Genomic DNA, 53,318 nt, shown 5'->3' on the forward strand with positions numbered 1-53,318 from the left:
TCGCGAAGCGACGCGACGACGAAGGAGGAGCGCCCTTGACGAGCCGTTCCGACACGGAAGGACTATGGGACTGACGGGAAACCCCCCGCGCCCTCCCTGATTCCGCCCAGTGAAGGTCCCGCCAATTGCCGGGTCCCGGTGGTCTGTTCCGTTCCGCCCCGGTGGGGCCCCTTCGGGGCGGACCCGCACTCGGGGGCGGGTGGGCAGACACCGCCCCGCCCCCACCCCCCGAGGGGGGTGAAGTCCCGCACGCGCGTGGACCCGTACCCCTCGCCCCGCCCCCTAGAACACCGACAGCCCCGTCAGTGTCGTGAAGCGGTCCAGGGCTGCCACGCCTGCCACCGAGTTGCCCTGGGGGTCCAGGCCCGGGCTCCAGACCGTCAGGACGCATTGGCCCGGGACGACCGCGATGATGCCGCCGCCTACGCCGCTCTTGCCCGGGAGGCCCACGCGGTAGGCGAATTCACCCGCCGCGTCGTAGGTCCCGCAGGTCAGCATCACCGCGTTGATCTGCTTGGCCTCGCTGCGCGTGAGGAGGCGGGAGCCGTCCGCGCGGAGGCCGTGGCGGGCCAGGAAGAGGCCCGCGCGGGAGAGGTCGGCGCAGCTCATCTCGATCGAGCACTGCCAGAAGTAGTGGTCGAGGAGCGCCGGTACGGGGTTGTCGATGTTGCCGTACGAGGCCATGAAGTGGGCGACGGCCGCGTTGCGGTCGCCGTGTTCGTGCTCGGAGGCCGCCACTTCCGGGTCGAAGGCGAGGGACTCGTTTCCGCTCTCGGCGCGGAGGAAGCCGAGGAGTTCGCTGCTCGCGTCGCCCGTGAGTGTCTGGAGGCGGTCGGTGACCACGAGGGCGCCCGCGTTGATGAACGGGTTGCGCGGGATGCCGTTCTCGTACTCCAGCTGCACCAGCGAGTTGAAGGGGTTGCCGGAGGGCTCCCGGCCGACCCGCTCCCACAGGCTGTCGCCGCCCTCGGCGAGGGCCAGGGCGAGGGCGAAGACCTTGGTGATCGACTGGGCGGAGAAGGGGACCTGCCAGTCCCCCACCCCGTACACGTTGCCGTCGAGGTCGGCGATCGCCATCCCGAAGCTGTTCGGGTCGACCGTTGCCAGGGCCGGGATGTAGGCGGCGGGCGTGCCGCTGCCGACCAGCGGGGCGATGTCGGTCGCGATCCGCTCCAGCAGGGCGTCGTAGTCCATCAGGCCTTGAAACCTCTGTGCAGCGCGACGATGCCGCCGCTCAGGTTGCGCCAGGCGACCTTGGACCAGCCGGCCTTCTGGAGGAGGGAGGCGAGGGCGGGCTGGTCGGGCCACTCGCGGATGGACTCGGCGAGGTACACGTACGCGTCGGGGTTGGAGGACACCGCGCGCGCCACCGGCGGCAGGGCGCGCATCAGGTACTCCGTGTACACCGTGCGGAAGGGCGCCCAGGTGGGCTGCGAGAACTCGCAGATGACGACCTGGCCGCCGGGCTTGGTCACCCGGTACAGCTCGCGCAGCGCGGCGTCGGTGTCCTGGACGTTGCGCAGCCCGAAGGAGATCGTCACGGTGTCGAAGACGTCGTCCTTGAAGGGGAGCTTCGTCGCGTCGCCGGCGGTCAGCGGCAGCCACGGGTGCTTCTTCTTGCCCTCGCTGAGCATGCCGAGGGAGAAGTCGCAGGGGACGACGTACGCGCCGGTCGCGGCGAAGGGCAGCGAGGAGGTCGCGGTGCCGGCGGCCAGGTCGAGGACCTTGTGCCCGGGGCGCGCGGCGACCGCCTTGGCGACCTCCTTGCGCCACAGCCGGGCCTGGCCGAGGGAGAGGACGTCGTTGGTGAGGTCGTAGTTCGCCGCGACGCCGTCGAACATGGAGGCGACTTCGTGCGGCTGCTTGTCCAGGGAAGCGCGGGTCACTGGCGTTGGCCCCTCGGTGTGCGGTACGGATCGGCGGATACGGGGCCCATCCTCTCAGGCCGCACCTCCCCCTGTGGCGGGGGCTCCACGGCACCGCGGCCGTGCACCGGCACAACTGGCCCGGAGGACAGTTGCGCGGGGCGGGCGCGGCCACGTTGACTGGCGGGGTGCGGCCCGGTGAGAGGGTCACCCTCCGGATCAGCACCCGAATCGTGGCCGGTCCGGGCAGGGGCCGCCGCGAACAGAAGGCTTCACGATGCCGGCAGGCCATTCCACCGGTCGCTCCCACCGCAGTACCCGCCGAAAACCGAGCAACCCGGACAACTCGCGCACCCCGCGCGCCAGGCGGCGGGCCGAGCGGCGCAAGCGGCTGCGGCGTACGCTCATCGGCTCGGCGGCGCTCGTCGCGGTCGCGGTCGGGGTGGCCGCGTACACGGGCGGCTCCGGGGACGGGGCCGCGGTCGCCGGCGGCCGGCAGAAGTCGGCCGCCCAGCCCGACCAGCTGGACGGGGAATCCTCCGGCGGCGGGGACCCCGCCGCGCAGGGCGGCCGGCGCTCCCCCTCCCCGGCGCACCACTCCGCCCCGCCCGCGTCGCCTCCCGCGAGCCCGCCCGCGCCGTCGCCGTCCGCCTCCTCCGGGGCGCCCGCCCGGCCGGGGGTCTTCCAGGCCTCCGCCGCCTCCGGCCAGGCCCAGGGCAAGGGGCCCGTACGCCGCTGGCGCGTGGAGGTCGAGGAGGGCAGCGGGGTGGAGCCGGACGCCGCGGCCAAGGCCGTCGAGAGGATCCTCGGGGACCCGCGCGGCTGGACCAGGGACCCTGCGTACGCCTTCCAGCTCGCCGGGCCCGGCCAGCCGGTGGACTTCACCGTGAAGATCGCGACGCCGACGACCACCGACCGGCTGTGCGAGGTGGTCACCCCCGAGCTGATCGGGGAGACGAACTGCCGGGCCGGCCACACCGTCGTGGTCAACCTCAAGCGCTGGCAGGAGGGTTCGCCGCAGTTCAACGGCCCGGTGGAGGAGTACCGGGCGCTGATCGTCAACCACGAGGTGGGGCACGAGATCGGCCGCGAGCACGAGACCTGCCCGGGCCCGGGCAAGCCCGCGCCCGCGATGATGCAGCAGATCAAGGGGCTGCACGGCTGCAAGGCCAACGCCTGGCCGTACGACGCGAGCGGAACTTATCTGTCGGGTCCGCGCGTCCCTTAACCGTGGAAACCTCGCGCGTCGTCAACTTCAGCGTCCCCGGCTGGTTCCCCTGGTACGGCACCCACGTGCCGCAGGGGGCCCAGCTCACCGAGCAGGAATCGGCGGTCTTCGTGTGCCTGGCCACCGGCGCCTCGAACGCGGAGCTCGCCGATGAGCTCCAACTCTCGGTCAGCACGGTGAAGTTCCACGTCGGCAACATACGCGCCAAGCTCGGCGGGATCAGCCGGCTGCAGGCCTGCCTGCTCGCCGCGCTGGCGAGGGAAGGGGCGGGCCGGCCCGTCACCGACGGCGGTGCAGCAGCCGCCCGCTGATGACCGTGGCCACGCACGTGGTCGCGCCCCGCTCCAGCAGCGCGGTCTCGTCCGCCACCGCGAAGACCGCGAAGCGGGCCGGGGCGCCCGGCTCGAGGACCCCGTAGAAGGCCTGCCCGGCCGTCTCCCGCCCGGCGAGGGGGTCCAGGGAGGGCGGAGTGGGCCCTGAGGCGGCCGGCGGCAGGATCGTGAGGCCGGAGCGGACCACCGCCGTGCGCACCGCCGGGACCGTGAAGCGGCCGGTGACCGCCACGACCCCGCGCGCGAGCAGCTTCTGGGTGCCGCGCCGGGCGCTGTTGCCCCAGCGCGCCTCCGTCATCTTCAGCTCTTCCAGCGCCGCCTCCCCGCTGATGGGGTCGGCGCCGAGCTCGGTGACCTCGTACGGGTCGTCCGGGTAGTACGTGCGCTCCAGCAGCTCGTCCGCGCCGCGGACCAGCAGCCCCGGGGTGAGCAGCCCGGGCCAGCGGCGGGCGCGGGCGTGCGGGTGGCTCTCGGCGAGTTCCGTGAAGGGGCCGAGGGCCGCGATCCGGTCGCCTTCGACCAGGACCGCGCCGTCGGGCACGGGCGCGGATCCCGGCCCCGGGAGGAGGAGTTCGGCGGAGTGGAGCGTACGCATCAGTTCGTCGGCGTCCGGCGTCAGTTCGTCGAGATGAGCTTCAGCTCGGGGTGGGCCGTGCCGCCCTCGATGGCGGTGGAGGAGATGTGCGAGACGACGCGGTCGTCGACGGGGTCGTTCGCCGGGTCGTCGTGCACGAGGAGGTGCTCGTACGTCGTCGCGCGCTGCGCCGGGGTGCGGCCCGCCTTGCGGATCAGGTCGATGATCTCCTGGCGGTTGGAGCGGTGCTTGGCGCCGGCCGAGGAGACGACGTTCTCCTCGAGCATGATCGAGCCGAGGTCGTCCGCGCCGTAGTGCAGGGAGAGCTGGCCCGCTTCCTTGCCGACGGTGAGCCAGGAGCCCTGGATGTGCGCGATGTTGTCGAGGAAGAGGCGCGCGATCGCGATCATGCGCAGGTACTCGAAGATCGTCGCCTGGGTGCGGCCCTTGAGGTGGTTGTTCTCGGGCTGGTAGGTGTACGGGATGAAGGCGCGGAAGCCGCCGGTGCGGTCCTGCGTGTCCCGGATCATCGCGATGTGCTCGATGCGCTCGGCGTTGGTCTCGCCGGTGCCCATCAGCATGGTGGAAGTGGACTCCACGCCCAGCTTGTGGGCGATCTCCATGATCTCCAGCCAGCGCTCGCCGGACTCCTTGAGCGGCGCGATCGCCTTGCGCGGCCGCTCCGGCAGCAGCTCGGCGCCGGCGCCCGCGAAGGAGTCGAGGCCGGCGGCGTGGATGCGCTGGATCGCCTCCTCCACCGGCACCTTGGAGATGCGGGCCATGTGCTCGACCTCGGACGCGCCGAGGGAGTGGATGACCAGCTGGGGGTAGGCCTGCTTGATGGCGGAGAAGTGCTGCTCGTAGTACTCGACGCCGTAGTCCGGGTGGTGCCCGCCCTGGAACATGACCTGCGTGCCGCCGAGCTCCACGGTCTCCGCGCAGCGGCGCAGGATGTCGTCGAGGTCGCGCGACCAGCCCTTCTTGGTGTCCTTGGGGGCCGCGTAGAAGGCGCAGAACTTGCACGCCGTGACGCACACGTTGGTGTAGTTGATGTTCCGCTCGATGATGTACGTCGCGATGTGCTCGGTACCGGCGTAGCGGCGGCGGCGCACCGCGTCGGCGGCCTGGCCGAGCGCGTGCAGCGGCGCGTGGCGGTAGAGGTCGAGCGCCTCTTCCTTGGTGATCCGGCCCCCCGCGGCGGCGCGGTCGAGGACAGACTGGAGAACGGCCTGGTCGGTCACCGGTGCGTCACCTTTCGGCGGTGTGTCTGTGTCAAGGTCCGGACCGATCCAGCCTACGCCAGGGGCCGGACCGGATTCGGGCACACCCCCCGAAGGCCGGTCGGCTCACCCGAGCCCGCCGTAGAGCCCGCCGTAGACCACGCCCGCCAGCGCCCCGGCGAGCATGAACGGGCCGAAGGGCATCGCGGTCTTGCGGCCGGCGCGGCGCAGCAGCATCAGGCCGAGGCCGTGGACGGCGCCCGCGAGGAACGCCGCGAAGGTTCCGGCGAACAGCACGGGCCAGCCGTACCAGCCCAGGACCTGGCCGAGGGTGAGCGCCAGCTTGACGTCGCCGAAGCCCATGCCGCCGGGGTTGATGAGGAAGAGCGTGAAATAGCAGGCGCCGAGGGCGAGACCGCCGAGCAGCGCGGTCGGCCACGAGCCGGCCGCTCCGGGGAGCAGGGCGGCCACGCCGAGGCCCACCGCCGTCGCGGCGGCGAGCGGCAGCGTCAGCACGTCGGGCAGCCGGAACACCGCCCGGTCGACGAGGGCGAGCAGTACGCCGAACGGCGCGAGGGCCAGCCACACGAGCAGTTCGGGGCGGACGCCGACGGCCGCGGCGAGGGCCGCGCAAGCCGACGCGGTGAGGAGCACCGGCACCGGGGCGGCCGCGTACGCGCCGGTGTGCGCACCGCACGGCGGGCACACCGCGCGGCCGACCCAGCCCCCGGCCGGGCCCGTCAGCGGATGCCCGGCCGGGCAGGTCGTACGCCACGCGTCGTCGGCGCCGACGGAGAGCCGGTGGGCGGCGCGCGGCACGAGGAGGCCTGCGGCGGCGCCCCACGCGGCGGCAGCGGCCACCACGAGGGCCTCCGTGACGTCCACCGGTCAGCCCGCCGCCGCGTCGTCGTCGCCGCGCCAGGACGGCAGCAGCTCCTGGAGCAGGGCCGCCGTGCGCGGGGGCAGGCCGCGGCCGCCGCCGAGCCGGGCGGCGCGGGTGGCCAGCGACTCGGCGAGCGCCGTCAGCCGGTCCGTGTCCCCGGTGGCGTGGGTGGCCCGCAGCAGCTCGTTCCACAGCCGCTCGTCGCCGGGCGACAGGTTCATGGCGCTGGACAGCGCGGCGATGGCCTGCTCCGGACGGTCCTTGCCGAGCTGGTGCTCGGACAGCGTCAGGGCGATCTCGGTGACGAGCAGCGGCAGCTGCGCGTCGATGATCTCGTGCGAGAGCCAGCCGTACCGGCCCTCGGCACGGTCCGGCAGCAGGCCGCCCCGTACGAGTCCCAGCGCGTCGGTGAGCATCCGTCCGCGGGCGTTCTCGTTGCGGGCGAACCGGCCCTGCGTCGCCTCGTAGTGCAGCGACCGCATCACGTCCAGGTCGGATACGACGGACGGGGCCAGGGTGAGCCGGCCGGCCTCGCCGGAGCGCAGGCGCGGGGTGCCGTCCGGGTCGGTGCCCAGCCATTCCCGCAGCCGCTCGATGAGCGCGTCGCGGACGTCGTCGGTCACACCGCGCGGCCACAGCGCGGCGGCGAGCACCCGCGGGTTGACCCCTTCGCGGTGCAGCAGGCACATGGCCAGTGCCTCGGCCATCAGGGCCGCGCGGTCGGGGTCCGGGGTGTCGAGGCCGATGAGTTCCAGGGGGCCGATGAGCCGGGCGAAGACCGCCGGGGGCTTCTGCTCGGTGACGTCGACGAGGAACGGCGGGGCGCCCGGGTCGGGGTTCGGGTCCTGGCCGGCCTCGCCGTCGGCGTCCCGGAAGAGCTGCACGACGGCTTCGTGCTGGGCACGGGGCAGCGTCTGGGCCTCGAGTTCGAGACCCAGCACGGGGGCGAGGAGCCTGCCGTCGGCGGTGACCTCCAGCTCCCAGACCGCGCCGGGGAGGTTGCTGGTGGCCGTCCCGATGAGGTAGCCGATGCCGAGCCGGGCCGCGTCCGTTCCCAGTGCGGAGAGCTCGGCGGCCTGGGCCTCGGTCGGTTCGGCGGCGAGCAGCACGAGGTGCGGCGCCCACCGGTTGTTCTGCGCGTGGCCGCTGCGGCCGGTGAGGACGGAGTCGTGGCCCGCGGCGCCCAGCGCGCCGGCCCGCTGCCGGGTCTCGGCGTCCATGACGGGCAGCAGGTCCTCGATGCCCGGGAAGTGGCGCAGCCGGGAGGGCGCCAGCGCGGTGAGCTCCTCGCCGAAGCCGACCAGGGTGATCGCCAGGCGGTCCGACCAGCCGTTGGTGGCGAGTTCGGCGGCGATGGAGGACATGACCGCGGCCCGGTTCTCCGGTCCTCCGGTCAGCGCGACCACGCCGGGTACGGATTCCAGGTTCAGCAGCAGCCGGTTGCCGTCGACAGTGCCGAGGCTGACCAGGCCGGGGTACGGGGCCGCCGTCTCGCTGGCCGGGGAGGCTTCGGCGGCGGTCTCGTCCAGGCGCCAGACCGTCTGGTCCTGGCCCTGCTGCCACGGCGCGGGCGGGGCGTCCTCGCCGTCGCCGAGCTGGAGGTGGATCTCGCCGCCGACCAGCCAGGCCGCGTACACGGTCGGCAGCGGGCGGGAGGCGGCGGTGAGCGCCTCGGACAGGCCGCGCAGGGAGCGGTCGAGGCGGCGTACGGCGTCGGGGTCGGCGCCGACGAACAGGGCGTCCTGGACGTTGGCGGCTTCGCCGGTGGGGACGGGCGGCGTGGTGCCGCGGCCGGTGACGGTGCCCATCGCGGACTGCCACAGGGCGGTGCGGCGACGGCGGCCGAGCGCGGCCAGCAGGCCCGCGGCCAGCAGCGGGGACGCGAGGAGGGCCTCGGGGAGGCCGAAGGAGGAGTCGTCGGCGGCCGTCGCCTGGGCCTGGTCGCCGGTTTCGGCGGTGCCGTTCGCCGCACCGGACTTGTCCTGCGTGGCCCAGTCCCGGGGCAGGACGATCTGGGTGGTGTCCTTGTCCACGGACCCCGTGGAGGCGCCCGCGCCCTTCTCGGCGGTGTGGCCCGAGGCCAGCGGGTGGTCGCCGCTCTTGGCGTACTCCTCGATCTGCCCGCGCACCTTCTCGGACACCTGGGGCGCCTCGTCCGGCATCTCCACGAGGTCGCCGCCGTACGCGTCCGCGGGCATCTCCATGATCCAGCCGGGTCGGATCAGGCTGGCCTTGGAGAGCTTCTCGCCGTCCGGCTGGACGCGGTCCTTGTTGAGCTCGTAGATCTCGGAGTAGCGGCGGCCGTCACCCAGGTGGCGCTCGGAGATCTCCCACAGCGAGTCGTGGTGGCGGCCCTGCGGGGGCTGGATCCGGTAGAACTTCGTACCGTCCTCCCTGGCCTGCTCCGCCGCCTGCCGGTCGGCCTCCGCCCGCTCGGCGGCCTGCTGCTCCTGCGCCGCCTGCTGCGCCTGCGGCCCGGGGGTCTGCTGGGCGGACGCCGCGACGCCCGGGCGGTGCTGGTCGTCCAGGGACTGGCCGAGCTGCGAGAGACCGGGGGCGAAGCTCGCCGCGCCCGCGGTCACCAGGAGCAGGGCCGCGACCAGCTGCCGGGCGAGGGCCTGGCTCGCCCCGGCGCCGGGCACGCGCGCCGGCATCCCGAAGCCGGACACGGCGGCCTTGACCTCGACCAGGACGCACGCAGTGAACTGCGCCCAGGCCAGCCACACGACCACGGACAGCACGTAGATGAACGTGTCGACGGTGATCTGCTGCTGGAGCATGTCCAGCGACGGCACCTCGTCGGGGAAGGGCCACCCGATCTGGGACGCGAGCGCCACGGGGACGCCGAGCACCAGGACGGCCAGCGCCAGGAACGCGAGGAACGCCTTGACGAAGTCGCCGAAGGTCCGTCGTGGTCTCGGTGCGGCGTTCGTGCGGGAGGTTCTGCGTGCCATGGCGGCCTTCTGTGTGGAGAGGTGCGGTGGGCGGGACGGGTGGGGCCGGACTCCGGACTTATCCGGTCAGGGACTCGGCGATCGCTCTGCCGCGTACGGTGACCGGTCCGCGGTGGTAGAGGCCGAGTACGGGGCGGTAGGTGAGCTGGATCTCGACCTGGACCTGCTGGGCGTTGGCGGAGATGCAGCCGGACGCGTTCTGGTCGGGGAGCGACATCTCCGCCTTCTCGGTGAACGTGCGCACCCGGGCACCGCAGTTCTGGTACCTGATCGGAGCGCCGCCCGTGCCCGCGTATAGGGCTGCGCGGTCGATGTCCTGCGCCGCGAACCGCGCGGCCTGCTCGGCGATGTCCGCCGCCCGCTCCCGCTGGGCGATGGCCATGCCGCCGTCGACCACGAAGGCGGCCAGCGCCAGGAAGAGGATGCTGAAGATGATCAGGGCGCCGGCGCCGGAGCCCCGGTCGTCCAGGGCCGCCCCGCGCGCCGCGAGGCGGGCCCGCAGCCCGTCCAGGAGGCTTCTCATGCCGCCCTCCGGTAGGGGTCCAGCGGCGAGGTGGCCTTGCCGCTGATCCGGGTCTCGATGTCGAGGCCGAGCATGGCGAGGCCGCGGATCTCGCAGGAGACCTCCACCGTGAAGAACTCGCCGGGTTCGAACCCCGCGCTCTTCTTCTCCACCTCCACCGCGCCCGAGCAGACCTCGTCGAGATCCGCCTGGGCCGCCCTGCGGGCCTCGGCCATCGCGGTGCCCTCGTTCCGCTGGATGGAGCCGGCCCGGGCCGCGTCGCGCGCGGCGCCGTCGACCGCCCCGCGCCCGTTGGCCAGTTGGCCGAAGGCGACGAGGACCAGAATGAAGAGGAAGAAGACCGGGGCGATGATGACCACCTCGATGGTGGAGATCCCCCGGTCACCGGCCACGCGGTCACGTACCCACCGCTCTGTCCGCTTGGTCAACGGACCGTCACCCCCCGTCCTGCACGAAACGCTCGACCGGTCCGCTCGACTCCGCGCGGATGGTCAGGTCGAGCCCGGGCACGATGCTCGGCGCGCGCGCCGTGATCTGGACGCGCACCGTGTTCGGCGCCGGCTGGTCGGTCACCACGTCCGGGCTGAGCACCAGCGACGGCCCGAGCTGCTGGATGTAGCTGTCCACTGTGGCACGCGCCTTGCCCTGCCAGCCGCCCGGGTTGGCGTCCGCCGAGGCCCGCGCATCACGGGCACCCGCCTGGGCCGCAGCCTGCGCCACCTGGTCCGCGAAGGAGTACATCGCGAACTGGACCGCCGCGAAGATCATGAAGAACAGCACCGGCGTGAGGAAGACGAACTCGATCGCGGACATGCCGGAGTCGCCGCGGGCGGAGGCGGCCTCCGTCCTGCGGCGTACGGCGCCGCGCAGCCGGGCTGCGCAGCGGATCACGGCGTCGGTCACGGGAAGGAACTGCTGCTAGCAGGTCTTCGACTGGTTGGCACCCGCGATGCAGTCGCCGACCTTGTCGGCACCCTCGCTGAGCGCGGTGTTGAGGATCGCCGCGACGACTCCGACGATCGCCACGACGACCGCCGAGATGATCACCCACTCGACGGCGGACGCGCCTCGGTCCAGCTCGCCCGAGCGGGCGCGCCGCACCCGGCCCTGCAGGAAGGTCACCAGAAAGTCGACAGCCGGGTGGCTGCTGCGGAACCCGTTCATGGGGGAGTCCTCTCGAAAGATGGGGATACGGAATGGATCGGGAGGGTCAGGCGCCCTGGAACACGCGCATCGCCGCCGGGTAGATCAGGAAGACCAGGAAGCCTGCGCAGAGCAGGAGTTGGGCCACGAGCATCGACTGCGACTTCTCGCCGGCGCTGCCCTCGATCTCGGCCATCTCCCGGTGCCGCATCGTTTCGGCGCGGGAGGCCAGGGAGTCCCGTACCTTCGCACCGTCCTCGGCGACGAGGCCGAGCGCGCTCGCCAGGTCCTTCAGCTCCTCGACGCCCAGCTCCTCGCCGAGCGCGCCGAGTGCCTGCCACTGGCTGATGCCGGTGATCCGGGCGTCCGCCAGGGTGTTGCGGATGCGTCGCAGCGCCCAGCCGTCGCTGACCTCGGCAGCGGCCATGAGCGCCTCGGGCAGGCCGCGGCCGCCCGCGAGGTTCATCGCGACGAGGTCGAGGTAGGCGCCGATGACGCGCCGCAGGTCACGGCGCCTCTCCGCCGCGTCCCGCCGTACCTCCAGGTCGGGGAGGAAGAAGAAGACCAGTCCGAAGGCGAGCGCCATCCAGACGGGGACGACCGGTCCGCTGCCGAGGCCGAGCGTCCAGACGATCGCGAAGAGGAACGGGCCGAAGAACAGGCCCGCCGCACCCAGCAGGATCTTCGTCGCCAGGAAGTTCTCCCAGCTGCGCTCCAGGACGTTCAGGTCGGCCCGCAGGGACCGCTGTTCCCAGCCCTGCTGCCGGTAGAAGTCGGCGATCCGGACGCCGACACCGGCCCGGAACGTGCCGAACCGCCCGGAGTCCTCGTCCTGCTGGGCCGCGCGCGAGGGCGACTCGTACAGTGCGCCGCGCGCTCGCATCGCGTCGATCTGCGCCACGGTCGCCACGGCGCCGCGCTTCGAGGGCACCAGGGCGCGGACGAGCGCGTAGATGCCGAGACCGAGGACCGCCCCGATCACGACGGGAAGGGTGAGGTTCACCGCGAACCGACCTCCTCACGTTCGGACGTGGGCTGTACGAAGCGGACCGGCTGCGCGTCGCGGACCAGGAAGCGCTCGGGCGTCTCGATGGTGGACAGCTTGCGCAGCCACCAGAAGCCCAGGGCGAAGAGGCCGCACACGCACGCCAGGACCAGCTGGCCCACCGGGGAGTCGTACGGGGACACGAACTCGGGGTTGAAGATCGAGAGCCCGAGCACGAAGGACACGCTGACGCCGACGACGATCTGCACGCTGCGCCGGGTGCTGGAGCGCTGCGCCATCACGCGCTGGCGCATGTCCACCTCCTCGCGGGCGGACTTGGCCAGCGCGCCCAGCACCTGCCGCAGACCCGGCCCGCGCAGGCGGGCGTTGAGGATCAGCGCGGCGACGATGATGTCGGCGGAGGCGTCGTCGATCTCGTCGGCGAGGTGCTGGAGCGCGTCCGGCAGCGGCATACGGGCCCGCAGCCGGTCGACCAGCGTCTCCAGGTGCGGGCGCAGGGCGGGGGCCGCGGCGCGGGCGGACGCGGGGATGGCCTGCTCGAGGCCGACCGCGCCGGCGATGGTGTCGCGCAGCGACTCCGTCCAGGCCGCCAGGGCCTCGACGCGGCGCATCGCGCCCCGCTCCTCGGCGGCGCCGCCGAAGAGGCGGTTCCAGAAGAAGACGAGGACGCCGGTGGCGATGCCCGCCACCGCCCAGCGGGTCAGCAGCAGGATGACCAGGCCGGCGCCGATCGCGAGGGAGCCCCGCTGGCCGGCGAACCGGGCCATCTCGGCGAGGCGCTCGCGCGAACTGGCCTTCTCGTGCTCGGCCTTGACCGGGAGGCCGCGGATCGCGGCGATGAGCAGGGCGAGCCCGCCGCCGACCACCAGGCCGCACACGAGCGTGTACAGGACGGGCAGCGAGAAGAGACCGCCCATGGAGGTGATGCCGTTCATGTCCGCCTCACCCCCAGGATCCGCTGGGGCGGTAGCCGAAGGGAATGAGCTCCTCGATGCAGGAGATCGGGGCGTGCGGGACGATCCGGCCGTCCGGGGTCTCCGCGAAGACCTCGCTGGACAGCACCCGGCCGTCGACGCCGTTCACCTCGCGTACGGAGGTGACGACGCGGCGGAGCCTGCCGCCGCTCGTGAATGCGTTGCGGCGCTGGACGAAGACCACGAAGTTGATGGCTCCGGCCACCAGCATCTGGCTGGCCTCGATGGGCAGCCGTTCGGCTGCCTGTAGCGCGTAGGTGGAGATGCGGCTGAAGACCTCGCTGGAGCTGTTCGCGTGGATCGTGGAGAGCGAGCCGTCGTTGCCCTGCGACATCGCGTTGAGCATGGTGACGATCTCGTCGCCGAGCACCTCGCCGACGATGACCCGGGACGGGTTCATACGCAGCGAGCGGCGCACCAGCTCGGACATCATGATGGCGCCCTGGCCCTCGGAGTTGGGCAGCCGCTCCTCGAACGCCACCACGTTGGGGTGCAGTTCGCTGAACGTGTCGAGGCCCAGCTCCAGGGCGCGTTCCACCGTGATCAGGCGTTCGGTCGGCGGGATCTCGTTGGCGAGCGCGCGCAGCAGCGTGGTCTTTCCGGCGTTGGTCGCACCCGCGATCATGATGTTCTTGCGGGCGCGGACCGCGCAGGACAGGAAGTGGCCCAGCTCGGGCGTGAGGGTGCCGTTGCCGACCAGGTCCGACATGAAGACCTTGCCCATGCGGGACCGTCGGATGGACAGCGAAGGCCGCCGGGTCACGTCCATGACGGCCGACAGGCGGGAGCCGTCGGGCAGCCGCAGGTCGAGCTGGGGGTTGGCCGAGTCGAAGGGGCGGGAGGACAGGCCGGAGTAGGCGCCGAGGACCTGGATCAGCTCGATGAGCTCCTCGTCGGTCTCGGCGACCGGTTCGCCGCGGACCTCGGCGCCGTTCGCGTACCCGACGAACACCTGGTCGCAGCCGTTGATGTCGATGTTCTCGACTTCGGGGTCGTCGAGCAGGGGCTGCAGCCGGCCGACGCCGAAGAGCGCGGCGTGCACGGCGGCCGCGAACTGTTCCTCGGTCTCGGCGTCGAAGGGGGTACGGCCCGCGTTGATCTCGCCGCGGGCGTAGTCCTCGAGTATCTGGGCGATGACGGCGCGGGCGTACTGCCGCTCGTCCTCGCCCGACATCTGCATGAGGCCCGACAGCTGGTCCACGCGTCGCTGTTCGGCGATGCGGTCGCCCGCCTCCTGCCGGAAGCGCTTGACGAGCTGGTGGTCGACTGCGCTCATCGGGCCGTGCCCTGGCCAGGAACGAAGGAGGGCCCACCGGGGGCGCCGGGGGCGCCCGGACCGGCGGGGCCTGCGGAGGCGGCCCACGCGGCCCCGTACTTCTGGTTCAGGTCGAAGGAGATCTGCCGGGCGGACCGGATCAGCAGCGACTTGTCCAGCCGACCGCGCCGGCGGCCCGCCAGCTGCTCCGCGCCGGGCGGGTCGTAGGCGAGGGTGCCCAGGACCCGTACGCCCGAGTGCGAGGCGACCAGCATGTCGTTGACCTGGTTGGACACCTTCGAGGAGTCCTTGGGGTCGGCCACCAGCAGCACGCCCAGCAGCGGCGTGGTGAACTGCGCGGTGCCGCGCTGCGTGCCGTGCAGCCGGGCGGACAGGGCGAGGGCCCTGTCCCGGACCCGGGCGATGCTCTCGGGCTGCGTGCGGGCGACCAGCAGCACCAGGCTCGCGTGGGCGAACAGCTCCAGCGCGGGGCCGTCCCCGCCGATCCGCCCGCAGTCGGCGATGACGTCGGCGGGCGCGTGCGGGGACTCCGCCAGCGTGGCGAAGGCCCGGCCGAGCAGCGGCCACTGGCCGACGAGGCCCGCGGACTGCTCGGACGAACCGAGTCCGACGAGTACGTCGAGACCGCCGGACATCGTCTGCGCGTGGTCCCAGAGCTGGTCCGCGGCCAGGCCGCGACGCGCGGTCGCGGCGATCGACAGCATGCCGGTGTTGGGGTTGAGCGGACCGCCGTGGGCGGCCGAGCCGCGGTACACGAGGTCCCCGCCCGCGGCGTCGGCCTCCGCGAGCAGCGCGCGGCGCGGCCAGACGGCCGAGAGCGCAACGGCCGTGGTGGTCACACCGGGTGACCCCTTGTCGGCGGCGAGTGCGATGAGCGCCATTTCTTCTGCTTCCTGTGCGCTCGTGAATCAGCCGGCGGCCGACGGGATCAGCACCAGCGCGACCTGGCCGGCCGCGGCCGCCTGGGTCAGTGCCGCGATCTCGTTGGTGCTCACCATGACGGTGACGGGCAGGTTGCCGCTGCTGATGGTCTTGTCGTCGCCGACGATGACGTCGTTGACGCGCGCGTCCTTCACCAGCAGGGTGTTGGCCTCACCGGCGCCGCTCGTGGCGTTGCCCGAGGGCTTGGTGGCGTCGGAGCTCACGCGGTAGGCGGAGACGTGGTCGCCGACCTTGAGTCCGGCGGGGTACTGGCCCTCCTTGAGGGCCAGGCCGACGTAGGCCTTGCCGTCCGGCAGGCCCTTGCCCTCCGAGAACATCTCACCGATCGCGATGGTGCCCTTGACCAGCGAGGCCTTCGCCTGGAGCTTCTTCAGCGCCTCGCGCTGCTCCCAGCGGACGTAGTGGACGGAGGGGTCGTCGGCCACCATCACGGGCTTCATGTTGTCGTTGGTGACGGACTTGCCCGCGGGAATGTCAGCGGAGATCCGTACGACCTCGATGCGCTCGCCGGCGCGCAGCACGAGCACGGTGGCACCGAGCGCTCCGACGAGGATGAGCAATACCGCCAACGCGGCCAGCGCCGGCTTGCGTTCCCGCCCCGTGGAGGGGAGTCGCTCGCCAACGCCCTGGGCAGACCCGGAACCCCTGTGGTTCGCCGCGCCCGCACGTTCCTGGACCTTCACTCCAACGCTCCCCCGTGCACCGCAACAGACAAAACCGGCCATTCGCGAACAGAACGCGTCTGCTCTGCTGATGAGTTGACCGGACTATAGAAAAGACAAGGTGATCGCACGGTAGCAGTAGCACATAGGCACCTCAAGGCGAGTCCGCCCCCGTGGGACACCAGGGCCGATAAATGAGTACGCGTACTCAGACGGCCCCTCCCGTAAGCGACGAGGATGACTCCCGGATGGTTCCGCAGAGCCCTCGAAAGCCGGAGGAAACCTCGATGCACCACCCCCCGCCGCCCACGCCGCCCCCACCCCCGACCCGCGCCCGCCTCCACGGAGCCTGGTACACCGCACCGGCGGTCCTGCTCCTCGCCGCCCTCTCCCTCACGGGCATCGGCGTGCTGGCGGGCCTGTTCCTCACCGCGGGCAAGCACGTTGCGTGCGACTCGACCACCGAATGCGCACACACTCCTTACGAACCCGGCTACGCGGCCCCCGCCTGGCCGCACGCCCCCTTCATCGCCGCGGCGGTGTGCGCGGCCCTCGCGGTGGTGACATTCGTCGCAATCCTCGTCGTCCGGCGGCGCGGTCGCTGAACTCTTCGGGATCCAGCCCCATTCGCCCTGGCGAAACCATTCGCCGCGCCGGTAGCGTCAGACAGCTTCAGAAGACCCCAGCCCCACCAGGAGCCGCCCAGTGAACCGCCGCACTTTGCCCGTTGCAGTCGCCGCCACGGCAACTGCCCTGCTGCTGACCGCATGCGGCGGGGGCACCGAGAAGGCCGACGACAAGATCGCCGGCGCGGACGAGAGCTCTTCCTCGTCCACGTCGCCGAGCCCGAGTGCCAGCACCCCGGACACGGCGGGGCGGCCGAAGGTCACGCTGCCGGCCGACGTCAAGAACGAGTTCGAGGGCTGGGTGACCGGCGACGCCGTGAAGGACGCCGTGCTGACCGACGTCACCCACCGCGTCAACGCCACCGACGCGGCCATCGTCAGCGACGAGGCCGAGTCGCCCGCGATCCCCTTCTACTACCAGCGGGACGCGCTCGTCGGCGCCGCCAAGTGGGTGGCCGACTACAAGAAGGACGGGCTCTCGATCACCGGGACGACCCGCTTCTTCAACCCGAAGGTCGAGATCCTCAGCGACAAGTCCGCGGCCGTCAGCTACTGCTCGGACGAGAGCAAGGCCTTCAACAAGGACCGCAAGACCGGCAAGGTGGACAACAGTCCATCCAACAACCCCTACGTCCTGTACAGCGCCAGGCTGGACAAGAACGACAAGGGGATCTGGCAGACGACGAAGCTCGACTCGAAGCGGGGGGACAAGACATGCGCACCGTGACCACGACCGGCCGGTGGGTGACCGTTGGGATCACAGCCGCCGCGCTGGCTCTCATACCCGGTACGGCTTTCGCGGAAAAGGGCCGGCCCGGCGGCACGCAGGGCAACACCCAGACCGGCGGCAGCCTGTCGGACGGCAAGCTCACCACGTCGGTGACCACCTCCGGAGACACCAAGCCCGCGGGCACGAAGACCGGCGGCTTCACCGCGGCCGGCAACTGGACACCGCCGGCCTGCTGGTACGAGCCGCGCACGGCCGCCGAGTTCCAGGCGTACGTCGAGGGGTTCTACGACACGACCGTCAACTACCCGGGCCAGCACAGCTACGCCAAGACGGCCGCGGGCCAGTTCCGGGACATCTACAAGGACGGCAAGTACAAGAACTACAACCTCGACAAGGCGAGCGAGGGCGCCTTCTGGGTCGCCGTCGTCAACCCCGACCGCGCGAACGAGCTCGCGGCCATGTCGTGCAGCGACCTGCCCGAGTGGGTGCCGAACGGCACGCCGCCGCCGTTCCGTCAGGCCATCACGCCCGAGATGCTCGGCCAGATCGCCTACGGCGCCATCAACCTGCCGACGACCAAGGTCAGCCTCGCCCCGGCGGACAACACCAAGGTCAACCTGGGCACCTGGGCCTGGATGGACAAGAACGTCTTCGAGCCGAAGAGCGTCACCGCCTCGCTCAACGCGGGCGGTACGACCGTCTCCGCGACGGCCACCGCCACGCCGGCGTCCGTCCGCCTGACGCCCGGCGGGGAGGCCATGCTCCACCCCGCCTCGGGCGAGTGCGCGTTCAACCCCGGCGGCGGAGCCGGCGCCCCGTTCACCGCGGGCTCCGAGAACCAGACCCCGCCCTGCGGAATCACGTACCTGCGCTCCTCCGGCAAGGGGACCTTCCCCCTCCAGGCCACCGTCACCTGGACGGCCGCCTGGACCGGCAGCAACGGCACGGGAGGCCAGCTCCCGGCCGGCGCCATGCAGGGCGAACCCCAGAACGTGACGGTCCAGGAGATCCAGGCCGTCAACCGCTGAGCACGTAAGACGGCACGAGGGGCCGCCGCCCGACCGGGGAAACCCGGACGGGCGGCGGCCCCTCATCGCGTCCCAAGGAGGCTCAGCCGAGCTCCGAGCCGTCCGGCAGCAGGTCGGCGAGCATCTGCCACAGCTCCTTGGCGTTGGTCCGGCGCACCCGCAGCGGGCTCTCCAGGGTGACCTCGCCCTCGCGCACGGGCTCGGCGGGCAGCTCGCGGACCCAGTACCCCTCCATGCCGCAGTCCCAGACCGCCAGGCCCGTGAAGGTCGGCTCGGGGTTCTCGACGTGGGCGTTCTTCCACGCCACCGTCATCCGCCACATGCAGTTGAGCTGCGCGAGCACCTCCACCAGGCGCTCCGGGGCGCCGGTCTCGCGGGCGGCCTCCTCGGTGTCCACGATCCCCTGGCCGGCCTCCATGCGCACCATCAGCGCGTCGAGTTCACCGGTGGTCGAGACGATCGTCTCGGTGAGGTCGGCACCCTCCACGACGTCCTCGTGCAGGTCGATGCTCCGGGCCAGGGCCGGGACGAGCAGCGGGGCCTCCACGGGGAGGTACTCGGACTCGGCCTCGCCGGGCCAGCCCTCGTGCACGAACACGAAGTCGTTGCCGATCACGGCGCCGCTCTCCAGGACGCCCTGGGGGCCGGTGATCTCCGTACGGACGATGACGCGCGGCTCCAGCAGCGTGGCGACGAGCGGGTAGAGGTCCCCGATGATGGATCCGTCGTCGCCGACTATTCCGGCCGAGCGGAGTTCGGCCAGCGCCGTTTCGAGCTCGCCGGGGACCTCGCTCTCTTCGACGAGGATGCCGAGCACGCTGATGTGCGGGTCCGCGAGGCGCAGCCGGCGGCGGGCTGCATCGATCGAAGGCATTTCAATTCCTCTAAGAAAACAAAACGGTTCAGGAAGATCAGAAGTCGGGCAGATCCAGCCGGCTCAGGAAGCGGCCGGGCCAGGAATAGAGAGCGCCGCCGAACGTGAGATTTCGGGTGTACATGCTCTGCAGCGCGATCGCGAGGGCGATGTCGACATTGTCGATATCGCCCTGCGCGACACCCGAGATGGTCCGGGGGTGCCTCCACTCCGAACGCGACGTGGTGACGCTGGCACCATCCCGCAGGAGCCCGTGGCGGCGCTTCCCGTCGAGCACCTGGTACGTGTAGTCGCGGCCGTAGACGTTGATGCGCAACGCGCGGCCCCGTCGAGTAAGGGCCATGCGCCTACGCTTGAACACTGCCGGCCACTCGTTGACGTTCAACTGCATTTCAGCCATGCGCAGGTAGTTGCGGAAACCAATCGCGATGTAGGTGACGCTCGGGAAGTTCTCCCCCCAGGCCGCCCCGAGCAGCAGGTTCTGTTCCCTGTCGACCCGCTCCAGCGGGAACTTCAGCTCAACAGCACCGAATCCGGGCACGGATCCCGACCACGCGTGGGTAGATGCCTTGTAGACGTTCCCCTCGGTGGCACCCGCATAGGACAGTTCGAAGTGGATCGTGTGCATCCGGCACCCCTCAATCGAATGGCGTGAGTCTACTGCTCGGTCTTTCCGCAGCTCCGCGCGAGGGCTCCCGCGCTTCGTCACCGCCGGATTTCGGCAGCCTCAGTCGAACGGGTTGTATTTGCTCACGAGGTTCTTGGCTCCTTCGGCCAATTTGCCCGCACCCTTCGAGATCGCCTGGCCTGCCTTATCCGCCACGTCCGCCACCTTGCCCGGCCACTTCTTCACGGTGTCCCAGTTGTCCGCGATCGCGAGCCCGCCATAGACGAGGCCGGTGACGGCAACCGCACCGATCGGAAGCAGCTGATCTGCGGAAGTTGGCCGACGACATCCGGGCCCTGCTCAACGAGCCCATTGAGATCGCAGCGGACCGGAACGCCAAGCGGGATGAGCAGTGGCAGGGCCCCACTGCCAACAGCGTCCGCGGTGAACTCGCCGTACACAAGACGCGACTGGGGACCATGGCCAGCGAACTCGACAAGGAAGCCGCCAACCGGAACGACAAGAGCGACGGAAATCCGCCAAACTGAACATGCATCCGGCCTGCCTAGCTCAGCCGTGACGCCAGGCCGGGTTCCGGAGGCAGTCGGTCACCACGTTGGCGGTGAGTTTCGGGATGATCTCCCCCGATGTTGTGCGGAACGGAGACGCCGAGATCATCACGACGCCAGACCCGGGCATCATCACCTGCTGGGTCACCCCGTCGGGATGGCCGGCCGGACTGATGACCCGCCGTTCCTGCGCCTTCCACCCGTCCTGAATCGTCAACCGGCTCACCACGCCGTCCAACAACTCCTCCGGCGGCCGCCGGTCGGATGCCGGGCCGGTGAGGTCAATGACCTGTGAGGCAACGAGCTTGCTGGCGTCCTTGCCGTCCAGGAAGTCGGGCCCGCCACATTCGGTCTTGCCGTTCCCGCGCTCATCCGGCTCGATCCCCGGCATCGCCGGCTTCATCGCGTCCAGGACGCCTGGATACATGGCGTCCATCGCCTCCTGATACGTACGCCCGGCCCCGTCGGCCTTCTTCTCCGACCCCGATCCCGACCCGGAACCGGGCAGCATCGAGCAGCCGGAGAGGGTCGCCGCCACCAGCACGGCGCACGAGATCTTCCGAATGGTTCCGGTACGCAACTGTTCGTCACCGCCCTGGCTCCGTCGGTCACCGGCACCCGGTCAAGGCAGTGCGGGGCCGTCGCTCTGGTCCCTACGGGGTCAGCATAGTCACGGATGCGTGTTCGGAAGGGGGATCCATTTCGCTTAGGGTTGCGATAGCGTCCGTTGATGCGAACGGAGCGTCCGTCGTTCACAGTTACACGGGGAGGGCCGCCATGGATCGTGGCGCAGATATCAAGCAGCTTCGGGAACTTGCGAAGCTGTTCAGCAACAAGGCCGGAGACCTGCAGACGCTGATCAACCAGCTGAACTCGTCGACCTCCGGTAGCACCGGCTACTGGAAGGGTCCGAAGTCGGACCAGTTCCGCCAGGAGTGGGACACCGCTCGCGGAACCTTCACGAAGTGGGTCGACACCCTCAACGACGCCAGCAAGTCGGCGTCCACCAGCGCCGACAACATCGAGCGCGCCACCTGATCCGTCCTGCGGATCGTTGAGCACACACAGCGGCGGGGCGTCCACCTGGATCAGGTGGACGCCCCGCCGTCGTGGGCCACGTGGTGGGCCACGCGTGGGTCAGGTCTTCGGCTTCTGAAGGTCCTTCGCCTCGTCCGAGCTCTTCTGCGCCTCCTCGCGCAGGGACGTGGCGACCGTGCCGCACGTCGTCTTCCACGTGCTCAACTTGCCCCGCACGTCGGTGGCATTGGGACCTTCCCAGGTCTTCATCTGCCCCGTGCTGAAGTCGCGCGGCTGGTCCATCATCTTCTCGATGTGGTCGGCGAGCGACCTCAGAGCGCCGGCGCGCTGGTTGAGTTCTTGTACGTCCGGGTTACCCATGGCAGCTCCCCCGCTGTCTCGACAACGGTCCCAGCATATCGACGGGACCCCCGCCCTCGTATCATCGTCCGATAAGCCCATGACCCAGCTTCGGCAACCGTTACGGATGTTGACCATGCATGTGCGAACCCGGGTCGGCCTCGCCGCCCTTACCGCTTCGCTCTCCCTGACTATGACGGCCTGTGGCGGCAGCTCCAAGCCGCCCGCCGACAAGGCGATCCCCGGAGCCGAGAGTGGTTCACCCTCCGCCTCCACGAGCCCCTCTGCGTCCACCGGGCCCGAGCGCCCGAAGGTGACGCTGCCGGCGGACGTGAAGAACGTCTTCGAAGGCGCCCAGACCGGTGACCCGAAGAAGGACGAGGTCCTCGCGGATGACGCGAGACGAGTCGACGCCGTGAGCGACGCCATCCTCAAGGGGGACCCGAACGCGCCCGCGCTCCGCGTCTACGAGAAGGATCAGGTACTCGTGGACACCGGCAAGTGGGTCAAGAGCTTCGTCGACGCCGGAATGAGCTTCACCGGCACGACCCGGTACTTCGACCGCCGCGTGAACCTCGTCGACGACAAGACCGCCACACTCGTCTACTGCGCGGACGAGACCAAGGCCGTCAACACGGACCGCAAGACGGGACAGCCCCACGCGGAGCAATCCAAGGGCAAGGAGCACTACGTCCTCTACAACTACCGGCTGGTCAAGAACGAGGCAGGCGTATGGCAGAGCCTGATCGGCTTCTCGGAACGGGGGGCCGCCTCGTGCGTTCGTTAATCCGACCCAACAGCGCCGCCGCAGGCATCGGAATGGCCGCGGTGCTCCTCCTTGCAGTGATGCCGTCGGCCTCCCACGCGGCCGGACCCGGTGGTTCCAAGGGCGGCAACAGCAACGGTGGCCAAAACGGCCAGAACATCACCGCAGAGACAAAGATCCAGGTCAGCGTCCCCGGCCAGAGCGGCTCCGCCAAGACCGGAACGCTCACCTCCGAGAACAGCAACTGGACGCCCCCGGCCTGCTGGTACGAGCCCTCCTTCTCTCCGAAGGAGATCGAGGCCACGGTCAAGGCCATCGGCGGCCTGCCCCTGTTCGGCGACGTGTTCGCCACGATGCTCAACGGCTATTACAAGGACGGCACGCCCTACAAGGACTACAACCTGGACCAGCAGGGCAAGGGCATGTTCTGGGCATCCGTCGTCAACCCGAAGCGCAAGGACGACCCCGCCGCCACGTCCTGCGACAAGCTCCCCTTCTGGGTGCCGAACGGGCAGACTCCCGCGGAGCCCCTCGCCGTCAGCCCGCAGATCCTCGCCGAGTACGCGTACGACGAACTGCGCCTCCCCGACACCACCGTCACCCTCAAGCCCGGCGACAAGTCCACGGTGAACCTGCCCACCTGGGCCTGGCTCGACAAGACGACCTTCCGGCCCGTCTCCGTCACCGCGAGCATCCCGAACTCCGGCCTGTCCGCGACCACCACCGCCACTCCGGTGTCACTCAAGCTCGAACCCGGCACCGCCGACGCCCAGCTCCACCCGGCGGGCGGCGTCTGCCCCATCGCCGCCGACGGCAGCATCGGTGCCCCGTTCAGCCAGGACAAGGCGAACCAGGCCCCGCCCTGCGGGGTCACGTACCTCCGTTCCACCACCAGGACCGGCCCGCACAAGCTCCGGGCCACCGTGACCTGGAAGGTCGAATGGACCAGCACCACCGGCCAGGGCGGCACGCTGCCCAGCGGCACCTTCGGCACGACCCAGGACGTAACCGTCCAGGAGATCCAGGCCATCAACCGGTAACCGCTGACAAGCCACCCACGAGAAGACCCAAGGATCCGCATGTACGTCGAGAAGCTCCCGAAAACCTGGTCCGCGATATGCGTCGGCCTCTACCTGGCCGGCGTCGCCGCCATGGGCGTGGACTCGATCCCCGAGGACACCGGGGTATGGCTCGCCGTGTCGGCGCTGTTCCTGCTGATCCTGCTGCCCTGCCTCGGCGTGCCGATCTCGAAGCGGATCTACAACCGCATCCGCATCGACCCCGCGCAGGGCACACTGCGCGTCGGCCGTGAGCGGTTGCCCCTCGCCGCCATCCACCCGGGGTCCGTCCAGGCAGCGCTCCAGCAGGCGGTGCCCGGGATGGCGGCGCGCTACGCGACCTCGGCGGGTGCCCTCGACGTCCCGGTCCCCGGCCTGCGGGCCTCGGACCGCGGCGCGCCGCGGATCGTCGGGGGCGGCTGGAGCGTCCCGATGGGCATGGACAGCGTGGTGATCACGACCCGCCAGGGCGAGCCGCTCACCATCGCCACCCACGACCGGACGGCCTTCCTGACGGCACTGGCCCAGGCCACGGGCTCCTACTGACGGCCGGGTACGCCGTGAAGGAAGTACGCCCCGGGGCGGCGTCCGCGCCGCCCACAGAGGGCCGAAGGCTCACGTCCGTAGCCATCGACGGGGCCCTGGCCGCACTGTTCGGGCTCGGGGGAGGTGCCGGCGCGCTCGCCGCCGGCACCGCCTCGTGGTGGTGGGCTGCGATCCTGGCGGCCGCCCTCGCGTTCTCGTTCTGCAACCACGTGGTGCTCACGTCTGCCGCGCGAGCCAGCGTCGGCAAGGCGGTCTGCGGGCTGCGGGTGGTGAGGGCGGTGGACGGTGGCCGCCCGCGCTTCATGCAGTTGGTCGGACGCTGGCTGTTCGGCTTCTCCTGGATGGTGGTGTTCGTGCCCATCCACGTCTTCGCCGATTCCGGTGTCGAGCAGCAGGACGCCGTCGGGCTACGCGTCGTCCGCCGGCTTGCGGTTCCCGTCGCGGAGCACCGCTAGGGCGAAGCCCAGCCGCCGGTCCAGCCAGGGCGCCTCGATGGCGTACCAGCGCGCACCGAACTGGCTCTCGGAGGTGATCACGGTGGTGTTCTCCGAACGCCAGGTGGCCGGCTTGGGGGGTGGAGTGTCACCGCCCTCGCTGGCACCTCCCATCGTGACCACCGACTCCAGGACGAGGAAAGGGACCTTGACCACCTGGAACACGGCGCGTCCACCCACGTCCGCCGCAGTGCCCTCGGCCCAGTGGTAGCGGGCCGCGATCTCGGGGTGCTCGGGCGCCTGGAGCCACCACCCGTGTTGCACCGACCGCTTGGCGACCGGAGTCCGCACCACCGCCCCCAGCTCAACGCCCTCGGCGTCCAAGACCTGGTACTTGCCCGAGTCCTTCGTGTCCGGCAGGACCGAGCACACCGGCGAGCCGACCGCCTCGGGCGTCGCGAACAGCCGGAACCCCTTCGCCCGCGGCGGAGCCCCGCGCTCGGCCGGCACCACGTACAGGAACGGGATCCGCTCCACGTCACCCGCCACCCAGCTGAACGCCCGCACCGCGAGCGGCCCCTCTCCGCGCTTCGCCGTCCGCAGGGCGTTCCGTGTGACCGTCCCGACCGTGAACTTGGAAATCCGCTCCCACGGCCCCGGATCGACAGCGGGCTGAGCCTGCTTCTTCTTCCCGAACACCATGAGATTCCCTCCCGTTAAGCCCGGCGGCCCATCCTGCCGCATACGATCAGTTCATCCGAACAGCGGACGGAGGAAGGCTGCGATGGTGTTCGGGAGGAAGAAGCGGGCCGCGGAGCCGCCGGTCGAGCCGGTGGGCTGGAAGAACGTCCATACGTTCGTCGTGGGGACGGTCGAGCGGCCGCTGACCCTCAAGCGCAAGACGGTGGTGTCAGGCCCCCGCGCGATCAGGGTTCCCCAGGACGCCGAGGAACTGCGCGTCTTCGCCCCCTGCGCCTACGTGGGTTCCGGCCCCGCCCTCTCCCTGTACGAGGACCCGGAGGAGCAACGCCTCCTGTGCTCGGTCGACGCCCCCCACGAGATCGACGGCGAGCGCCACCACACCGTGCGTGACACGGACGGAAACGCCATCGGCACGATCCGCCGGATCCCCCCTCGACGCCCGTTCAGGCATACCTGGCGCATCGATCAGCCAGGGCACCCGGAGATCGTCGGCCGAAATGAACTGGTCAGTGGGGACTCCAAGGCGGAAGTCGTGGGCCGGACCGCTCTCAAGGTGGCCATGGCGTTCGCCGACTCCGCCATGAGCATGGGTGCCGAGGGCGGCGACACCCCGACCAGGCCCCGGACCCTGGAATGGCGGTCCGCGGAGAAGACCGTGATGATCTCCCTGGGCAGCGCCGAGGTGACCGTCCAGGCCTCCTGGCTGGACCGTCGCCTGGCCTTCGCCTTCGCCCTCGTCGGAGACCGCTGAGCCGCGCTCGCGTGATCACGGCCCGCGGTACCGCCCAGCGGCCCTCGGCTCCTCGGGGGTGGCTGGGAGCCGCTTACGCCCGACGGCGGCCGCGCGGTATGAATGATCGGGACCGATACGACGGAGCGCGACAAGACAAAGGGACTTGGAGGCACAGTGGCATTCGGGAAGAGCAAGCCCGTCGAGGAGCCCCCGGTGGCGCCCGTCGCCTGGGAACGGGTGAGGGACTTCGTCGTGGGCAACACCGAGCGGCCCGTGACCGCCAAGCGGCGCACGAGCTCCTTCGGGCCGCTGGCCGTGCGTGTGCCGAGGAACGGCAAGGACTTCAGGGTCTTCGCGCCCTGCGCCTTCGTCATCTCGGAGGAGGAGGGCTACGCCCTCTACGAGGACGCCGAATCTCAGAAGTTGCTCTGCCGGATCGACAGGGCCGGTCGGGAGGCCGACGCCGAACGGCACCACGACGTCCACGACGGTGAGGGGCAGCTCATCGGCACCCTGTCGCGGGTTCCGCCCAGCAGTCGCCCGTTCAAGCACACCTGGCGCATCGACCAGCCCGGCCATCCCGCCGTCGTCGGGCGCAACGAGTGGGCGAGCGGGGACGGGAAGGCGTTCGCGGCCCGCGTCGCCGAGAAGAGCCTCTACGTGGCCTTCACCGCCGTCGCGAGCCTGGGGGCGGAGGGCGGAGACCAGCCTTCCAGGCCGCGCACGCTCGAATGGCGGGCCGACGACAAGGTCGTGATGGTGTCGCTGGGAAGCGAGGAGGTCACGGTCAAGGCGGACTGGCTGGACCGGCGCCTGGCATTCGCTTTCGCCCTCGTAGGAGACCGCTGAGGGCACGGGCACGAAACAGAGCTCCACACACTCATGAAGTCACGGGGGACAGGACAATGAGAAACGTCAATCCGGACGACCTCGACCAGCTGGCCAAGCTCCTCGACGGCCGCGGCGGGGTCCAGGACAAGGTCGACGAAGCGTTCACGCGGGCCTCCCAGCTGGGCGTGGGCAGCAAGCTCGGCTCGCTCAGGCCGCTCCGCGCCTGGGCCCACGACACGGCTCCGGACCTGCGCAAGCGCGCCACCATCGCCCGCCTGGAGGACGGGGACCCGGAGGCCGGGATGCGCTGGGCCGGCTTCTCGCCCGAGGAGCTGAAGGAGTACCAGGGCGATCAGATATCGCCCGACACCCTGCTCCTCGCCAACTCGGTGGCGGCCAGCGAGGATCCGGCGGCGTACGAGTTCAAGCGCCAGCCGAACGAGAAGCTCTCCGACTGGATCGCCCGCCTGGAAGGCCACGCCCTCGCGAAGCTGCCGGGTCTGCAGGGCCACGAGGAGACGATCACCTCCCTCGTCAAGATCTTCGGCGACTGGACGGCCGTCACCGCCGCCACCGCCGTCGTCACCATCCACGGCTCCTCACTGACCAAGGTCCTGGTCGGCAACAGCGTCCAGAACGGCGCGGCCCGTACCTGGAAGATCCGCGTCGGCACGATGCTGCGGGCCAGCAACAGCGAGTTGCTGCGCAAGGGCGGCAACAAGATGGTCCAGTGGGCGCCCAAGATCCGATCGGTCAGCGCTCCCGGAAGCTGGCTGCCGGGACAGCTCGGCAACGCCTTCAACTCGAGCGCCGTCTACCAGAACGTCAGCGGGACCCCCGGCACCGCCGGCGTCCGCGGTGACCTCTTCGGCCGGGCCTTCGACGCCTTCCGGGCCACGCCCGTGATGCAGAGCCTCAGGGCCAACGGCGTCATCGACTTCATCGTCGGGTCGGACGAGATGGCCAGGACCTTCGGCGGCGCCACCCACGCGGGCACTCCGGTCGCCCGCGCCGGCCAGGCGAGCCTGTACACCGTCTTCAAGAACGCCGCCGCGGCCGCGCCGGAAGGCTCGTCCGCCTTCCGCACGGGGCTCGCCGCATCCTCCAAGACGGCCGGCTTCCTCCGCGGAGCGGGCGTGGTCGGCGGCGTCGCGGCCACCGGCCTCAGCATCGCCAACGTCGCCTCGCAGGGAAACCCCGCCAAGGCCTTCCAGCGGGAAGGCGCCGGCTACGTCGCGGACGTCGCCGAGGTCGGCTTCAACGCATCGCTGACGCTGGCGATGGTCGCGCCGAACCCGTTCACCATCGGTGCGGCCGTCGTCTTCGGCGCCATCTACGGCGGCGCGAAGATCGTCGAGCACTGGGACGACATCAAGGCCGGAGCCGGCAAGGCGAAGGACTGGGTCAAGGAGAAGGCGAAGAAACTCAACCCGTTCAACTGGTGACGCGTCCCGTGCGGGTCCCGGGCCGGCACACCGCCGCCCCGGGACCCGCTGCGGGGATCCGTCACGCGATCGGGCCCTCGCCCCGGCTCGGGGTGAAGAAGATGCTCTCCGGAATGGAGAGGAGCGCGCCTATGGTGGACAGGGCCGATGTGTCGACGAGCTCCAGCACGATCGCGACGGCGAGGTCTGTGGGGTCCACCTCTCCGGCCGCCGTGCCGAGCTTGGTAGCGCCGACCCCGCGCACAACCCGGCCGTAGCGGAGCGAGACGGTGGCACCCTCGCGGGCGAGTACGCAGTCTCTGCCGGTCACGTAGGTGTACTGGCGGTCGCGGTACGAGATCTCCAGCCAGCGGGACTTCCTGCGCAGGCCCTTGACGACCAGCTCCAGGCCGGCCACGGTGCCGTCCACCTTGAGCCAGCCGCCGTCCAGCGAGGGCATCGACTGCATCCCTCCGCTGAAGAGCGTCTCCGGGAACCTGTCGCCCTTCAGGTGCGCCTGGCGGGAAGGTGCCTGTCCGGCTCTGCGGAGCTCGGTGTACACGTCGACGTGGCCGAACCTGCCGACCACTCCCCGGTACCCCGAGAGGTGATCTTCTTCCACCGGTTCCAGTTCGAACTCGAAGCCGTTCACATCGCCACCACTCGCCGTCATGCGTCACCCGTTCCCGTCACTGTCCTGGCCATCCGACCCTCACTACTTGAACGGGTTGAGTTTCTTGGCCGCTTTCTTCGCCTTGTCATTCACCCAGTCCCAGGCCTTGCCCGCGCCCTCCTTGATGCCGTCCCAGTGTTCGACGATCTTCGCGCCGGCGTATATGCCGCCGAAGACGACGACCGCGCCAATGGTGAAAGGGTGGGGCGCCATCATCGCCAAGGTCATCGAGGCGTGGAAGCCGACCTCAGCGACGTCCGCGACGTACTTGGCACCCGACTCCCGGCTCCCGAAGTGCTTGCGCGGGTCGCCCTGGGCAATGACATTCGCGGCGCTGTAGCCCGTGGAGAAACGCACTGCCCACGACCCCCGCACCGCGCAGGAAACCGGCCGTCTTGCCCGCCGCCTTGAGGCCCGAGCCGAGCGAGGCGAGGCGACTGTTGCCGAAGAGCCGGCTGTCGGCCGCCGCGTTGCGCGCCACCTTGATCAGGCTGGCGTTGCCGGCCCGGGCCGGGATCTGGCCCGAGTGCGTGAGGCCGCCGTACATCGCGGCCAGCCGGTCGGAGCCGACGAGGAAATTGATCGTCTTGTTGGCCGTGATGCTGGTGCCCAGGATCGGGCTGTTCATGACGCCGCTGGTGCGCAACCAGTTGAAGGCCGTGCCGATCTGGGTGGAGACGTACATGCCGACGCCCGGGATCCGCGTACCGTTCTGGTACACGGAGCTGCCCGAGGCCAGCGAGCTGAGGCTGCCCGGCAACCAGCTGCCCGGTGCGGCGAGCGAGCGGATCGGCGGGGTCCAGTCCCGCAGGTTCCGGCCCCAGACACCGATCTGCGGCGGCGCCCACGGCCTGGTGCCCAAGATCCGCACCTGCCTGCTCGTCCACAGCTTGAGGCTGCCGGCCCAGCCGCCCTGGGCGATCGAGTTCCCGACCAGGATCCTGGTGAGGTAGCCGGCTTGGTAGGTGGCGACGCCTCCGTGCCCCAGGACCCCCGTCACGTCGCCGTAGATCCGGAGGAACTTCTCGATCTGCTTCTCGTACGGCGCGAGCGCGGGGATCGAGGCGAAGGCGTGCGCCCGTAAACGGTCGACCCAGTCGTTGAGCGATTCGTTCGACTGGCGCCGGAACACCTCCGACTCCGGCCCGTCACTGCTCGCCATGGCGTTCACCAGCAGCAGCACGTCGGGGGCGAAGAAGATGAGCCCGGCCTTCGCCACGTCCTTCGCGTCGAAGCCCGCCCACTCCGCGCCTGCCTCGGGATCACCGTCCTCCCCGGGCGCCCCCGCGCCCGTCGAGTAATTTGGCCAGTTGGTCGAGCTGATCCGGATTGACGTTCCTCATCCGCGGTTCCCCCCGCTTGCGTACTGTCCGCCTGCGTGCCGCCGGTCAGATCCCGGCGGCCTCGTCGGCCATGTCCTCCCGGTCCGGCAGCAGGTCCGTGACCTTGTCCCAGATGTCGCCCGGGGTGGTCCAGGCCACGACCAGCGGGCTCTCGGGCGTCACCTGGCCCGGCATGATGGGCTCTTCGGGCTGCTCCCGGACCCAGTAGCCCAGCGGGCCGCAGTCCCAGGTCGCCAGGGCGCGGACCATGGCCGTGCGCTCGCCCTCGTGCGTACCGTCCCAGGCCGTCGTGACCCGCCAGGTCGCGTTCAGCGCGAGGACCAGTTCCAGGAACTGGTCCAGAGCCTCCCCGGTCAGGTCCGGGTCGGCCGCCACCGCCGCCTGGCGGGTCAGCTCGCGCGCGGCCGCCTCGTCGCCCCCCGCCTCCGCGATCGCCACGAACACCGCGTCCAGCGTGGCCATCGTGGTCTCGATCCGGGCGGTCTCCGGCGCCTTCTGCTCCTGCGCCCCGCGGTGCAGGTTGACCTTGCGGGCGAGGTCCCACACCAGCGTGGTCGGCTCGATGGAGACGTACTCGGACTCCTCCTCGCCGGGCCAGCCGTCGTGGGAGATGACCGCGTCCCGGCCCACGATGACGCCGTGGTTGACCGGGCCGTGCTCGCCGGTGACCTCCACCTGGACCATGACGAGCGGCTCGGACAGCGCGCCCAGGAAATCCCTGAGCAGCGGGGCCAGTTCGCCCTCTTCCCCCACCAGCCCGGTCCGCTGGAGCTCCACGAGGGAGTCCCACAGCTCGTCCGGCGGGGTCTCGCCGTCCATCAGGTGTGCGAAGACCGCGATATGACGGTCGGCCAGCCTGAGACGGGCCCGGGAACTGTCGTACGAAGGCATGTCGGTCTTCTCCCCCCGCGGCTTGCGCCGCCCGCTGTCATACGGACGGCTCAGCATATCCATGGCCCCCCTCTGCACTTCAGCCCCGCATCACGCCCTGTACCGGCATGAACGAGCCACCCGAGGCGAGGAGGCCGCTGCCCGAGGCGCCGCCGCCCGTGTTCGACGGGAGGCGGATGCCGAACAGTTCTCCGTCCTGGGAGCTCTGCGGGGTCAGCAGCAGGCCGTTGCGCGACTTGCGGGCCGCGGTCACGAAGCCCCGGTACTGCGAGGAGAGGGCGTCCGTCGTGCCGGCCGTCAGCAGGCCGAGGCCGCCGTCCGCGCCCTTGCGGAGCAGGGCTTCCAGCGGCTCGTCCAGCCGGGTGTCGTAGAGCAGTTCGGCGTCGTCGGCGACCACCACGTACGGGCGGTCCCCCGCGAGCTCCGTCAGCTCCCTCAGCTCCTCCTCGCGGCTCTCCGCGTTCAGTACGCCCAGGACGCCCGGGCGGCCCTCAAGCTCCCGCAGCGGCGAGCGCCGCGGGGTGATGAGGATCAGCGGGGTGCCCGCCGCCAGGAGGGACTCCGAGGCGCACATCAGGGCCGTCGAGCGGCCGGACTTCGGGGGACCCGCGATCACGAAGCCGGGGCCCGACTCCTCCAGGTCGATGCCGAGCGGGGTCAGTTCGTCCCCGCCCACCGCGACCAGCGCCCACAGCGACGACGGCGGGGTGAAGTCCGGGTCCAGGGCGAGCGCCTGCTCGGCCGTGATCCGCGCGGGCAGGGCGTCGACCCGCAGCGGGCGGCGGTGCGTCGGGACGCGGCCGTAGCGGGCCTGCACCTCCTCCGTGATCTCCCGCAGCATCCGCACCTGGGCCTGACCGGACGGGTCCGGGTCGAGCAGGGCCATCTGCGTCTCGTCGATGCCGGTGTCGGTGATGCGCAGGGCGCGGCCCGGGCCCATGTTCTTCGGGACCTCGCGGACGTTGAGGCCGGCCACGGCGTAGTCGTTGGGGTCGGCGAAGCGCAGGATCAGCCGGTCCTTGAAGGCGGAGGACACCATGCCGCTGAGGCCGCTGCGGTCGGCCGTCATGACCACCTTGAGGCCCACCGCCGACCCCTCGCGGAAGATCCGCTGGACCATCTCGATCAGCTGGCCGTAGTTGTAGGCCTCGAAGGAGGAGAAGAAGCCCTCCCAGCTGTCCAGCAGCAGGACCATCCACGGGAGGCGGTCCTCCGGAGCGGCCGCCGCCCGCTGTTCGGCGACGCTCGACGCCCCTTCCATGGCGAGCAGCTGCTGGCGCCGGGCGATCTCCGCCAGCAGGCGGTCGATGAGCCGCCGCACCCGGTCGGGCTCGTCGCGGTTGACCACCGCGCCCACGTGCGGGAGCCGTACGAGGGGCAGCAGGGCGTTCGAGCCGCAGTCGATGCCGTACACGTGGACGTCGCCCGGGTCGGTGCTGCGGGCCAGTGATCCGGCCAGGGTGCGCAGGGCCGTGGACCGCCCGGAGCGGGCACCGCCGGCCAGCAGGGTGTGCTCGCCGCCCACCAGGTCGAGTCCGAACGCCGCGCGGGCCTGCTGCGCGGGCAGGTCGGTGAGCGCGTATCCGATCGTCGGGACGTCGCCGTGCGTCGGAGCGGGCCCCGCGGGAAGGTCCTCCAGCGTCACGTGCTCGGGCAGCGGGTCCAGCCACGGGCTGCGCGGCGCCGGGAAGCCCATGGCCTCCGAGCCGGACCGGACGGCGTCGACGAGCACGGCGAGGTCGGTGACCATCGTGCCGTCGTCGCCCGCGTCGGCCGCCCTGGGCAGCGGGCGGCTGTACGAGGCCCAGGTGAGCGGGACCAGGTTCGCCTTCGGGCCGGTGTTCCCGGTGGCCGGCCGCCGGCCACCGATACGGGCGGACTGCACGCCCACCAGGGACTGCGCCCCGGAGCGGACGAACATGCGTCCCGGGGTCGACTTGGCGATGGCGCCGGAGTCCGGGGCGTCGATGACGTCCTGGGACTCGGTGCCGTCGGTCACGCGCAGCGCGATGCGGAGGTTGGTGTTGGCGCGGATGTCCGCACTGACCACACCGGCCGGGCGCTGCGTCGCGAGGATCAGGTGCACGCCGAGCGAACGGCCCCGGCGCGCGATGTCGACGAGACCGGCGATGAAGTCGGGCAGCTCGGCGACCAGCGAGGCGAACTCGTCGATGACCAGCACGAGGCGGGGCATCGGCTCCAGTTCGGGGCGCAGCTTGCGGGTATCGTTGTAGTCCTCGATGTCCTTGGTTCCCGCGTTGAACAGGATCGTCTCGCGGTGGTGGAGTTCGGCGGCGAGCGAGGCCAGGGCCCGTTCGGTCAGGTGGGCGTCGAGGTCGCTGACCATGCCGACGGTGTGCGGGAGGCGGGCGCAGTCCATGAAGGCGCTGCCGCCCTTGTAGTCGATGAGGACGAAGTTGAGGGCGTCCGGCCGGTTGGCCACGGCCAGCGACGCGATGATCGTCTGGAGCAGCTCGGACTTGCCCGCGCCGGTCGTACCGGCGACGAGCGCGTGCGGGCCGTCGCGCCGGATGTCCAGGGTGAACGTTCCGTCGGCGGCGATGCCCACGGGAGCCGAGGTGGTCGAGCCTCCGGCCCGCCAGACCTTCTCGATGTCGGAGCCCGTCGGGTCGGGCATGCCCAGGAGGTTCAGCAGCCGGGCGGCCGTCGGCAGGGATCCGCCCGCATCGTCGCGGCTGACGTCGCGCACCGGCGCCAGCGAGCGGGCGAGCAGCTCGCACCACTCGGGCCCGACCTGGTCGGCCAGCACCTCGCCGACCGCCTCCAGCCCGCTGCCGTACAGCCGCACCCGGGTCGGCGACTCGAAGTTCCACGCGACGACCGCGGCGCACTCCTCGGGGAGCACCCGCTGGTCCTCGTCCACGCAGAGCGCGTAGATCCCGTACGACGGCCCCTCCTGGAGCAGCTGCGGCACTCCGGGGACCCGGCGCAGGAGCCGCGCCCCGTCGAGCACCAGCAGGACGAAGGGGTCCGGGGCCATGCCGCCGCTCATCGAGCTGTGGTCTTCCCGGGCCGCCTTGCGCCGGGCCAGCTCGTTCAGGAGCTCGTTGACGCGGCGGGTGACGGCCTCCGAGTCGGATCCGACCAGGGCGACGCAGTCCTGCCCGAGCTGGGGCGTGGTGTGCGGGAGCCAGTGGGCCCACGCCCAGTCGGCGCCCGCCTCGCGCACGGAGGACAGTACGACCAGCGAGAGGTCGCGGGGGCTGTGCAGCACGGCGGCCTGGACGGCGAGCCAGCGCACGGTGGACAGCGCGCGGGCGCGGTCGCCGGCGACACCGACGACACGGAGCTCGGCGAACGGCAGGGTGACCGGTACGTCGTCGACCTGCGGGGGTTCCGGCTTGTCCTCGGCGTACCCGCCGCGGGCCATGGACAGCTCGATGTCGGCGGGGAGTACGCCGGTGCCCACGCGCAGCTGGAGCGCGTCCACGTCGGTGATCCTGCGCTCCCACAGGCGGCGGCGCGGTCCGGTGGCGAACAGCAGGATCTCGGCCGGGTCGGGGCCGTCGATCCGCCGGTGGGCCTGGTCCTGCTTGCCGAGCCGCTCCAGCTCGGCCTCGTAGGCGGCGACGTCCTTCTTGTACTGCTTCATCGAGGACTTGTTCTTCTTCTTGCCCTCGCGGTTGTCGCTGATCCACTGCCCGAGCATCATGATCGGGGTCATCGCGCAGAAGAGCAGCATGTAGATCTGCTTGGTGACGGCGAACATCACCAGACCGAAGATCATCGGGGTGAAGGCCGCGATCATCTGGAAGCGGGCCCGGTCCGTCTTGGACGGCAGTACGGGGACCACGAGCCGGGGCCGCGGCCGCAGCGGCGAGAGCCGGGGCGGGCGGTTGTAGGCGAGGCCGCCTTCGCCGGTGACGGAGAGGTGCGCGTCCGGCTCGCTGACCCGGTCGAGGACGAGCAGCGAGTCCCCGGCCCGTACGAAGGTCCCGAGCGGCCAGTCCCGGTCCCCTTCGGCCTGCTCCCCGTCCAGCAGCACCCCCGCGCCCTCCTGGGCCTGGAGGGTGGCGTTCCCCTTGACGTCGATGGTCACGCGCAGGGCGACGGGGGCCAGCGCGCCGTCCACCACCGGCAGCGTGCAGGTGGGGGCCGAGCCGACGGTCGCCGTGCCCACGCCCAGGCGGACCACGCGGCCGGCGGACGGACCGCCCGCGACCCGCAGCTCGTAGTACCCGGCGGGCTCGCCCCTGCGCAGCAGCGGGCCGATCGCGTCGTCCACGGAGAGCCGCATGCCGTCGCGCAGGATCCCCCCGACCGGCGCGGCCGGATCGCAGCGCAGCCCGTCGGCCCAGAGGGTCGGTCCGGCCGGCACCTGCGGCGCGAAGCCGGCGTGCAGCGGTACGACGACCTCGTGGACGGCGCCGGCCTGCCCGAGGTGGGCGACACCGAAGGCCGAGGCCACCGCCTCCGCCACGTCTCGGGCCGTCGCCGCCTCGTCTGTGTTGATCACGACGTCCTGCGGGGGTACGCCCCCCTGTACGACCGTCACCAGGACTCGCATGGCCTGATCCCCTCACCGTCGGCGCGTCCCCGCGCCGCCCACCCAGTTGGCCCTCACTGATCAACCGAGGCTAGCCGCTGGGCGCGGGGGCAGGAACAGCCGCCCCCGGGGAACTCCCCTATTCCCCCCGCGCATTCCGCCGCGGCCATCGGAAACGCGAAAAGGATGGGAATTCCCCGTAAACCGGTCAGCGTTCCGCGACCGCCCAGTTCAGGAGCTGTACGGAGACATCCGCGGGATAGCCCGTGGTCGCTCCCGTTCGGCGCGCGAATTCCCTTACGCCGGCCAGCTGTTCCGGCCCGAAGCGGAAGTCGAGCGTCGTGAAGTAACGCTCCAGCAGGTCGGCGTCGAAGGCCTCCCAGCGGGCCGCCTGCTCGGCGACCTTGGTGACTTCCTCGAGCGACAGGTCGCGGGAGGAGAGGAAGGCCTCGTGGACCTGGCGCACGACCGCCGGCTCCCGGTCGAGGTAGTCCTTGCGGGCGGCCCAGACGGCGAAGACGAACGGCAGTCCGGTCCACTCCTTCCACATGTGCCCCAGGTCGTGCACGGTCAGCCCGAGCCGGGGCGCGTCGTGCAGGGAGGCGCGCAGGGCGGCGTCGCCGATCAGCACGGCCGCGTCCGCCTCCTGCATCATCAGGCTCAGGTCGGGCGGGCAGGTGTAGTAGTCGGGCCGTACCCCGTACTGCTCGGAAAGCAGCAGCTGGGCGAGGCGTACGGACGTACGGGAGGTCGACCCAAGGGCGACCCGGGCCCCGTCGAGCTGCTCCAGCGGCACCTGCGAGACGATCACGCAGGACATGACGGGGCCGTCGCACCCGACCGCGATGTCGGGAAACGCGACGAGCCGGTCGGCGTTGCGGAGGAACTCCACGAGCGTGATCGGGGCGATGTCCAGCTCCCCCTCCACGAGCCGCTCACTGAGCTTCTCGGGGGAGTCCTTGGTCAGCTCCAGGTCCAGCAGCGTGCCGGTTCGGGCGAGCCCCCAGTAGAGGGGCAGGCAGTTCAGGAACTGAATGTGGCCGACACGGGGCCGGCTGCGATAGACGTCCACATCGCGAGACTAGCTGCCCGGTCTCCGTCAGCCTTCAGGCGGGCCTCAAACGTCCGGGTGACGTGATCTTTCCCTCTGGTCTCGGCCGCGGGGTGCGTGCTAGGCTCGGCGCAAGTTGCAGTTTGGTTTCCCTTGCAGTACGAGGCCTGCGGAGAATGTGACCCGCAGGCTTTTGTAGTTTTCAGACTTCTTAGCAGGTTCTGGAGCAGGGCGACCCTTTGGCCCATAGGAGGGCTCATGGCTACCGGAACCGTGAAGTGGTTCAACGCTGAAAAGGGCTTCGGCTTCATCGCCCAGGACGGCGGCGGCCCGGATGTCTTCGTCCACTACTCCGCGATCAACGCCTCTGGCTTCCGCTCCCTCGAGGAGAACCAGCAGGTGAACTTCGACGTCACGCAGGGTCCGAAGGGCCCGCAGGCGGAGAACGTCACCCCGGCCTAGTCGCCTGGGCCAACTCTCATCGCGGGTTGGAAAGCAGTACCCAAGGAGCCCTGTCCCGGCTGCGCGAGCAGCGGGGACAGGGCTCCTGCCTTTTCCCTCCCGGGGTGGGTGGCGGGTCGCCCCTGCGGGGCGGGGGCGGCCGGGCCTCCGGCCCGTTCCCTCGCGGGGTGGGTGGCGCGGTGTGGCCCTGCCCCGCCTGGGCGGCGGCCGGTGGGCGACGTGCCTGGGGCCCGCGCCGATGTGCGGCGCGGGCCCCAGGGGGTTTGGTTCTACTTGGCCGGAGCGGTGATCTTGAGGTCCAGGATCAGGGTGACGCCTTCCGGGGTGGCCACGCGGAGCTGGTACGTGCCGGGCTCGACACCGTCCGTGAACAGCTCCGGGAGGACCAGCTTGCCGTCCGCGCCCGTGGTGGGCAGCTCGCGGGTGTAGACCGGCTTGTCTGCCTGGTCCTTGAAGTACGGGCTGCCCGCCTCCGCGGGGACCCACTTGCCGTCCTTCATCTGGCCCAGGCCGGCCACGGCACCGGAGACCGCGATCGGCTTGCCGTCGGCGGTCGCGAGCACCTCGATGCCCTTGATGCTCGTACCGGCCACCAGCTCCAGCACCGCGCCCTCCGGGCGGGCCAGCTTGTCCACGACCGGCTTCGCCGTGACCGTGCCGTCGAACTTCACCGTGAACCGGCCCAGCGTGTCGTAGGCCGAGGCCCGCAGCGAGAAGGTGCCCGCCTTGGTGCCCGGCTTCAGGCCGGGGGCGGCCGCGATGCCGTCTGCGTCCGCCTTGACCACGAGGGAGTCCGCCGTGCCGAAGAGGGTGCCTCCGGTGGTGTCCGCCTCGACGGCGAAGACCACCTCCTGGCCGACGGCCGGCTTGCCGTCGCTCAGCAGCACCTTCACCCGGGGCACCGCACTGAACGCCGCCGCTCCGGACTCGGCCGTGAGCCCCGGCCCGTCGAGGACCGTCAGCTCGGCCAGCCGCGGGGCCGGGGTCGGGGTGGGCGTGGGCGTGGGAGTGGGAGTGGGGGTCGGCGTCGGGGTGGGAGTCGGCGTCGGGGTGGGAGTGGGCGTGGGGGTCGGCGTCGGGGTGACCGGCGGACGCGGGGTCGGCAGGTTGCCCGGCGGGACCGTCGGGTAGTTCCCGGCCGGCGGGTTCGGCACCTCGGTGACGCCGCCGTTCTGGTACTGCCGCATGAAGCCGAGCACGGTGTTCACGTACTCGCGGGAGTTGTTGTAGCTGAGGATCGCCGCGTCGAGCTTGGCCGCGTTCGACAGGTCCCGGTCGCCCGCGCACAGGTAGAGGCCCGCGCCCAGCGCCGCGTCGTAGATGTTGTTCGGGTCCCGCTTGCTGTCGCCGTTGCCGTCGGCGCCCCACTTGGCCCAGGTCGACGGGATGAACTGCATCGGGCCGATGGCCCGGTCGTACTCGGTGTCCGCGTCCCACTCGCCCTTGTCGGTGTCGCGGATCTCGGCGAAGCCGTTGCCGTCGAGGCGCGGGCCGCGGATCGGCCGCTCGGTGTAGCCGTCGGCCTTGAGCCCGTAGCCGGAGGCGTGCACCGACTCGACCCGGCCGATGCCCGCGAGCAGCGCCCACGGCAGCTTGCAGCCGGGCAGCGCGACGCCCACCGACAGCTCGGCGCGCTTGTACGCGTCGAGCGCGGTACCGGGTATGCCGCTGGCGCCTCCGGCCGCGGCGGCCCCCGCCCCCGCGGGCGGCGGGTCGGCGACGAGGTCGGGCAGGTCCAGGCGGGCGTCGCCGCGCTCGGCGGCCTGCGGGCTGTCCGGCGTCGGCTCGGACTCCCCCGCGTCGGCGGTGTGCGGACTGGTGACGACCGCGGCGGTGGTCAGGCTGGCCGCGAGCGCGGCCGTGCACAGGACCTTGCGCGAGGTGTTGACAAGGTGACGGTGAAGCGGCTTCACGGTGCGGCGATCCCCCCAGGAGCCGTCAAGGCATTCGACACACGACCGATCGGGCCGTGAACATCCCTCTGTTTATCAGGTCTTAGGAACCGACTCGCCGTCCCCCCGGCAGATGTGACGCACCATTCGTCTCGGCTTCACCGGGCCCTCACGCCAGAACGAACTGAGGACCTAAGTCCCCGCCCCATATACCCCAATGACCCCCGGTTTCGGCCCCCTCCCCTCCGTACGCTGGACGTCATGTCGACCCGTACGAAGAAGGACCAGCGACGCGAGGCCCGCGACCGGCTCCGCGTCGAACGCGAGGCACAGGCCCGCCGCGCGAAGCTGCGCAGCCGGCTCCTGGTCGGAGGTTCCCTGGTCGCCGTACTCGGCATCGCGGTCGGCGTCGGCGTCCACGCCTCGGCCTCGTCCGGTCCGGGCGATGCCGAGGCCGCGGGAAAGCCGTTCGTCCAGCCCGCCAACACCACCGGCAAGGACGGGATCGTGGTCCCGTACGGCAAGCCGGACGCGAAGCACACCCTGACCGTCTGGCTCGACCCCCGCTGCCCGTACTGCGCGGGCGCCGAGGTGGGCCTGGGCGCGACCATCAAGGAACAGGCCGACGCGGGCGAGTACAAGGTCGAGTACCGCTTCGCCACCTTCCTCGACGGCGCCCTCGGCAACGGCTCCGGCAAGGGCTCGAAGCGCGCCGTGAACGCGCTGGGCGCGGCGGTGAACGAGAGCCCGGAGAAGTTCATGGAGTACCTCCAGGTGCTCTACAAGAACCACCCGGAGAAGGAGACGGACGACAAGTTCGGCTCCACCGCCACCCTCCTGGAACTCGCCGACCAGGTCCCGGGCCTGCGGACGCCCGCCTTCAACCAGGCCGTCAAGGAGCTCACGTACATGCCGTGGGTCGAGAAGGCCGGCAAGGCCTTCTACGACGAGGGCGTCAAGGGCACCCCGGCGGTCTTCATCGACGGCCAGCAGATCACCGTCAACTCGGGCCAGGGCATCGACTCCGTCACCCCGGAGGCCTTCAGGAAGCTGATCGCGGAGAACCGGAAGCCGTAGCCCCTGCCGGGGCGGGCCTGACCTGGCCCATCTGGCATCGAGCCCTGCTGCCCGTCGGCGGGGGACGCGAGCCGGGGGATCAGCATGCGTCGCACCGAACGCCGTCCACCCCTCCTGCTAGCTTCGCCCGCATGACCGCATCACGAGCACTGGTGTACGACACCGCCTTCCGCGCCCGGGCCACCCGCAAGATGACCTGGGGCTTCGGCCTGCTCGCCGCCGCGGCCGCGGTCTGGCTGTGGCTCGCCGCCCAGTTGCTGCTGCCGTTCACCCCCGCGGGCGACGACGACAACGACTGCGAGTCCCGGGTCTTCTACGGGGAGGAGGACCGGCGCGGGCGGCCGTCGTCGTACGTCGAAGCCGAGGGCAAGGCCTGCGACACCGAACGCGACCCGGCCGAACTCCTCGCCCTCCTCCTGCTCTCGCTCCCCTTCGCCGTCGTCGGCACCGTCCTCTACACCGCGGGCCGCACCGAGGACCGCCTGAGCTACCACGCGGCCGAGGTGCAGCGCCTCACGGAGTTCTCACAGGGCTGAGGAGGGGCCGCGAGCTGGTCGAGACGGCAGCGTACGCCAGCCCGTCGTACGCGTCGGCCAAGGTCACCGGGCTGAGGTTGAACCGGTAGGTCCAGCGCGGCACCAGCGCTCCGAAGCTCCGCGTGAGGTGAGGGGCGTGAAGCCACTGCCGTACGGCCGACGGCCCGTCGGCCCCGCTGCGGAGGTCCACGAAGTGGTCGCCCGGGTTGGCGGCGGCCAACCGGGCTTCGACGGTGTCGGCGCGGGCGGGGCCCAGCCCGTTGGCGACGACGGCGCCGGCCCGGGGCCGTGCCCAGGGGCCCGGCCACATCCGGCGCGCGCGGAAAGAGCCTCTGCCGAACAGCAGGCCGAGCGCGTAGTAGGCGTCGCCGTGCCGGGTGCGCAGGTGTTGCCCCAGTGGCGCCGGTACGGCCGTTCCGCGGCCGCTCGTGGCGATGTGGCCGTTGTGGGCCCACAGGGCGACCCTGGCGGACGGATCCGCGAGGAGTTCGCCGACGGCCGCGGCCATGTACCGGTCACGGGCGGCGTACACGGTCCGCTCGGGATCCGTGTGCCGTCGGGGGCGGGTCACCAGGTCGGCGGCCTGTGTGAGGATCCGGGCGTGGCGCACCGCGTCGGTCTCTTCGGAGGCATTCCCGAGGAGGAAGTCCAGCAGCTTCTCGGCGTCGTGGAACAGGAGCCGGTCGGGGTCGGGGCGCGATCCCGGATACGCGTCGGCGAGCACGCGGAGCGGGGTGAGGAGTTCGCCGGCCCGCTCGGGCGCCAGGCGCCGCAGCAGGGTGTCGAGCTCCGCGAGGGAAGGCCCGCACTGCTGGGGGTCGATGCCCGCGAAGCGCACCTGACGGGCCTCGGGGCGGCCCTGGTTGTAGGCCCGCATCCACTCGATCATCGCGAGCACCTCCTGGGTGCGCCACGTCCAGAACCCGAGTCCGGTCAGGGCCCGCGCGCCGTCGCCGACGCCGTGGCGGACGTAGGCGTCGACGGCCGACGCGGCCGACGCACTCGCCTCCATGGCCAGCACGGTGAAGCCCAGCTCCGTCACCAGGAACTCCAGCAGACGGTGCTTGAGCTGGAAGAACTCACGCGTTCCGTGAGTGGCCTCCCCCAGGCCCACGATCCGTACCCCGTCGAGAACGCCCTTCAGCGGCTGGAGGTCGGCGGTGGGCGCACCTGCCGTCAGGCTGTCCAGCCGTAACGCGCTCCGGGCCAGCCAGCCCGTCACCTCGTCGGTCGCGGGCTCGCGTGGTGTTGTCAGCATGTCCGTCGAGGCTACCCACTCTTGGTGCCATCGATGGGAGTCCCAAAAATGAACGTCCCAAATTTGGGACTATCAGGCCTGGGGCTGAAACCTGCTAGAACCTGACCCGGGCCGCCACCGGGAGGTGGTCGCTCGGGGTCGCCGGGAGGGTCCAGGACGCGACCGGGGTCAGGTCGCGGACCAGGACGTGGTCGATGCGGGCCGCCGGGAACCGCTCCGGCCAGCTGAAGCCGAAGCCCGCGCCCGCCGCGTCGTGCGCCGGGCGGAACTGCGACATCAGCGGGGCGACCGCCCGGTCGTCACTGGTGCTGTTGAGGTCCCCGACCAGCAGGGTCCGGCCGGCCGGGCCGCCGCGGACGGCCTCCGCGAGGCGCCGCGCGGCCCCGTCGCGGCGGGCTGTGTCGAAGCCCGCGGTCGGGCGGATGCGTACGGACGCCAGGTGCGCCACGTACACCGTGAGCGGCCCCTCCGGGGTCTCGGCCGTCGTGCGCAGGGCCCTGGTCCACTCCATGATCGGCACGGCCTGCGTGTCCCGGAGCGGGTAGACCGACCACAGCCCGACCGTCCCGCGCACCTCGTGGTACGGATACGCGCCGGCGAGCGCGGCCGCGTACTGGCCGGTGGCGGGCTCGACCAGCTCCTCCAGGGCGATCAGCTGCGCCCCGGTGGCGGCGAGGGCGCGGGCGGTGCCGGCCGGGTCGGGGTTCTCGTCGTCGACGTTGTGCGTGACGACGGTCAGCCCGCCGCTCCCGCCGGCCCCCCGGTCCGCGAACGTGCCCGCGTAGAGGCAGGTCCAGACGAGCGCGGGCACCAGTACGGCGACCAGCGCGAGCCGCGCCCTGCGCAGCAGCGCGAGCCCGCCGAGGACGGGCACGGCGAGGCCGGTCCAGGGCAGGAAGGTCTGCACGAAGCTGCCCGGGTTCCCGAACCGGTGCGGGATCAGGCCGTGGAGCAGCATCAGCAGAGCGGCGAGGAGCGCGAGCGCGGGGAGGATCCGGCCCTTCACGGCTGTTGCCGCCTGCGCTTCATGGACCGTTCGTACTCCGCCGCCAGCCGTCCGAACTGCGGCAGCATGCCACCGAGATCGTCCGAGAGCCGATCCAGCACCGCTTCGATCGCGGGATCTCCCGGCCACCCGCTCGCGAGCTGTTTGGCCGCCGCGACGGCCACCCCCGGGCGGTCGCGCCTGCTGATGTGCTCCATGAAGACGGCCCGAACCCTCGGGTCACCCGGCCACCCGCTGCCGAGTGCCTCGATGGCGCACTTCTGCGTCGGCGGATCATCGAATTGCACGGCCATCCGCATGAGGACGCCGAAGGTGGCTGCGTCGCCCCGCCAGCCCTGCTCCAAAACCTTCGCGAGAGCCGCGCGCCAGCCCTGCTCCGGGCCGTCGACCAGAGCGAGGAGGTGGTCGCGGACCACGGGATCGGCCGCCCATCCGGTGACCAGCGCCGCCAAGGCGTCGGGCCGGAGCCTGAAGTCCTCGGTCATCTCCAGGCACAAGGCTCGCGCCCGGGGATCGCCGGGCCATCCCCGGGGAAGTGCGTGCAGTACGGCCTGACAGACCAGGAGGGCGCCCCCCGGGCGCGCCAGCCGAAGGAGCGCCGCCAGCACCACCGGATCGCCGGGACAGGCATCGGCGAGACCTCCGACGGCCATCCTCCGGATCTCGTCGTCGGGGTCGTCGACCATGCGCAGCAAGACCTCACCCGTCTCCGGCCGGCCGGTCCAGTCCCGTACGAGCAGTTCGACGGCCTCCCGTCGGAAGGTGCCGAGCCGCGTGGCGGCGACGAGCACGGAGAACTCGTCGTCGGCGGGCTGCGAACCCTCCGTGCCGGGCGCCGGCTCCGCCGCCAGCTCCCGCACGGCCTCGTCCTCGGTGGCGTTGAGGGCCCTCGCCTTGGCCAGCGCGCCCGCGATGTCGTCAAGCGCGGGCCGGGCCAGGAACTCCTGCGGCACCAGCCCAGGCCCGGGCCCGGGCCCGGGCCCGTGGGCCGGGGAGGGGCCGAGTTCGGCCGCGTCCGGGTGCAGGGCGAGCCGCTGCACCTCGCGGCGGGCCTGGTCCCAGAACCCTTCGAGCCTGCGGACCCGGGCAACGGCCAGCTCCGATTCGGTCTCGGCGGTGTGCTTGAGCGCGAGGGCCTGCTCGGCCTCGTCCCGCACGGCCGCGATCCGCCGGGCGTCGCCCGGCCCGTGGTGGAGCCGGGCCAGCAGGGCGTCGCGGTCGGCGATGATCTCGCGCAGCTCGTTGACGATGAAGCACATCGTCGCGATGAAGAGCTGCGCGTCCCGCAGCGAGTAGCGCAGCCGGGTCTCCTTGTGCCGGGCGCGTTCGAGCTCCACCTCCAGACGGAGGACGGCGACGGTGTCACTGCCGCCGTCCACGGAGGCGGTAACGGCCACGGCCTCATCGGCGACCGCCCGCACCAGCCCCTTCGCCGTCTCGCAAAGGTCCCGGTACTCCTGAGCGGACAGCCCGGAGGCCCGGCTCGTGACCTTCAGGAACTCCCGTACGAACGGCCACGGCGGCACCGGCCCCTGGCCGTTCATCGCCCTGTCCACCTGGGAGTTGGAGCACCGGACCGTCGCGAGCGGATCAGGCGCCCCCTTGTCGGCCGCCGCCCGCGCGGAGGCCGCCTGGTCCGCCTGGAGCCGGGCCGCGATCGCACGGCTACCCAGCCCCGCCTGCCGGGCCTGCGCCCGCAGGAAGCCCGTCAGCCGCTGCCGGGGCGGCCCGTCGCCCTCCGTGCTCATCCGCTCCCCCGCCCGTCCCGTCGTCCCCAGTCGATGGACGCCGCGCGGGCACGCCCGGTTGCGACGGGTGGATCCGGGCGCCCCGCTGAAGGCGCACGTGGTGCTGCCCCGCCCCGACGGCCCCCTCGGCATCTCCCTGCGCGTGCCCACCGCCAGCCGCACCAGCGCCCTGAAGTCCAGTTTCTGCCAGCTGTGCCTGACGGGCCACGCCTCCTCCGGCGTCACCCTGCTCGCCGCGCCCCTCGCGGGAGCCAAGGGCCGCGAGGGGAACACGGTCGGGATCTCCGTGTGCGCGAACCTCGTGTGTCCCCTCTACGTGCGCGCCAAGCGCCAGCCGAAGCTGCGGACGAACCAGTACGAGGAGTCCCTCACGCTCGACGAGCGCCTGGAGCGGATGACGCTCAACCTGCACTCCTTCGCGGCCCGCGTCACCGCCGGGTGAACAGTCGGCCGCCCAGGTCGGCGCCGGTGATCGCCCCGTTCGCGTCGCGGGTGAAGAAGCCGCGCTGACCCTTGAGGCCGCCGTCCGTGACGACGTACTCGTCGCCGTCGCCGGGCAGCAGGCCCATGGCGGCCGGCTCGTAGTCCGGGGGCAGTTCGGTCTCGGAGGCGGCGCGGAGCTCCCGCTTGATGGCGGCGCCGACGGTGAGTTCCGTACCGTCCGTGGCGATGGTGAGGGTCATGGCGTCGTTGTCGTAGCTCCCGGCGACCTCCAGGGCGCGCGCGTGGTCGTACGGGACCGGCTCCGGATCCGCGTCCACGACGCCGAGGTAGTGCTCCAGGGCCCAGCGGACGACGGCCTGGTTGAAGAGGAGGCCGCTCTCCGGGCCCGCGTTGGACAGCGCGACGACGGCGAAGCCGCGTTCCGGGACGGTCAGCAGCTCGGCGAACTGGCCGCTCGCCGATCCGCCGTGTCCGACGGTCCGTACGCCGTCCACGTCGCGCAGGAACCAGCAGATGCCGAACGCGTCGCCGAGGGTGCTGCCGCGCAGCGCGACCGTCGGCTCCTGCATCCGGTGGAGCACCTCGGCGGTCAGGACCCGTTCGCCGTTCTCCGCGAGGCCGTCGCCGAGGTGGAAGCGGGCCCAGCGGAGCTGGTCGGCGGCCGAGGAGGCGAGGCCGCCGCCGGGGCGGTTGCCGCGCGTGGTGACGGTCCAGGGGCGGGAGACGGCCAGGTCGCCGTCCTCGTCGGGGTTGTGGCCGACGGCGAAGCGCCGGGTCATGACGTCGGAGGGCGCGAAGAAGCTGTCCTCCAGGCCGAGCGGCTCGAAGAGCAGCGAGTCGACGGCACGCTCGTAGGTGAGGCCCGTGACGGTCTCGATGATCCGGCCGACCAGGTTGAAGCCTGCCTGGCTGTAGGAGGCGCGGGCCCCGGGCGGCGCGATCAGGTCCAGCTCGGCCATCTTCGCGACGAAGCCGGCCAGGGCGTCGTCCCCGTCGCCGGTGTCGACGACGACGTTCCAGTCGAGGCCGGCGGTGTGGTTGAGGAGGTTCAGTACGGTGATCTCGGCCGCGGCCTTCTCGTCGGAGAGGGCGAACTCGGGGACGTAGCGTCGCACCGGGGCGTCGAGCTCGACGCGGCCCTGCTCGACCAGCCGCATGAGCGCGGTGGCGGTGTGGGTCTTGGTGACCGAGCCGAGCTGGAACAGCGTCCGCTCGTCCACGGGCAGCGGGTGCTCGGTGCTGGTCACGCCGTGGCAGGCGTACACCTCGCGGCCGTCGACCCAGATGCCGACGGCGGCGCCGGGGATGCCGAACTCCTTGGCCGTGGTCTCGACGTACTGGGACAGGGTGTCGATCGTGCTGATCGTGCTCATGGTGGGCGGGGCTCCTCATCGGCTGTTTCGCGGTGCGCGATCTCGATGAGCAGACGATGTCCGTGACTGCTGACAGCGGGCGAACAGACCGCTGACAGCGATCGGTCGGCGACTGTCAGGCGCCGTCAGGACGCGCCGGCCGCCCCGAACCGGGCGAGGTAGTGCCACACCCGCTTGAGCGCCTGGGGGTCGTGGCGGCCTTCCCGCCGGCCGGCCTGACCGAGGATCCGGGGGTCCAGCCACCCGTCCACGGCGATCTCGGCGCCCAGCTCGACGAACTCCCGGCCCCGGTAGTCGGGGTGCCGCCGCAGCTCCGCCACCGCGAGCCGGAAGCCGGGATGCCACTCCACCGGGCAGCCGAGCCGCGCGGCGGCCTGCTCCACCTCCGTACCCCGGTAGGAGGGGTCGAGTACGAGCGCCTCCACATCGCGGTCGAAGATCACCGGGCCGTGGACCTGCGCCTCGACGTAGTCGTCGAGGGCGTCCTGCGCGTCGGCCTCGGCGAGCGCGACGAGCCGGGCGGCGGCGGCCGCGACGCCGAAGTCCGACGGTTCCAGGAAGCTGTCCGGGTAGCAGAACGTCGTCCGCGCGTGCGCATCGGGACGCAGCCGGACGTGCGCGGACCCGAAGCGGGGGGCGCCGCCGAACGGCTTGCGCCGGAAGTTCAACGCCCCGTACACGGGCCGCTCGTGCGCGGGCGCGTCGTCGTAGGCCCCGCCGAAGATCCGGCTCTCCCACCGCCACCGGTCCCCGCCGGGGTGGGCCGTCAGCCCGCCGTTGCTCGTCCCGGTGACGAACTGCGAGCGGTAGACGCCGTCCTCGGCCAGGGCCTCCAGGACGGTGCGGCCGCGCACGCGCCGGTCCGGGTGGAAGTTGAGCGTCACCCGCAGCTCCGCGTCCAGCGCGGGGCCGGAGGACAGCTCGGCGACGTGGCGGAGGGCTCGTAGCTGCGGGGTCTGGATATCGCGATCGTCCGTGCTCATCGGGGCAGTCTCCGTTGCTTCGAGTCTCAGCGACTCTCAGCCTTCCGGGCGTTTCCGCCCGGAAGGTTCGTGACGGTGTCACCAGAGCGCGAGTTGCTCGCGCCTGGTGTCCTGCCGACGATCTCTCGCTTCCGTCCCCTGGTGGGGTGTTGCGCCAGCCGCCCGCGTGCCCGTCCCCTTGCGGGTTCGGGCGGTGCGGGTCTTCTGCTTGGCTCCACGAGGCTTCGGCACCGCCGTCGGGGCGGGGCCCGGGTCTCCGGCCACTCCGGTACCCGTCTTACCGCTGGCCGCCGCGAGGGCGGCCAGGTTGTGGCCTGCGTTCGCGTCCCGGTCCAGGACGAGTCCGCAGGCGTCGCACTCGAAGACACGCACGCCGAGGGGCAGCTTGGCTTTCACCACACCGCAGCGGGAGCAGGTCTTCGAGGAGGGCATCCAGCGGTCGGCAACGATCAGACGTCCACCGTGGCGCTGGGTCTTGTAGGTGAGCTGGCGCCGCAGTTCCCCGAACGCCGCGTCGGAAACACGGCGGGACAGACGCCGGTTGCGGACCATGCCTTTCACGTTGAGGTCCTCGACCACGACGGTGCCGTACTCGGCGGGGATGCGCGCGGTGGCCTGGTGGAGATGGTTCTCCCGCAGGTTCGCCACCCGGTGGTGCACCCGGTTACGGAACGCGTTGGCCTTCTCCCAGCGACGGGACGGGGCCTGTCCGGTGCGCCGGTTAGGGCCGCGTCGGCGGGAGACGGTCCGGGAGGCCTTCCGGAGCTGCGTGAGTGCCTGGTCGTAGTGCTTGGGGTTCGCGACCTCCCGGACCTCGCCGGCCGAGTCCGCCATGACGAGGAGAGCCTTCACGCCGAGGTCGATCCCAACCGCCGTGCCAGGCCGGCTGGCAGGGGTGATGGTTTGACGTTCCTCGGTCTGCAGGACCGCGAACCAGCGGCCCCGCTCGAGCCGCACCGTCACCGACAGAATCCGCGTCCCGCCTTCGGCGATCGCGTCCACGAGGGGCTGGACGTCCTCGTGGAGGCGGATCCGGCCGAGGCGGGGAAGGACGATATGCCGCCGGTCATCGAGGCGGATGGTGCCGGTGGTGAACTTGCACGCCAGGCGGGCTTTCCGCTTCGACTTGAAACGGGGCCTGCCCATCCGGGCGCCCTTGCGCTCGCCGCGCCGGGACTTGGCGTAGTTGTCGAACGCGGCGGCAGCGTTCGCGAGGCCGGTGTTGTAGGCCTCCTTCGAGTTCTGCGCCCACCACTCCCGCAGGAACGGGTCTGTGCCTTTGGCCTCGTTGAACGCCTTCCGCAACGACGGCAACGACCACGACCGCCACGGAACACGCTCTGCCTCGGGGACGCCGTAGGTCTCCTCCGCTGCCCGCTGCGACCAACTCGCCAGCACATGCCGCACCGCCCAGTTGTAGGCGACCCGCGCCGCCCCGCAATGCGAGGCCAGAGCCCTCAGGGCGGACGCGCCCGGGTCGAGGGCGAGTCTGTGGCCCACGACGTGAAAGCCGGTCCGTGCCTCGAACCCCCGGCGCTTTTTCTTCCCGCCCTTGGCAGGCTCCGCCCCGCTCACCCGGTCGTCTCCGCCGGCGGAGCGGTGGCCTCGGCGATAGCGCGTGCGGCCCGGTTCTTCGCCGCTCGCTGCCCATAGAGTCGGGCACACATCGAGGTGAGGACTTCGGTGATGTCCCGGACCAGGTCGCTGGTCGTCTCCTGCGGATCGAGCACCACCAGGCGCCGGCCGGAAGCCGACAATGCCGCTTCCAGATGCTCGACACCGAAACGGGCCAGCCGGTCGCGATGCTCCACGACGATGACGGCAACGGCCGGGTCCGACAGGACACGGTGCAGCTTCCGCCGCTCCCCGTTCAGTCCCGACCCGACCTCGGTCACAACCTCGGCAACGGCCAGCCCCAGCCCGTTGGCCCCCTGGACGACACGGGAGACCTGCCGGTCAAGATCCGCCTTCTGGTCGCCGGACGAAACACGGCAGTACGCCACCGTCCGCCCAGCGATCTCGGGAGTGGACTCCTCGACCAGCCACATACCGGACGGCGTCTGCACGACAGGGACCGGCATACGGCCCCCCTTCGCCCAGGCCCACGCCGTCTGGTAGTGCACACCGTTGCGCGCCGCCCACTCGGAAAGCTTCACACCATCACGATAAAGGCTGATGAACACAGATAACCACTGATGAAAAATGCGACTGTTGTTCACCCCCAGTCGATCCACACGGCGCACCCGGATTGGCCTCGGCGTCCCTAGTCTCCGGAGAAGCCGAAGATTCCCAGGTGAGTCGGTATGCCGTCGGAGTGGAGGACGACGTAACAGCCGGTCCACCGCATCTGGCACTCGCCGAGCAGGCTCCGCTCGTACTCCTCATGGCTCCGGGCGTCATGGGCGGCGGCGAGGAGCTGCTCGTACTGCTCGACGGTGGGGCGCTCCGTCCCGAAGTGGTGGACCACGCGCTCGGGCGACAGGGGGCGCAGGGTCCCGTAGTCGTCGATGACGGACCGGTTCGGCGGGTCATCGGTGGCGACGACCCTGACGATGTCGAGGATCGTGTGGGTGCCTTCCGTACCCATGAACTCCTCGTCCGCGTACAGGTCTTCCAGGCTCCGGAAGCAGGCACCGTCGCCGTACTCCTCCTGGAACACCCTGGCCTGCAGAGCCGCCAAGGCCGCAGCCACATCGCCGTCGTAGCCGGTGACGTAGTCCCATCCGCTGGCACCCATCGAGCCACCCTCCCCATCGAGATCGTGAATGGCCGAACGGTATCGGCGGGGACTGACAACACAGCCGACCCCGCGGACGCGGCCGGGCGTCGGCGGAGTCGGGCGGGGTCGGCTCCGGGCGGGTCAGGCGGTCGGGCGGTCAGGCGGTCAGGCCGCCGTCGACGGTCCAGTCGCTGCCGGTGACGTAGTGGGCGGCCGGCGAGGCGAGGAACGCGACGGCCGCGGCGATGTCGTCGGGAGTCGCGTAGGAGCCGAGGGCGGTCCGGGGGGTGACGACGTCGGCGAATTCGCCGCTGGCGGGGTTCATGTCGGTGTCGACGGGGCCGGGCAGGACATTGTTGACGGTGATGCCGCGCGGGCCGAGGTCCCGGGCCAGGCCGCGGGTGAGCCCGGACACGGCGGCCTTGGAGGCCGAGTAGACCGAAAGACCCGGGAAGGGGGATATGTCTCCATTGACGCTGCCGATGTTGATGACCCGGGAGCCCTTGGTGAAGTGGGGTTCGGCGGCCTTGACGGCGGCGAAGATCGCCCGGACATTGACCGAGAACGTCTCGTCGAAGTCGTCGAGGGTCAGGTCGGACAGCGGCCCGAACCGGCCGACCCCGGCGTTGTTGACGAGGATGTCGAGAGAGCCGAAGGTCTCGACGGTGGCCGTCACGGCTGCCTGCACGGCGGTGGCGTCGGAGCTGTCGGCCGGCAGCGCGACGACCCGCGGGCCGAGCTCACCGGCGAGGGCCTCCGCCTTCTCCTTCGAGGAGTTGTAGGTGAAGGCGACGGCGGCACCGTCAGCCGCCAGGTGACGGACGATCGCCGCTCCGATTCCCCGAGAACCACCGGTGACCAGGGCTGTCTTCCCCGCGAGCTGCTGAGTCATGGTCTACTCCTCCAACGAACCGCACTAATCGGATAGGCATTTCAGCGGGGCATAACCCCGACTGGTCACAGCACTATTCCGACGCCCCCTCAGTCCCTCGCGTCTCGCGGCAGGTTGTCGAGGAGGAGAGCGAGGGTTTCGGCCGTGCCGGTGGTGTCGCGCAGCCGGCCGTCCTCCGTCCGCACGTGATAGCGGCCGTTCCCGAGCGGCCGGACCATCGGTAGGTCGGTGCACAGAGGTGCGGTGGCACGGCGGCTGAAGCGGAGCCAGTCATGGCTGGTGCGCGGCGACAGGGCCCGGAGGCGCGGTTCGGCGAAGGCGGCTTCGACGAGCTCGTACAGCCCGGCGTGCGTCGGTCCGGCGGCCGCCACACGCATCTGCCGCCACCGGACGGACACCGCGTCGCCCGGCTCCCCGGATCCGCTCCCGGCCGCGGCCGCGGCCCCGGCCCCGGCCCCGGACACCGGATCCCAGGCTCCGAGGAAGGGCCACTGCGCGACGAGGTCGGGCACGGGGAGCCCGAGCAGCAGCCAGGAACGCAGCGCGCCGGCGGCGTCGTCCAGGTCTGCACTGCCGCCTCGGGCCATGCTGGACCCTTCGGCCCGGCAGTCGACGGCGAAACTCCGTCGGCCGAGGGTCATCGCGACGATCACGTCCCGGCTGTCGGCCCGGGCCCGCGCGACGACGTGCCGCCAAGCGGGCGGTGTCAGGAGCTCGACCGCGAGCCCGCCCCCCGCCCGGTCAGCTGCCGCCTGCAGCACACGCCGCAGGGATCCGGCGCGGACGACCTCGGGGTAGAACTCCGCATACCGGAACAGCGGGTCTCCCGGATCCACCGGCTCCTCGGGCACGGGCCCGAGTCTGCCATCAGCACAGGCCGTGCGAGGCGGGTGACCGGCCGGCTCAGAAGACGGCAATGGCGCTCCCGACGAGGATGGCGGCCACCAAGCCCAGCGCGGGGACGGCCACCAGCCCGAACAGGGCGGCGAAGACGTAGCCCTCCCCGTCCCCGGGGCTGGCGCCGCGCGCGCAGGAGACGAGCCAGCCCGACACGGCGAGGAACGGCACGATCAGCAGCCCGGTGGGAACGCCCAGATCAAACACGGCCATCCCCGACAACTCGTACGCCCGCCCGCCCGCGGTCCGGACCTCCACCACGGCGCCGGGCTTGTACTCCTCGGCCGCCGATACGAGCAGCATGCGACGCGACGCCTCGCCCGCCCCGCGCGGGGTGAACGCGCCGGAGCACCAGGTGCCGGTCGACCCGCCGTCCAAGTCCTGTCCCTCATGGCACTCGGAGATCGCGACGACCCCGTCCACGGGCCCGAAGCCGAGTACGGCCGCCAGCGCCGGCCCCGGCAGCAGCCACACCAGCCACCCGCCGACCCCGAGCGACACCACGGCCCCCACCCCGGCCGCCCACCGCCCCAACACCCTCACCGCAGCGCGCATGACGCCCCCCTCTCCCCAGCTGCCGAATACCCGGGCCGGGGGGCCGGGCTAACGGCTGCGGCAGACTTCCCCCATGGGGAACTCCACGGCATACCCGCTCCTGACCACGACCAACGTCGACGCGCTCGTCACGCTCGCCGAGCGGCTGCTGACCGTGGCCGAGGGGGACGGGAACGGAGACGGCATCACCACCGAGCTGTACGTACGCGTTCCGGGCCGCGAACAGCTCCGACGACTCCTGGCCGCCGTACCGGACGCCGAGGTCACCACCCACGTACGCGCCGACGCCGCCGAGCCCGGCGACCACCCGCTGCCCTTCGACGACATCTACAGCCTCGCCCTGGCCGTACCCCCCGAGAACGCCGTCGCCACGGCCCGGGCGGTCCTGGAGTTCTGCCCGCACATCCAGCTCACCTGGGAGTCCTTCGGCTGGCCGGCGATCCCCGAGCTCGGCCACCACCACCCGCTCTACAACTACGCGGCGGTGGTGATCGCCTTCCACCACCACGACGTGTACCTCGCCGAGAACCCCACGCCCGGCCACACCCTGTTCCTCCACGCCGACAGCCACGAGGACCGCGCCGAGTGGCTCGCCCACCGGGCGGGCGCCGAGATCACCGGCCTCTCGTCGTCCTGGTAGCTAGGGGTGTCTGATAGGTCGTGCGGCTGGTCTGGAACGATCACCCGGACAGGGAGCTGTCTCTTCGCGAACTTGCCGCTGGCCGGGCAGTGTTCGTTCCTCGGTTCCTTCGACCCAAGCCCACGCGGCCCGGCCCGACGCCCAGCCCCTCCCCGGTCCCTCCGCCGCACCCCACGCGGCACTGGCCACCTGAACCCGGCGGCCCGTAGCCTCGGTGGCCCCGAGGCCGCCGTAGCCCTCCAGTACCGAACCGCACCGCGCCCGCACGACCGAGTAAGGACCCAGGACCCACATATGGCCGATGAAGACGACCTCAAAGACGACGAATTCATGGGCCGTGCGGGCCCCATCGAGACGGACTACGTCCCAAGGAAACTGGTCCCGAGCCGAGTACTCGCCGCCCCGCCTGGAGTCCGACAGGCGGCCGAGGAGTCGGGGCGCGCCCTGCAGATCGACTTCCTGGATGACGCGGCAGTCCTGAGGA

The 53,318-nt window shown here is 71.3% G+C and carries 58 protein-coding genes and 1 pseudogene (1 of these 59 running past the window's edge); 20 read left to right on the plus strand and 39 right to left on the minus strand.

Features of this window, described 5'->3' with window-relative positions:
- Window positions 1-282 precede the first annotated feature (282 nt).
- Window positions 283-1,194 (minus strand): glutaminase, encoded by a 912-nt coding sequence (locus AB0O21_RS31045; RefSeq protein WP_365176260.1) that lies wholly within the window; start codon window positions 1,192-1,194, stop codon window positions 283-285.
- Window positions 1,194-1,886, minus strand: a complete 693-nt coding sequence (locus tag AB0O21_RS31050) for a demethylmenaquinone methyltransferase (protein ID WP_365176262.1) — start codon at window positions 1,884-1,886, stop codon at window positions 1,194-1,196. The genes AB0O21_RS31045 and AB0O21_RS31050 overlap by 1 nt, the downstream gene beginning before the upstream one ends.
- 256 nt (window positions 1,887-2,142) lie before the next feature.
- On the opposite strand from AB0O21_RS31050, the gene AB0O21_RS31055 reads away from it, so the two are divergent.
- Both AB0O21_RS31055 and AB0O21_RS31060 read left to right on the plus strand, forming a co-directional pair.
- Complete coding sequence (locus tag AB0O21_RS31055) at window positions 2,143-3,093, plus strand: DUF3152 domain-containing protein (protein WP_365176264.1); 951 nt, start codon at window positions 2,143-2,145, stop codon at window positions 3,091-3,093.
- A gap of 2 nt (window positions 3,094-3,095) precedes the next feature.
- A complete protein-coding gene (locus AB0O21_RS31060) occupies window positions 3,096-3,404 on the plus strand; it encodes a helix-turn-helix transcriptional regulator (RefSeq protein ID WP_365176266.1) in 309 nt (102 codons plus the stop codon).
- Here AB0O21_RS31060 and AB0O21_RS31065 read toward each other — a convergent pair.
- The 13 genes from AB0O21_RS31065 to AB0O21_RS31125 form a co-directional block, all read right to left on the minus strand.
- Window positions 3,373-4,020, minus strand: a complete 648-nt coding sequence (locus AB0O21_RS31065) for a hypothetical protein (protein ID WP_365176268.1) — start codon at window positions 4,018-4,020, stop codon at window positions 3,373-3,375. The two genes, AB0O21_RS31060 and AB0O21_RS31065, sit on opposite strands and share 32 nt — an antisense overlap.
- A 20-nt stretch (window positions 4,021-4,040) precedes the next feature.
- Window positions 4,041-5,240, minus strand: coding sequence for a cyclic dehypoxanthinyl futalosine synthase (mqnC, locus tag AB0O21_RS31070; protein ID WP_365176270.1), 1,200 nt, complete (start codon window positions 5,238-5,240; stop codon window positions 4,041-4,043).
- Window positions 5,241-5,345: 105 nt separating this feature from the next.
- Complete coding sequence (locus AB0O21_RS31075) at window positions 5,346-6,104, minus strand: A24 family peptidase (protein WP_365176272.1); 759 nt, start codon at window positions 6,102-6,104, stop codon at window positions 5,346-5,348.
- 3 nt (window positions 6,105-6,107) lie between these two features.
- Window positions 6,108-9,056 carry a BTAD domain-containing putative transcriptional regulator gene (locus AB0O21_RS31080; RefSeq protein WP_365176274.1) on the minus strand — a complete coding sequence of 983 codons (2,949 nt, stop codon included), beginning with the start codon at window positions 9,054-9,056 and terminating at the stop codon, window positions 6,108-6,110.
- A gap of 58 nt (window positions 9,057-9,114) precedes the next feature.
- On the minus strand, window positions 9,115-9,579 hold the full coding sequence (locus AB0O21_RS31085; protein WP_365176276.1) for a Tad domain-containing protein: 465 nt from the start codon (window positions 9,577-9,579) through the stop codon (window positions 9,115-9,117).
- A complete protein-coding gene (locus tag AB0O21_RS31090) occupies window positions 9,576-10,007 on the minus strand; it encodes a TadE/TadG family type IV pilus assembly protein (RefSeq protein ID WP_365176278.1) in 432 nt (143 codons plus the stop codon). The genes AB0O21_RS31085 and AB0O21_RS31090 overlap by 4 nt, the downstream gene beginning before the upstream one ends.
- Window positions 10,008-10,014: 7 nt before the next feature.
- Complete coding sequence (locus tag AB0O21_RS31095) at window positions 10,015-10,392, minus strand: TadE family protein (protein WP_365176418.1); 378 nt, start codon at window positions 10,390-10,392, stop codon at window positions 10,015-10,017.
- Window positions 10,393-10,497: 105 nt separating this feature from the next.
- A complete protein-coding gene (locus AB0O21_RS31100; RefSeq protein WP_365176279.1) occupies window positions 10,498-10,743 on the minus strand; it encodes a hypothetical protein in 246 nt (81 codons plus the stop codon).
- 46 nt (window positions 10,744-10,789) lie between these two features.
- Window positions 10,790-11,725, minus strand: a complete 936-nt coding sequence (locus AB0O21_RS31105) for a type II secretion system F family protein (RefSeq protein WP_365176281.1) — start codon at window positions 11,723-11,725, stop codon at window positions 10,790-10,792.
- A complete protein-coding gene (locus AB0O21_RS31110; protein WP_365176283.1) occupies window positions 11,722-12,663 on the minus strand; it encodes a type II secretion system F family protein in 942 nt (313 codons plus the stop codon). Before AB0O21_RS31110 ends, AB0O21_RS31105 begins: the two co-directional genes overlap by 4 nt.
- A 7-nt stretch (window positions 12,664-12,670) precedes the next feature.
- A complete protein-coding gene (locus tag AB0O21_RS31115; protein WP_365176285.1) occupies window positions 12,671-13,978 on the minus strand; it encodes an ATPase, T2SS/T4P/T4SS family in 1,308 nt (435 codons plus the stop codon).
- Window positions 13,975-14,859: a hypothetical protein gene (locus AB0O21_RS31120; RefSeq protein ID WP_365176287.1), complete on the minus strand. Its 885-nt coding sequence runs from the start codon at window positions 14,857-14,859 to the stop codon at window positions 13,975-13,977. The genes AB0O21_RS31115 and AB0O21_RS31120 overlap by 4 nt, the downstream gene beginning before the upstream one ends.
- A gap of 27 nt (window positions 14,860-14,886) precedes the next feature.
- Window positions 14,887-15,603, minus strand: a complete 717-nt coding sequence (locus tag AB0O21_RS31125; RefSeq protein ID WP_365176289.1) for a hypothetical protein — start codon at window positions 15,601-15,603, stop codon at window positions 14,887-14,889.
- 266 nt (window positions 15,604-15,869) lie between these two features.
- Here AB0O21_RS31125 and AB0O21_RS31130 point away from each other — a divergent pair, with 266 nt between their 5' ends.
- From AB0O21_RS31130 to AB0O21_RS31140, 3 genes are all read left to right on the plus strand, one after another.
- Window positions 15,870-16,187, plus strand: a complete 318-nt coding sequence (locus tag AB0O21_RS31130) for a hypothetical protein (RefSeq protein ID WP_365176291.1) — start codon at window positions 15,870-15,872, stop codon at window positions 16,185-16,187.
- Window positions 16,188-16,287: 100 nt separating this feature from the next.
- Entirely contained in the window at window positions 16,288-16,935 is a 648-nt protein-coding gene (locus AB0O21_RS31135) for a hypothetical protein (protein ID WP_365176293.1), read from the plus strand.
- The gene (locus AB0O21_RS31140) at window positions 16,923-17,966 is read left to right on the plus strand and encodes a hypothetical protein (protein WP_365176295.1); all 1,044 of its coding nucleotides are present in this window, start codon (window positions 16,923-16,925) and stop codon (window positions 17,964-17,966) included. Before AB0O21_RS31135 ends, AB0O21_RS31140 begins: the two co-directional genes overlap by 13 nt.
- 82 nt (window positions 17,967-18,048) lie before the next feature.
- Here AB0O21_RS31140 and AB0O21_RS31145 read toward each other — a convergent pair whose 3' ends face one another.
- From AB0O21_RS31145 to AB0O21_RS31155, 3 genes are all read right to left on the minus strand, one after another.
- Window positions 18,049-18,840 (minus strand): hypothetical protein, encoded by a 792-nt coding sequence (locus AB0O21_RS31145; protein WP_365176297.1) that lies wholly within the window; start codon window positions 18,838-18,840, stop codon window positions 18,049-18,051.
- A 37-nt stretch (window positions 18,841-18,877) separates the two neighbouring features.
- Window positions 18,878-19,468: a hypothetical protein gene (locus AB0O21_RS31150; protein ID WP_365176298.1), complete on the minus strand. Its 591-nt coding sequence runs from the start codon at window positions 19,466-19,468 to the stop codon at window positions 18,878-18,880.
- Between the two features lie 99 nt (window positions 19,469-19,567).
- On the minus strand, window positions 19,568-19,693 hold the full coding sequence (locus AB0O21_RS31155; protein ID WP_365176300.1) for a hypothetical protein: 126 nt from the start codon (window positions 19,691-19,693) through the stop codon (window positions 19,568-19,570).
- Between the two features lie 89 nt (window positions 19,694-19,782).
- Here AB0O21_RS31155 and AB0O21_RS31160 point away from each other — a divergent pair, with 89 nt between their 5' ends.
- Window positions 19,783-19,995 carry a hypothetical protein gene (locus tag AB0O21_RS31160; protein ID WP_365176302.1) on the plus strand — a complete coding sequence of 71 codons (213 nt, stop codon included), beginning with the start codon at window positions 19,783-19,785 and terminating at the stop codon, window positions 19,993-19,995.
- 22 nt (window positions 19,996-20,017) lie between these two features.
- Here AB0O21_RS31160 and AB0O21_RS31165 read toward each other — a convergent pair whose 3' ends face one another.
- Window positions 20,018-20,560, minus strand: a complete 543-nt coding sequence (locus AB0O21_RS31165; protein ID WP_365176304.1) for a hypothetical protein — start codon at window positions 20,558-20,560, stop codon at window positions 20,018-20,020.
- Between the two features lie 233 nt (window positions 20,561-20,793).
- Here AB0O21_RS31165 and AB0O21_RS31170 point away from each other — a divergent pair, with 233 nt between their 5' ends.
- Complete coding sequence (locus tag AB0O21_RS31170) at window positions 20,794-21,054, plus strand: WXG100 family type VII secretion target (RefSeq protein ID WP_365176306.1); 261 nt, start codon at window positions 20,794-20,796, stop codon at window positions 21,052-21,054.
- A 99-nt stretch (window positions 21,055-21,153) separates the two neighbouring features.
- Here the strand turns inward: AB0O21_RS31170 and AB0O21_RS31175 are convergent, their stop codons facing one another.
- Window positions 21,154-21,414, minus strand: a complete 261-nt coding sequence (locus AB0O21_RS31175) for a hypothetical protein (RefSeq protein ID WP_365176308.1) — start codon at window positions 21,412-21,414, stop codon at window positions 21,154-21,156.
- A gap of 115 nt (window positions 21,415-21,529) precedes the next feature.
- Between AB0O21_RS31175 and AB0O21_RS31180 the strand changes: the two genes are divergently transcribed.
- The 4 genes from AB0O21_RS31180 to AB0O21_RS31195 are packed head-to-tail and all read left to right on the plus strand — an operon-like array spanning window position 21,530 to window position 24,218.
- The gene (locus AB0O21_RS31180; protein WP_365176310.1) at window positions 21,530-22,180 is read left to right on the plus strand and encodes a hypothetical protein; all 651 of its coding nucleotides are present in this window, start codon (window positions 21,530-21,532) and stop codon (window positions 22,178-22,180) included.
- Window positions 22,181-22,212: 32 nt separating this feature from the next.
- Complete coding sequence (locus tag AB0O21_RS31185; RefSeq protein WP_365176312.1) at window positions 22,213-23,199, plus strand: hypothetical protein; 987 nt, start codon at window positions 22,213-22,215, stop codon at window positions 23,197-23,199.
- Between the two features lie 39 nt (window positions 23,200-23,238).
- Window positions 23,239-23,763, plus strand: coding sequence for a hypothetical protein (locus AB0O21_RS31190; protein ID WP_365176314.1), 525 nt, complete (start codon window positions 23,239-23,241; stop codon window positions 23,761-23,763).
- Window positions 23,764-23,777: 14 nt separating this feature from the next.
- Entirely contained in the window at window positions 23,778-24,218 is a 441-nt protein-coding gene (locus AB0O21_RS31195) for an RDD family protein (protein ID WP_365176316.1), read from the plus strand.
- Here the strand turns inward: AB0O21_RS31195 and AB0O21_RS31200 are convergent.
- Complete coding sequence (locus AB0O21_RS31200) at window positions 24,171-24,899, minus strand: hypothetical protein (RefSeq protein ID WP_365176318.1); 729 nt, start codon at window positions 24,897-24,899, stop codon at window positions 24,171-24,173. The genes AB0O21_RS31195 and AB0O21_RS31200 overlap by 48 nt on opposite strands.
- An 82-nt stretch (window positions 24,900-24,981) precedes the next feature.
- Here AB0O21_RS31200 and AB0O21_RS31205 point away from each other — a divergent pair, with 82 nt between their 5' ends.
- From AB0O21_RS31205 to AB0O21_RS31215, 3 genes are all read left to right on the plus strand, one after another.
- Window positions 24,982-25,650: a hypothetical protein gene (locus AB0O21_RS31205; RefSeq protein WP_365176320.1), complete on the plus strand. Its 669-nt coding sequence runs from the start codon at window positions 24,982-24,984 to the stop codon at window positions 25,648-25,650.
- A gap of 156 nt (window positions 25,651-25,806) precedes the next feature.
- Window positions 25,807-26,481 carry a hypothetical protein gene (locus AB0O21_RS31210; RefSeq protein WP_365176322.1) on the plus strand — a complete coding sequence of 225 codons (675 nt, stop codon included), beginning with the start codon at window positions 25,807-25,809 and terminating at the stop codon, window positions 26,479-26,481.
- A gap of 56 nt (window positions 26,482-26,537) precedes the next feature.
- Complete coding sequence (locus AB0O21_RS31215) at window positions 26,538-27,908, plus strand: PE-PGRS family protein (RefSeq protein ID WP_365176324.1); 1,371 nt, start codon at window positions 26,538-26,540, stop codon at window positions 27,906-27,908.
- Window positions 27,909-27,969: 61 nt separating this feature from the next.
- Here AB0O21_RS31215 and AB0O21_RS31220 read toward each other — a convergent pair whose 3' ends face one another.
- The 6 genes from AB0O21_RS31220 to AB0O21_RS31245 form a co-directional block, all read right to left on the minus strand.
- Window positions 27,970-28,560 (minus strand): hypothetical protein, encoded by a 591-nt coding sequence (locus AB0O21_RS31220; RefSeq protein WP_365176326.1) that lies wholly within the window; start codon window positions 28,558-28,560, stop codon window positions 27,970-27,972.
- 42 nt (window positions 28,561-28,602) lie between these two features.
- A complete protein-coding gene (locus AB0O21_RS31225; protein ID WP_365176328.1) occupies window positions 28,603-28,788 on the minus strand; it encodes a hypothetical protein in 186 nt (61 codons plus the stop codon).
- A 19-nt stretch (window positions 28,789-28,807) separates the two neighbouring features.
- Entirely contained in the window at window positions 28,808-29,779 is a 972-nt protein-coding gene (locus AB0O21_RS31230; RefSeq protein ID WP_365176330.1) for a hypothetical protein, read from the minus strand.
- 169 nt (window positions 29,780-29,948) lie between these two features.
- Window positions 29,949-30,794 (minus strand): hypothetical protein, encoded by an 846-nt coding sequence (locus AB0O21_RS31235; protein ID WP_365176332.1) that lies wholly within the window; start codon window positions 30,792-30,794, stop codon window positions 29,949-29,951.
- 79 nt (window positions 30,795-30,873) lie between these two features.
- A complete protein-coding gene (locus tag AB0O21_RS31240; protein WP_365176334.1) occupies window positions 30,874-35,322 on the minus strand; it encodes an FtsK/SpoIIIE domain-containing protein in 4,449 nt (1,482 codons plus the stop codon).
- A gap of 187 nt (window positions 35,323-35,509) precedes the next feature.
- Window positions 35,510-36,373 carry a menaquinone biosynthesis protein gene (locus AB0O21_RS31245; protein ID WP_365176336.1) on the minus strand — a complete coding sequence of 288 codons (864 nt, stop codon included), beginning with the start codon at window positions 36,371-36,373 and terminating at the stop codon, window positions 35,510-35,512.
- A 237-nt stretch (window positions 36,374-36,610) separates the two neighbouring features.
- On the opposite strand from AB0O21_RS31245, the gene AB0O21_RS31250 reads away from it, so the two are divergent.
- The gene (locus AB0O21_RS31250) at window positions 36,611-36,814 is read left to right on the plus strand and encodes a cold-shock protein (RefSeq protein ID WP_007265804.1); all 204 of its coding nucleotides are present in this window, start codon (window positions 36,611-36,613) and stop codon (window positions 36,812-36,814) included.
- A gap of 269 nt (window positions 36,815-37,083) precedes the next feature.
- On the opposite strand, the gene AB0O21_RS31255 is transcribed toward AB0O21_RS31250, so the two are convergent.
- The gene (locus AB0O21_RS31255) at window positions 37,084-38,727 is read right to left on the minus strand and encodes a hypothetical protein (protein WP_365176338.1); all 1,644 of its coding nucleotides are present in this window, start codon (window positions 38,725-38,727) and stop codon (window positions 37,084-37,086) included.
- A gap of 240 nt (window positions 38,728-38,967) precedes the next feature.
- Between AB0O21_RS31255 and AB0O21_RS31260 the strand changes: the two genes are divergently transcribed.
- Together AB0O21_RS31260 and AB0O21_RS31265 are read left to right on the plus strand one after the other, a co-directional pair.
- The gene (locus AB0O21_RS31260; RefSeq protein WP_365176340.1) at window positions 38,968-39,783 is read left to right on the plus strand and encodes a thioredoxin domain-containing protein; all 816 of its coding nucleotides are present in this window, start codon (window positions 38,968-38,970) and stop codon (window positions 39,781-39,783) included.
- A 131-nt stretch (window positions 39,784-39,914) separates the two neighbouring features.
- The gene (locus tag AB0O21_RS31265) at window positions 39,915-40,319 is read left to right on the plus strand and encodes a hypothetical protein (RefSeq protein WP_365176342.1); all 405 of its coding nucleotides are present in this window, start codon (window positions 39,915-39,917) and stop codon (window positions 40,317-40,319) included.
- On the opposite strand, the gene AB0O21_RS31270 is transcribed toward AB0O21_RS31265, so the two are convergent.
- The 3 genes from AB0O21_RS31270 to AB0O21_RS31280 all read right to left on the minus strand — a co-directional run bounded on the left by AB0O21_RS31270 (window position 40,297) and on the right by AB0O21_RS31280 (window position 44,331).
- Entirely contained in the window at window positions 40,297-41,577 is a 1,281-nt protein-coding gene (locus AB0O21_RS31270) for an erythromycin esterase family protein (protein WP_365176344.1), read from the minus strand. The two genes, AB0O21_RS31265 and AB0O21_RS31270, sit on opposite strands and share 23 nt — an antisense overlap.
- Before the next feature lie 94 nt (window positions 41,578-41,671).
- The gene (locus tag AB0O21_RS31275) at window positions 41,672-42,583 is read right to left on the minus strand and encodes an endonuclease/exonuclease/phosphatase family protein (RefSeq protein ID WP_365176346.1); all 912 of its coding nucleotides are present in this window, start codon (window positions 42,581-42,583) and stop codon (window positions 41,672-41,674) included.
- Window positions 42,580-44,331 (minus strand): hypothetical protein, encoded by a 1,752-nt coding sequence (locus AB0O21_RS31280; RefSeq protein WP_365176348.1) that lies wholly within the window; start codon window positions 44,329-44,331, stop codon window positions 42,580-42,582. The genes AB0O21_RS31275 and AB0O21_RS31280 overlap by 4 nt, the downstream gene beginning before the upstream one ends.
- 67 nt (window positions 44,332-44,398) lie before the next feature.
- Between AB0O21_RS31280 and AB0O21_RS31285 the strand changes: the two are divergent.
- A pseudogene (locus AB0O21_RS31285) lies at window positions 44,399-44,773 on the plus strand (FBP domain-containing protein); the annotation flags it as partial.
- On the opposite strand, the gene AB0O21_RS31290 reads toward AB0O21_RS31285, so the two are convergent.
- The 8 genes from AB0O21_RS31290 to AB0O21_RS31325 all read right to left on the minus strand — a co-directional run bounded on the left by AB0O21_RS31290 (window position 44,760) and on the right by AB0O21_RS31325 (window position 52,194).
- Window positions 44,760-46,148, minus strand: coding sequence for a serine hydrolase domain-containing protein (locus AB0O21_RS31290; RefSeq protein WP_365176350.1), 1,389 nt, complete (start codon window positions 46,146-46,148; stop codon window positions 44,760-44,762). The pseudogene AB0O21_RS31285 and the gene AB0O21_RS31290 overlap by 14 nt on opposite strands.
- 125 nt (window positions 46,149-46,273) lie before the next feature.
- Window positions 46,274-47,131 (minus strand): DUF3626 domain-containing protein, encoded by an 858-nt coding sequence (locus tag AB0O21_RS31295; RefSeq protein WP_365176352.1) that lies wholly within the window; start codon window positions 47,129-47,131, stop codon window positions 46,274-46,276.
- Window positions 47,132-47,209: 78 nt separating this feature from the next.
- Window positions 47,210-48,631: an IS607 family element RNA-guided endonuclease TnpB gene (gene tnpB, locus AB0O21_RS31300; protein WP_365176354.1), complete on the minus strand. Its 1,422-nt coding sequence runs from the start codon at window positions 48,629-48,631 to the stop codon at window positions 47,210-47,212.
- Between the two features lie 71 nt (window positions 48,632-48,702).
- Complete coding sequence (locus AB0O21_RS31305; protein WP_365176420.1) at window positions 48,703-49,287, minus strand: IS607 family transposase; 585 nt, start codon at window positions 49,285-49,287, stop codon at window positions 48,703-48,705.
- Between the two features lie 107 nt (window positions 49,288-49,394).
- Window positions 49,395-49,868 (minus strand): hypothetical protein, encoded by a 474-nt coding sequence (locus tag AB0O21_RS31310; protein WP_365176356.1) that lies wholly within the window; start codon window positions 49,866-49,868, stop codon window positions 49,395-49,397.
- A gap of 139 nt (window positions 49,869-50,007) precedes the next feature.
- Window positions 50,008-50,742 carry a 3-oxoacyl-ACP reductase family protein gene (locus tag AB0O21_RS31315; RefSeq protein ID WP_365176358.1) on the minus strand — a complete coding sequence of 245 codons (735 nt, stop codon included), beginning with the start codon at window positions 50,740-50,742 and terminating at the stop codon, window positions 50,008-50,010.
- A gap of 89 nt (window positions 50,743-50,831) precedes the next feature.
- Window positions 50,832-51,593 (minus strand): DUF6193 family natural product biosynthesis protein, encoded by a 762-nt coding sequence (locus AB0O21_RS31320; protein WP_365176360.1) that lies wholly within the window; start codon window positions 51,591-51,593, stop codon window positions 50,832-50,834.
- A gap of 52 nt (window positions 51,594-51,645) precedes the next feature.
- A complete protein-coding gene (locus AB0O21_RS31325; RefSeq protein ID WP_365176362.1) occupies window positions 51,646-52,194 on the minus strand; it encodes a hypothetical protein in 549 nt (182 codons plus the stop codon).
- Between the two features lie 73 nt (window positions 52,195-52,267).
- Here AB0O21_RS31325 and AB0O21_RS31330 point away from each other — a divergent pair, with 73 nt between their 5' ends.
- Both AB0O21_RS31330 and AB0O21_RS31335 read left to right on the plus strand, forming a co-directional pair.
- Window positions 52,268-52,834 (plus strand): hypothetical protein, encoded by a 567-nt coding sequence (locus AB0O21_RS31330; RefSeq protein WP_365176364.1) that lies wholly within the window; start codon window positions 52,268-52,270, stop codon window positions 52,832-52,834.
- Window positions 52,835-53,128: 294 nt separating this feature from the next.
- On the plus strand, window positions 53,129-53,318 hold the 5' portion of the coding sequence (locus tag AB0O21_RS31335; protein ID WP_365176366.1) for a hypothetical protein. Its footprint extends 395 nt past the window's final position; the window shows 190 of its 585 coding nt (coding positions 1-190); it begins with the start codon at window positions 53,129-53,131; its stop codon lies beyond the right edge, outside the window.

This window comes from Streptomyces sp. NPDC091371, from assembly GCF_040684275.1.
Lineage (GTDB): Bacteria > Actinomycetota > Actinomycetes > Streptomycetales > Streptomycetaceae > Streptomyces.

Excerpts from the sequence above, each read along its gene's own strand:
- AB0O21_RS31045 (WP_365176260.1), bottom strand. The coding sequence starts at position 1,194 with ATGGACTACGACGCCCTGCTGGAGCGGATCGCGACCGACATCGCCCCG.
- AB0O21_RS31055 (WP_365176264.1), top strand. The coding sequence starts at position 2,143 with ATGCCGGCAGGCCATTCCACCGGTCGCTCCCACCGCAGTACCCGCCGA.
- AB0O21_RS31065 (WP_365176268.1), bottom strand. The coding sequence starts at position 4,020 with ATGCGTACGCTCCACTCCGCCGAACTCCTCCTCCCGGGGCCGGGATCC.
- AB0O21_RS31080 (WP_365176274.1), bottom strand. The coding sequence starts at position 9,056 with ATGGCACGCAGAACCTCCCGCACGAACGCCGCACCGAGACCACGACGG.
- AB0O21_RS31085 (WP_365176276.1), bottom strand. The coding sequence starts at position 9,579 with ATGAGAAGCCTCCTGGACGGGCTGCGGGCCCGCCTCGCGGCGCGCGGG.
- AB0O21_RS31095 (WP_365176418.1), bottom strand. The coding sequence starts at position 10,392 with ATGTCCGCGATCGAGTTCGTCTTCCTCACGCCGGTGCTGTTCTTCATG.
- AB0O21_RS31100 (WP_365176279.1), bottom strand. The coding sequence starts at position 10,743 with ATGAACGGGTTCCGCAGCAGCCACCCGGCTGTCGACTTTCTGGTGACC.
- AB0O21_RS31110 (WP_365176283.1), bottom strand. The coding sequence starts at position 12,663 with ATGAACGGCATCACCTCCATGGGCGGTCTCTTCTCGCTGCCCGTCCTG.
- AB0O21_RS31115 (WP_365176285.1), bottom strand. The coding sequence starts at position 13,978 with ATGAGCGCAGTCGACCACCAGCTCGTCAAGCGCTTCCGGCAGGAGGCG.
- AB0O21_RS31120 (WP_365176287.1), bottom strand. The coding sequence starts at position 14,859 with ATGGCGCTCATCGCACTCGCCGCCGACAAGGGGTCACCCGGTGTGACC.
- AB0O21_RS31130 (WP_365176291.1), top strand. The coding sequence starts at position 15,870 with ATGCACCACCCCCCGCCGCCCACGCCGCCCCCACCCCCGACCCGCGCC.
- AB0O21_RS31140 (WP_365176295.1), top strand. The coding sequence starts at position 16,923 with ATGCGCACCGTGACCACGACCGGCCGGTGGGTGACCGTTGGGATCACA.
- AB0O21_RS31145 (WP_365176297.1), bottom strand. The coding sequence starts at position 18,840 with ATGCCTTCGATCGATGCAGCCCGCCGCCGGCTGCGCCTCGCGGACCCG.
- AB0O21_RS31150 (WP_365176298.1), bottom strand. The coding sequence starts at position 19,468 with ATGCACACGATCCACTTCGAACTGTCCTATGCGGGTGCCACCGAGGGG.
- AB0O21_RS31170 (WP_365176306.1), top strand. The coding sequence starts at position 20,794 with ATGGATCGTGGCGCAGATATCAAGCAGCTTCGGGAACTTGCGAAGCTG.
- AB0O21_RS31175 (WP_365176308.1), bottom strand. The coding sequence starts at position 21,414 with ATGGGTAACCCGGACGTACAAGAACTCAACCAGCGCGCCGGCGCTCTG.
- AB0O21_RS31180 (WP_365176310.1), top strand. The coding sequence starts at position 21,530 with ATGCATGTGCGAACCCGGGTCGGCCTCGCCGCCCTTACCGCTTCGCTC.
- AB0O21_RS31185 (WP_365176312.1), top strand. The coding sequence starts at position 22,213 with ATGGCCGCGGTGCTCCTCCTTGCAGTGATGCCGTCGGCCTCCCACGCG.
- AB0O21_RS31190 (WP_365176314.1), top strand. The coding sequence starts at position 23,239 with ATGTACGTCGAGAAGCTCCCGAAAACCTGGTCCGCGATATGCGTCGGC.
- AB0O21_RS31200 (WP_365176318.1), bottom strand. The coding sequence starts at position 24,899 with ATGGTGTTCGGGAAGAAGAAGCAGGCTCAGCCCGCTGTCGATCCGGGG.
- AB0O21_RS31205 (WP_365176320.1), top strand. The coding sequence starts at position 24,982 with ATGGTGTTCGGGAGGAAGAAGCGGGCCGCGGAGCCGCCGGTCGAGCCG.
- AB0O21_RS31215 (WP_365176324.1), top strand. The coding sequence starts at position 26,538 with ATGAGAAACGTCAATCCGGACGACCTCGACCAGCTGGCCAAGCTCCTC.
- AB0O21_RS31220 (WP_365176326.1), bottom strand. The coding sequence starts at position 28,560 with ATGACGGCGAGTGGTGGCGATGTGAACGGCTTCGAGTTCGAACTGGAA.
- AB0O21_RS31225 (WP_365176328.1), bottom strand. The coding sequence starts at position 28,788 with ATGACCTTGGCGATGATGGCGCCCCACCCTTTCACCATTGGCGCGGTC.
- AB0O21_RS31235 (WP_365176332.1), bottom strand. The coding sequence starts at position 30,794 with ATGCCTTCGTACGACAGTTCCCGGGCCCGTCTCAGGCTGGCCGACCGT.
- AB0O21_RS31240 (WP_365176334.1), bottom strand. The coding sequence starts at position 35,322 with ATGCGAGTCCTGGTGACGGTCGTACAGGGGGGCGTACCCCCGCAGGAC.
- AB0O21_RS31250 (WP_007265804.1), top strand. The coding sequence starts at position 36,611 with ATGGCTACCGGAACCGTGAAGTGGTTCAACGCTGAAAAGGGCTTCGGC.
- AB0O21_RS31260 (WP_365176340.1), top strand. The coding sequence starts at position 38,968 with ATGTCGACCCGTACGAAGAAGGACCAGCGACGCGAGGCCCGCGACCGG.
- AB0O21_RS31265 (WP_365176342.1), top strand. The coding sequence starts at position 39,915 with ATGACCGCATCACGAGCACTGGTGTACGACACCGCCTTCCGCGCCCGG.
- AB0O21_RS31270 (WP_365176344.1), bottom strand. The coding sequence starts at position 41,577 with ATGCTGACAACACCACGCGAGCCCGCGACCGACGAGGTGACGGGCTGG.
- AB0O21_RS31280 (WP_365176348.1), bottom strand. The coding sequence starts at position 44,331 with ATGAGCACGGAGGGCGACGGGCCGCCCCGGCAGCGGCTGACGGGCTTC.
- AB0O21_RS31290 (WP_365176350.1), bottom strand. The coding sequence starts at position 46,148 with ATGAGCACGATCAGCACGATCGACACCCTGTCCCAGTACGTCGAGACC.
- AB0O21_RS31295 (WP_365176352.1), bottom strand. The coding sequence starts at position 47,131 with ATGAGCACGGACGATCGCGATATCCAGACCCCGCAGCTACGAGCCCTC.
- AB0O21_RS31310 (WP_365176356.1), bottom strand. The coding sequence starts at position 49,868 with ATGGGTGCCAGCGGATGGGACTACGTCACCGGCTACGACGGCGATGTG.
- AB0O21_RS31315 (WP_365176358.1), bottom strand. The coding sequence starts at position 50,742 with ATGACTCAGCAGCTCGCGGGGAAGACAGCCCTGGTCACCGGTGGTTCT.
- AB0O21_RS31325 (WP_365176362.1), bottom strand. The coding sequence starts at position 52,194 with ATGCGCGCTGCGGTGAGGGTGTTGGGGCGGTGGGCGGCCGGGGTGGGG.
- AB0O21_RS31330 (WP_365176364.1), top strand. The coding sequence starts at position 52,268 with ATGGGGAACTCCACGGCATACCCGCTCCTGACCACGACCAACGTCGAC.